Source organism: Pseudoalteromonas sp. QJM3NY_22, assembly GCF_056173065.1.
In genome coordinates this window covers 979,436-1,036,190 of the sequence record NZ_JBWBTZ010000002.1, presented here as the reverse complement: position 1 = coordinate 1,036,190, position 56,755 = coordinate 979,436, and the positions used below count along the sequence as shown (strand labels likewise).

Here is a 56,755-nt window from a genome sequence, read left to right as displayed (position 1 = left end):
TGTTCTTATTTCCATTTTTATTGCGACAGTTAATAACAACACATAAAACAAGAAAAGTTAAATGTTTAAGTTAGTATAAAAGTGATCTGACTTTAAATAAAACATTCAGATCACTTTTATACTAACTGTTGTCAATTTTTGGTGTTTTCAGATCATTATTATACTAACAAGTGAGTTATAAATCTCTTTTTTACTAACTCAGCTATTATTTTGTCCAGTGTAATTGATATTTTATTAAATTAAACACGACAAATTACGCTTTTAAGTAATTCTCCTGTGGATAAAGCAATATCGAGTTAGAATAGATCTGATCTGTACTTACTACAGATCAGATCTATACTAATTCAATGCCCCTTTTATCTAGTAGACCCGTGCATAACTTTATAATTTACTTAGTAAAAATCGGATCTCAAGAGGTGTTTTTGTTCATAACTTAATGAGTAAGCTGTGCATAACTATAGATCTCAATTAGTCCTTAGTAAAAAGCTGATCTGAGTGTTAATAAAGATCTGATCTTAACCAAGTATAAAGGTGATCTGCTTTTTTTAATATTATTCATATTTATCATCAAGTTATATGCTAATTATACACCCTTAACCTTTATTACCTTATATATTTAACCACCTTTAAACTTCTTTATTTATACTAAGCAATATTAATGATGTAAAAATATTATTAGATGTCTTCTTTTTAAAATGCATGTCGCCATAAATAGTTGTTTACAGCAAATTGAATGGACATTATACTTACTGCCTAACTTTGAGGAAGGAAAGTATGTCTATCAACAATAATGCGCTAAATACCTATCGACTTTTAAAAGCGACTGCTGAAGTTGCAGAAAAGTCATTAGAAGGACGTATTCAACATTATCGCGCTCATCTTAAATCCGAAGAAAAAGAGTTAAGAACATACACCCAAAAAGCAGCAGCCGATTTACTAGGTTGTAATAATCGTACCTTAAAAAGACGCCATGATAATGGTGATTTTGATGATTTAAACATAAAACGCGGTGCAAATGGCCATTATGCTTACACACTTGTAAATATTTTTGCAATGGCTGATATTATGGATATCAAGCCTGATCACCGCACTAGCGACGACAAACTTCAAGTTATTGTTATAAACTCCCTCAAAGGCGGTTGTGGTAAAACAACCAGTATGGTTAATATTGCAGCGGCACTTGCTACAACCAATATTAAACGTTATCGCATTGGTATTATTGATTTAGATCCGCAAGGATCATCATCTAGCTTCTTCCCCTCTAGCGAACATGATCCAATTACTGTTGGTGATTTAATGCGCGATTGCATAGATCTAGACGAAGGCGAAACATGGCCTGAATTTGTATCAAACTCATTTTTACCTACGCATATTCCAAATATTCGCGTTTTACCATCGGGTATGGATGACTTTTATTTTGAGCACGAAACTGCCACTTTATTAAAAGATACTTCAAATTATGAGCAAACTCGCCATTATCATAAGTTATTAGAAAAAGTAATCGAGCCGGTTCAAGATGAGTTTGATATTTTACTTATTGATACAGCTCCAACTCTTAACTTTATGTTTTATAATGCATTAATGGCATCTACAGCGATGCTTATTCCTGTTCATCCGGAAGCTGTCGATTTTGATGCAAACAATAAATATCTAAAAAGGTTAGGCGAGATTTATCATACTGTTGCTGCGCTTGGACATGAAGGTTGGGACTTTATGCAGTTTCTTGTAACCAATTATGTAAAAGGTAACCATTCACAACGCGATATTGTTAAAGATGTTCGTAGTGCATTTGGCCGCCAAGTAATGAGTTACCCAATTAACCACAGTTCTGCAATTACAGCGAGCTCTTCATCTTTTAATACTATTTTTGATCAAAAAGCGTCTGATAGTTTAGCCAGTCGTGAATCGCTTATGCGTGCACAAGAAAACATTAAAGATGTTGTTGACGAACTTGAAATGCTAATTCGATCTAATTGGCAATCCACACAATCAAAATTAAATACGCCTAAGTAAGGATGTTAAATAAAAATGGCTAAAAAACGTAAAAATGACACCCGCTTAGATCCATTTGCAACAGCTGTAGGCAGCAGTAGTCTTGATGCATTACTAGAACAAGCGAATGCTGGCGATGTAATTAGAATGCCTGCACCGAGCGACCCTGCTCGTCAAATTACGCTTGTTTGTAAAGTGATCGCACATGCTGATATTGAATCTATCACTGGTGTATATGGCAAAAATCGTCGCGTACAGGCACTTCTTAACGAAAAGTCAGTATCAGATATTCTTCCTGCAATTAGCGATGATGGTCGAAATCAGCACCCTGCTTTGCTTTGGGAGCAAGGTGACAAAAGTTTAGTTCTTGCAGGTTCACGTCGTCGTATGGCCTGTATTCTAGGTAACGCTGATTATTTAGTGCTTAGCTCAAGTGACTTTACTGAACAAGATGCAAAAATTTTAGCTGTTTCATCTGATCAATACATAGCACCAAGTTTATGGGAGTTAGGACAAGCTTATCAACAAACTAAAAATGAATTAATTGAACAAGGTAAAAAAGGATCTTACCGAGAAATAGCTGCTCTTGAAGGTGTTTCGCATACTGCCATTGCAGATGCAATTAAAGCCTATGAACAAATACCAGCTGAGGTTATTGCGCTTTATCCTACGGCTAATCATGTTGGTAGAGAAGTTGCTAAAAAGCTTGTTATTGCAAAGGAGCGTGATCCTGAGAGCTTTAATCGGTTGGTTCAAGAGCTAGCAAGTAACAATGACATTAACGCGATTACAAGCGACGACAAGCGTGCAATGGCTGTTACTAAATGCTTAACAGCTGAACCGCAAACTACAGTAAAACGCGAAGCTGTTCTCGAAAATGATTTTGTTTCACTTCAACGAAATCTTAAAAGTGGCGATGTTTCTATAAAAATAAACAACAAAGTGATGACAGACAAGCGCTTAGAGCAACTTACAAAGCTATTAAGTGCTTTTAATTAGTTAGTAAAATAGCGATCTATCCAGTTTGTTTTGTTAGTTAAATATTGATCTGCAATATTATTTAGTTAGTATAAATCTGATCTGTACACGCCGTTAATGTGCTTATTTAGCCTGTTTTATTGCGTAGATCATTTTTTTACTAACTATTCGCCTCTTTTTTATCTATTTACCATATGTTTTAAAAAGTGTTAGTAAAATTCTGATCTAAAAGCGCTCTAACTATTGTTTAAGTTGTTTTTATTTTTTGAATCAGCAACATTTTGCAATTTATTCAACAAAATCCATTCTAAATTTAGTTATAAACCAATTTTTTACTAACCAATCAACTCCAACCAGTTTATATTGCGTTAATATAGCTTTAGCTCAGAGCACATAAGGCATATACTGGCAGAATTATTTTTAAAAACTAATCACTTAGAGTGACATGTCTGCTAACTTATCAAAAAATGATTTACTGGCTATTTTTGAAGAAATTAAAAATGAGCAGGCTACTCAGTTTCCTCTTTCAGAACGCTTTATAAATAAGCTGTTTCGACCCAATGTGCTAGCCAAAGGTAAAGAGTATTACAAAAACGGAAAAATCAGTTGGTTAGAGCATACTTCTAACTTTTCTGTTGTTGATTCAACTGTGCAAGGTGATAACGGTACACCGTTCAATCAGCGTATAGAGATCAGTAAAATACCAACTGGTTATTCGGTTGATACACATTGTACGTGTAATATAAAAACTAAATGCCGTCACCTAGCAGCAATTTTATTAAAACTAAAAATAGAGCACTCTGGTGAATACGGAGAAGATTACTTTATTAATGATTGGTTTAGTGAGTTAAGCGCACTCAAAAGCGCCGAGCAAACAATACCGTCGCAAGTTTTACTCTTTGTATTAGATATTGAAAATAACAAAGTATTTTTATCACCTAAAATAGCTAATTATGATAAAGATCAAAATTACACATTAGGTCGTAACCTTACCGATCAGCAACTTAATAGCTTTATAACCCCGAATGATTTACTCGAAAGTGATTTTAGACTTTATAGTTGGATCCGTTCACAAAATGCTGTAGGTAATATTGAACTCAAAGGTTTATGGGGTTTTAATGCGTTGCAACAACTTATTGCTACAGAACGATTATTTTTACAACGCTCTCGTGTTGCAATTAAGCCACAAAGTGCCCAAGCGCTGAACTTTAATTGGAAACAAGAAAAAGATTTAACGCAGTTGGGTATTAATTTGGAGCAAAGCAAAAATTGGGCACTGATTAAAACAACGCCACCTACATACATAGATTTAGATTATTTAAAAATAGGGCGTATACGTACGCCATTAAGCGCTGATGAAATCTCACATTTGCAAACAATACCCGCTTTACATAGTGCTAACTTCGATCGAATTTATAAGCAGTTAGCAGATAATTTTGGTGCGGGCGTTATACCACATCCAATAAATTCACAAACAACGCTACCTAAAGCAGCTAGTAATGCTGTTTTAAAAGTAACTACGGGTGAACAAGGCTTAACGCTTTCATTGTTATTTAAGTATAAAAACAAGAATTATTTAGCAGGTGCAGCGCCTGCTAGCTTAATAAACAATGCGTTTGAAAATACCGTTAAAAATGAATTAGTGAATTTAGGTTTTGAGTTTTGTAAAGGGGGTTTACAAAGTGAGTTTGTTTTTACCAAGCAGTCCCCTATTCATCTACATTGGCTTACCTATGAAGTATTTCCAAGTTTTAAAGAGCGCGGTTGGAAAGTAGCGATTAGCAAAATGACAGTTGCTAATCCACAAAGCGAAGTTACACTTTATGCGAATAGAGCCGCAGGGCATCAAATGCATTGTAAAGTATTACTTAGTGGTGCAAAAGCTGCGCTACTTTTTAATAATGAAGATTTAACTTATCAATCATTAAATCGTCAAAGTGAGCTATTTCATTACTATCCAATGGGTCGTCAATTTGGCGTTATCAATAAATCAGCTATTAATTTACTAACTGAATTTAAGCAACGCTTTGAGTTTGTAAAAACAAGAGATGAATTTAATATTCCGCTTTCGTACTTGCCTGAGCTTGTAAAACACACCGCAATAAATGTTGAGCTTCATGACGACTCTTTAGAGCTTTACTTACAAGAACTAAATAATACCGACCACGCTATGCCAAAGGTATCTTTACATGGCTTAAATGAGTCGGTAGAGCTTAGAGAATACCAACAACAGGGCGTTGATTGGTTAAGCTTTTTAAAACGTCATAAGCTTGGTGGTATTTTAGCTGACGATATGGGTTTAGGGAAAACACTGCAAGTGATTGCTTTTTTAACTAGCACGTATAATCGTCCGCAAGCTGGCCCTACTTTAATCGTGTGTCCGACAAGTTTGGTAAGTAATTGGGAAAATGAAATAACTAAGTTTGCTAAAGGCTTAAAAGTGACAACTATTTTTGGTTCTCATCGAAACGAGCCACTACAGCACCTTGCTCAATCGCAATGCATACTGACAACTTATCCGCTGTTAAAACGTGATATAGCATATTACTCGCCATTATATTTCGAAAATATAATTCTCGATGAAGCGCAATACATTAAGAATGACACAGCACAAGTATCGCGCTTAGTTAAACGACTTAATGCTGATTTTAAGTTATGTTTAAGTGGTACGCCCATCGAAAATAATTTACTTGAGCTTAAATCTTTACTCGATTTTGCTATGCCATCATTACTTGGTTCACAAGCCCATTTTAAGCAACATTTTCAAACTCCAATTGAACGTGAAGCTGACATGGAACGTGCTGAGCAGTTAAAAGCGTTGATTATGCCTTTTATATTGCGCCGTACTAAAGCGCAAGTAGCTCAAGAGTTACCTGAAAAAACAGAGATAACAAAAGAGTTTGAGTTTGAACCTAAACAAAAAGAAATGTATCAGGGGATTACACGCTCTCTTGAAGAAAAGTTAATAGACTTATTTGCAGAGCAAGGTGTTCAAAAAAGTAAACTAGCCTTTTTAGAAGCATTATTAAAGCTTAGGCAAATTTGTTGTCACCCTAAATTAATAGAGCCTGATACGCAAGCTGGCTCTGCTAAATTAGAATGGCTCACGACCCATTTACCATTGATGCTGAGCCTTGGTCGTAAAGTAATTATATTCAGCCAGTTTACTTCGGCACTCGACTTAATTGCTAAGCGCCTAGATGAAATAAATATAGATTTTAGTCTACTTACAGGACAAACTCGCCATCGAGATAAAGTAATTGATGAATTTACTAGCGGTAAAACATCGGTATTTTTAATTAGTTTAAAGGCCGGCGGCACAGGTCTTAACCTTACACAAGCCGATACAGTTATTCACTTTGATCCATGGTGGAACCCTGCTGTAGAAAAACAAGCGACTGATAGAGCTTACCGTATTGGCCAAACTAACCCTGTGTTTGTATATAAACTCATAATGAGTAACTCAATTGAGCAAAAAGTATTTAAAATTCAAGAAGATAAGCAAGCTTTAGTTGATGCATTATTTACTGATAAATCAATGAGTTTTACCCAGTTTGATGAACAGCAAATGTTGTCATTAATAAAAAACTAGATTTTTTTTGAACTTAATTAATTAAAGTGCGTCTACTACTTTGCTTGTTGTTAAATTGCAGTTTACACAAGCGATAATGTTGATTTCCCTATTTAGTTACTAATTTTAGTAATGATTGAGCCAGCCCATTTTGAGTTGGCTTTTTTGTAACTATTCACCATGGTAAATTATTTTCAAAGGATCTTTTTTAACTATTGACCGATCCCGCCAGTATGCCAAGCTAGGGCTATGACCTAATAGCCCTAGCTTCAATGAATTTAAACAGCATCAACATCGACGAAATCGTTGAGAAAACCAAAGCTCAATTACAAGAAGGTAAAACTCTCACGCCTGCGCTGAAGATGTCTATTGAACTCATTCTGGTTGTCGTTGTTATGTTAGCAAGTAAATTAGGACTTAACAGTAACAATAGCAGTATCCCGCCATCAAAAGACATCAACCGAAAAAAACAAAACAAAGAGAAATCAGCCAAGTCAGCGGGTGGTCAAAAAGGCCGTGCAGGTAAAACACTAACCCAAACACAGACGCCTGATGAGATCAAAATCATCCTAGTTGAACGTGATTTTTTACCGAAAGGTCACTACCGTGAAATTGGCTTTCAAAAACGACAGGTTGTCGATATAGATATCAGGAAAGTGGTCACTGAATACCAAGCACAAATTCTGGAAAATGAGCAAGGTAAGCGTTTTATTGGTGAATTTCCAGAAGACGTTAACAGTCCTATTCAATATGGGGTTGGTGTAAAAGCCCATGCAGTTTACCTATCCCAATATCAATTACTCCCTTACAACCGCATTGAAGAATATTTTTGTGATCAACTCGGTATTCCAATCAGTGCGGGTAGTTTATTTAACTTTAATGAACAAGCAGCGGCCTTGGTAAAGTCCTCCGGCGCAGAAGCCGCGCTCAAGAAAGCCCTGAAAACGACTTATCAAGCCTTACACGTTGATGAAACGGGGATTAATATAGGTGGTAAACGACGATGGCTTCATGGTGCATCAACGACGTGGTGGACGTATTTTTACCCGCATGAGAAAAGAGGGAAAATAGCGATGGATGACGCCGATATTTTACCTCACTTTACTGGGGTACTATGCCACGACCACTGGAAACCGTATTATCAATATACACAGTGCCAACATGCCTTGTGTAATGCACATCATATCCGAGAGTTAGAAAGGGCATGGGAGCAAGACGGTATGCAATGGGCAAAGGATTTGCAAACCCTACTGACTGAAATCAATAAACATCAAATAGATAACCCCGAGCTAGATGCAGACACAAAAGCTCACTATATAGAGAAATATCAACAAATATTGGCTCAAGGTGACATTAAATGCCCTCCACCGGATAGAAACAGCCGAGTAAAAGGCCAGCGAGGCAGATTGAAACGAACAAAGTCTAGAGCGTTGTTAGAGCGGTTAAGAGATTATCAAGATGATGTCTTACGGTTCATGACGGAAACAGCGGTGCCTTTTAGCAACAACCAAGGTGAGAATGATATTAGGATGACCAAGGTTCATCAAAAGATATCTGGGTGCTTCAGAAGCATGCAAGGTGCAGAGATGTTTTGTTTAATCAGAAGCTACCTCTCGACTTGCAGAAAACAGCATGTATCAGCAAGCCTAGCCCTTGAATTACTCTTCAAAAATCAGTTACCTGATATATTTATTGAAAATGTGGCTGAATAGTTACACTTTTTTTATGTCTAAAATTTAGCGTTAAGCACTTATTTTAAAATTTTTTATTTTTTTATGAACTTAATTTAAAAACAGGCGTCTACTATTATGCTTGTTGATTAATTGCAGTTAATACAAGTTTTCATGTTGATTCCCCCCTATTTAATTACTAATTTTAGTAATAATTAAGCCACTTCATTTTGAACTGGCTTTTTTTATGGTCAAAATTCATCATTTAAATATTATTTAAATTTTTTGAGTTTTTACTGAACTTAATTAATAAAGAGGCGTCTACTATTATGCTTGTTGATTAATTGCAGTTAATACAAGTTTTCATGTTGATTCCCCCCTATTTAATTACTAATTTTAGTAATAATTAAGCCACTTCATTTTGAATTGGCTTTTTTTATGCCTAAAATTTGCCAATTCCAATCAACCACTACTCAGATAAACGAATTTGTACCAATCTGCTTTGGTATGAAGTGATTTAATTCGTTCAGTTGTTCAAATACTTATGCTGATTGGTATCACTTAAAGTTATTAAATTATTTTTGAATTAATTACTTCATTTACCGGTCTACTGTAATACCTGTTGTTATACAACTTAGCCAAATAATGTAATTTATTTTGGCAAATGCGTATTTAAGTTGCAGCTTGCTCGGGTACATGTTGATTTTCCCTTTGATTACTTAATTTAGTAATATTTAGCCAGCTTATTTGAGCTGGTTTTTTTATGTCTGTAATTTCTTTGCTCCTCTACTTCTATTGCTTGTTATTGGTTATGATGGCATGTCTCTAAATCTTATAAGTTTATTTTTATGCTCACTCAAATACTCACTAACATCGATTGGTTAAGTGCAGGCGCTGGTGCTATTTTAGGTATTGTATTTTATGGTGTTATATCTGCGCAGCTTCGCAAAAAGCTACACCTAAAAATAAGCGAACAACAACAACAGCTTTCACTCTTACAAAATCAGTTTGATAATAAAGAGCTACAATACAGCACCTTACTTGAGGATCACGAACTACTCGAACATACTCACCAAGAGCAGCGCGATGTGGCGCAGCATTTTAAAACGCGTTTTAGCGAACAAGAAAAACAAAGCATTCAATACAACCATTTTTGGCGCAAAGCCGAAGACGAGCTTACAATGCTTCGTGAGCAATATAATCAACGCGATGTTGAGTATAATAATATGCGCACCACCCTTGAGCAGAAACAGCAAAGCTTTAGTGAGCAACTCGCGCAAATTGAGCAAAGTAAAAATATGCTCAAAAAAGAGTTTGAAAATCTAGCCAATAAAATTTTAGAAGAAAAATCACAAAGCTTTAAAACCTTAAATCAAGAAAGCATTGAGCAATTATTAAAACCAGTTCAAGGCGAGCTAAAAGGTTTTAGAGAAAAAATGGAATCAATACACGTTGAAGATATAAAGCAACGGACCGCGCTAAAAACTGAGCTACTGCATTTACAAGCTAAAAGCCAAGCTATAACAGATCAAGCCGACAAGCTCAGTAACGCGCTACAAGGGCAAAAGAAGACCCAAGGTAATTGGGGGGAACTCATGCTCGAAAACGTGTTAGATAGCGCAGGCTTACGCGCAGGTGTTGATTACAAGCGCGAAGTGTCGTTTAACACTGAAGATGGCCGCTTACGCCCTGATGTAGTTGTGTACTTACCACAAGGCCGCCACTTAGTTATTGATGCTAAAACATCATTAAATGCTTATACACGCTACGTAAATGCTGAAAATGAGTTAGATGCTAATCAAGCGATTAAAGAGCATGTAAATGCGGTTACAGCACGTATTAATGAGCTTGCGAGTAAATCTTACGACCGTTTGCCTGGTATTAACTCGCCAGAAGTGGTGGTTATGTTTGTACCAATAGAATCAGCTTTTGTTGAGGCGCTTAAATATCAAAGTGATATTTACCAACAAGCAATCGAAAAAAATATATTAGTAGCCACCCCCACTACCCTGCTGACTAGTTTAAATATTGTTAAACAGCTTTGGCGTTTTGAAGAGCAAACCAAATATTCAAAAGAGTTGGCAAATCGAGCTGAGCGTTTTTATAACAAGCTCAATGGTTTTTTATTAAGTATGGAAGGCGTAGGTAAGCAGCTTGATAAAGCGAAAGAAAGTTACGACAAAGCGTTCTCGCAATTATACCGTGGTAAAGGTAATTTAATTAAACAAGCATCAGAGTTTAAAGAGCTTGGTGTATCGGTACAAAAAGAGTTACCTAGTGAGAGCGTTGAACGTGCGCAGCTAGAGCTCGATTAAATTATTTTAAGTGTTTTGACTTAAAATAAAAACTTACCTTAAGTTTTAAAGCACACTTAAGAAAATATTATTAAATAATGTACGTTAGAGATTAGAGGTGTTTATGAGTAATAAGATTATAGGTATTGTTTTAATCGTTATAGGTATCGCTTTAATTATGTGGGGATATGACGTGTATGATGCGGCGGCTTCGCAGTTAAGCCGTGCATTCAGTGGTGATACACCAATAGAAGCATGGGCGGGTATTATTGGCGGTGCCATCTGTGTATTAATTGGCATTAAAAAGCTTAAGTAATATAAAATACAGCTTATTTTAGTAAGCTGTATTAATTTATTCGTAATCTATCACTTTTAGTAATTCATTCAATTTGCCTTCTGGCAGGCATTCGCCTTTATCCCAATAAGAGTTGATTAAACTGCCAATACGTTGTGACTTTTTCTGCATTTGCTCAATCAAAATGTCAGCTTCTTTTTGTTTTTTTTCTAAACGTTCAATTATTACTGTGTGGTTTAGCTCGTCGTTTTCGTTACGTAATAAAGGTATTTCGTTGAGTGAAAACCCCAAGCTTTGTGAAAATTTAATTAACTGCAATTTTTCTAAGTTTTGTTGGGTGTACAGCCTATAACCATTAGCACTGCGAGTGGTTGGTGTTAATAACCCTTTGCTTTCGTAAAAGCGAATAGTACTGGCGGGTATGTTGGTAAGTTTTGCAAGTTCGCCTATTTTCATAACTAATAATAACTCCACTTTACATAAACTTAGTAGGTTGACCTTCAAGCTAACTTTAAGGTTATAGTCGCTTTAATGTCAATTTAATTAGCCCATAACTATGCGTAACCCTGTATTTACCCCTTTTACCTTGCCAAGTGGTTTAGTATTAAAAAACCGTATTGCCAAAGCCGCTATGGAAGAAAACCTTGCGCAAGAGGATCAAACGCCCTCCCAAATACTCAAAAATGTTTATAGCGCATGGGCAGTGGGGGGAGCTGGGCTAATTATTACTGGCAATGTAATGATTGATCATTTAGCGATGACAGGCCCAGGCGGCCTTGTGCTTGAAAAAAGTACCGATATTACTGCCTTTGCAGAGCTTGCTCGTTTATCGCAGCAAAATAATTGCAAAGTGGTGATGCAAATTAATCACCCTGGTAGGCAAGTATTTAAAAAAATGGGTGGAAAGGCTCTATCAGCGTCAAGTGTTGCACTTAATATGGGTAAGCACTCGCACTTGTTTGGCGTACCAAAAGCGATGACGAAAACTGATATTGACGATGTTATTACCCGCTTTACACAAACTGCGCAGCAAGCTGAAAAAGCAGGTTTTAATGGCGTACAAATACATGCAGCGCATGGTTATTTACTGGCTCAGTTTTTATCGCCACTAACCAATAAGCGCGACGATAAATGGGGAGGGAGTTTACAAAATAGAGCTCGCTTACTTCTCGAAATAACCCGCAGTATTAAAGCCTCTTGCTCACTTACCTTTTCGGTTTCGGTAAAGTTAAACTCTGCTGATTTTCAACGAGGTGGGTTTGAACCCAGTGACGCGCAAGTTGTAGTGGACTTATTGAATAAACTCAATGTTGATTTTGTAGAGCTTTCGGGTGGTAGTTACGAAGCACCTGCCATGCAAGGAAAAACAGGTGATCAGCGCACGCTTGCCCGCGAAGCGTATTTTTTAGAGTTTGCAAAAGCGATTAGCCAACGCTCATCAGTCCCAATAATGACTACAGGCGGTATTAGTCGCTTATCTATTGCCAACAACGTGATTGAAAGTGGCGTTGCCCTCGTGGGTATTGCCACTGCGCTTGCATACCAACCAAATGGCAAAATGAGCCACTGCAATTAGCCGTGTTACCCAATGTTACTTGGCAAGATAAAACTCTCGCAGGACTTGCCACTATGGCACTGGTTAAAAGACAAATACGCCGTATAGGCCAAGGCAAACTCGTAAAAATAAATGCCTCACCAGTATTTACTTTAATTAGCGACCAACTACGTTCGGTTAAATTAACTAAGCGTTACCGTAAACGTTTTGCTCATGAGCTTAATGTTGAGGCTAAGTAGGGTTTTTTAAATTAAAATAATACACCAATGATGATTTTATAGGCTAAGGTAAAGTTTCATATTAATTTGAGCTTTTTGAGACCTAAATGAATATAGGCATTTATATTTATGATAACGCAGAAGTACTCGACTTTTCAGGCCCTTTTGAAGTTTTCAGTACCGCTAAGCGTTTAGCTGAAAATAACTGGAATGTATTTTTTATTGCGGAGCAAAGTAAGCCTGTAATAGCGCGCGGAGGTTTTAGTGTAAACCCCCATTACAACTTTTTAGATCACCCTCATATTGATTTATTAATTGTGGTAGGTGGCGATCACACCGACGAATTTAATAAAAAGCAGGTGATTGATTGGATCAGTAAAAGTGCAAAAACAGCTACTCGTGTTGCGTCTGTATGTACGGGCGCGTTTTTGCTCGCAAAAGCCGATTTATTACATGGCTTAAATGTAACAACGCATTGGGAAGATCAAAATGAATTGGCGTTATTATTTCCTGATTTAAATGTAATTAGTGATAAACGTTGGGTGCAGCATAATCAATTTATCACATCAGGGGGGATCTCGGCTGGCATAGATATGAGCCTGCAATTAATAGCATTGTGCAGTACTGATGAATTTGCTTGCTTAACAGCAAAACAAATGGAATATCAGTGGCATAAAAAATAACAGGCCCAAGTAAAACTACTTATACAACTGTTTGTAATCGACATATCACTCTCCTAAGTCCCAGTATGGGGTATCGCCATAAAAGTCGCTCGCAAAATCAACAAAAGCACGCACTTTGCTCGGTAAAAACTGTCTATTAGCATACACCATGTAGAGTCCCATTGGGTCGGGTTCATAGTCTTGTAAAATGCGCACTACTTTACCTTGAGCCAGCGCTTCGCCTGCAATAAATGTGGGCTGCATAGCAATACCACCTCCCGCAATGGCTGTATTTAGTAGTAAGTCACCATTGTTAGCCACAAAGTTACTTTCAAGCTTTAGCTCGCTTTTTAGCTCATTAACTCCAAATAGGCGTTTTGTGGGCTCGCTAAGGGAATAGCGTAAATAATTATGCGACTGTAAATCTAAAAGCGTTTGTGGCGTGCCATGGAGTTTCAAATAATCGGGTGACGCAAATACCGCTAGGTGTATAGGGGCAATTTTTTTAGCTATGAGCGTTGAATTTTTTAATACGCCAATGCGCAGCGCAATATCAATACCTTGCTCTACTATGTCTACATATTGGTCTGTGAGCCGTAAGTCTAACTTTAAATTTGGATACTGCTTTTGAAAATCAACCAGCAAACCTGCTAAATGCTTAGTACCAAATGACATAGGTGCACTAATACTAAGCACACCCGAAACATTCTCGCTTAAGTTATTTAGTGAGTTTTCCATGTCTTCAATATCAACAAGCACCTGCTGACAACGCTGATAATATTGATTCCCAGCCTCTGTTACACTTACTTTTCGCGTTGTACGGTGTAATAAACGCGTGTGTAGATTATCTTCCAGCGCAGAAATATATTTGCTGACTAACTGCGGGGAAATATCGAGCTTATCGGCCGCTTTTGAAAACGATCCTTCTTGCACAACGGCCAAAAAGGTTTTCATGGTGGTGAGTTTATCCATCTTTAACAATACTTTATTGATAATTTATAAATAAATACCATATTTATCGTCAAAATAAAAACTAATATAGTGCTTAATAACACATCTATTTGTTTAAGGTTTTAGCATGACTCAGCCCGCTTTATTTATATCTCACGGTTCGCCAATGATGGCTGTACAGCAATCTACTACGTCAGATTTTCTTGCATCATTAGGTCAAACGCTTAATAAACCACGAGCTATTGTGGTGTTTTCTGCCCACTTTGATGAAGCGCACGATATAGTTATTACATCTGGAGATGCGCCGCAGACTATTCACGACTTTTATAACTTTCCCAAGCCCCTGTATGAAATTCAATACCCAGCACCGGGGGACCCTAAGCTCGCTAATACTATTAGTGAGTACTTTTACAAAGCGGGTATTAAAGCCGTGCAAAGTGCCAAGCAAGGTTGGGATCATGGTGTGTGGATCCCGCTGCGCTTAATGTATCCAGCAGCTAATATTCCCATTGTTCAAGTGTCTATTAATACACGTCTTGGCACTAAAGCGATGTATAAATACGGACAGTTACTTGCACCACTGCGCAGCGATAACGTATTAATTATTGGCTCAGGCGGTATTAGTCACAATCTACGTGAAATATTTAAAAGCTCTCCTACACCTAACCGTGTTCAAATGGTTAATGATTTTACCCATTGGGTTGAGCAAAAGTTAATAACGCAAAACACTCAAGCGTTACTTAACTATTTAGATGAAGCACCCCATGCTTTATTTAACCACCCTACTGCAGAGCACTTTTTACCTCTTCTTGCAGCGCTTGGTAGTGGTGACGGTCAAGTTGAAAAAGTACATGAAGACATCGAAATGGATATTTTAGCGCTTGATGCATACAAGTTTTATTAAATTGAGCGTTCGTTCAAATTAAGTTAAGCTGTAAGCAAGTACTCTAAAACCAACTTAATTTATTTTATTGCGGAGCAAACATGGCAACTACACTTGCATTTGACGTATACGGTACGCTAATAAACACTCACGGCGTACTGTCCTTACTCGACGACATGATTGGCGATAACGCCCAAGCATTTTCAAATACATGGCGCGAAAAGCAATTAGAGTATTCATTTAGACGTGGATTAATGCAAAATTATATTCCTTTCTCGGTATGTACAAAACACGCACTCGATTACGCCTGCTTAGCGCACAAAACCGAGCTAAGTGAAGATCAAAAAGAGCAACTGCTAGAGCTTTATAAAACGCTTCCTGCGTTCGATGATGTAAAAGCAGGTCTTGAGCAACTAAAAGCAAAAGACTACCGTTTGTTTGCATTTTCAAATGGAGCTGCCGACGCAGTTCATACCTTATTAGAAACCGCTGGCATTAGTGAGCTTTTTGAAGGGGTAGTAAGTGCCGACGATGTTAAAACCTTTAAATGTATTAGTGTGATTACCAAGGGATTATGTCGGTCTAATTACCGAGCGACTTTGTCGTAAATAGCATATCAGCCAGTTGCTAAACTGGCTATCTTTTATGCCGATTCAGCTAAAGCATTAGATTTTTCGACTCGCAATGCGGTGGTATTCATATTGTTTCTTAGCCACATGCTACGCACACCGCCCGCGCTAATATCAACACCTAAGGCTTCACTGAGCTTCATCGCGACTTTCTGCTGACCAAGGTGAGGGTGTTCAATAGAGAATTGCACAACGGCGTCTTCTATTGCCTTATCCACACAGTTTTTGTGCCGTAGATTAGGTGTTTCTTGGCGTTTTAATGCTCAGGGCCACCTTGCTTAACTAGTCTTAAGTGCCGGTGAATAGTATCTCGTGATACGCCACTTTGGCGTGATGCAGCGCTGACGCTTCCGAGTTTTTCGATTAACGCTAATACTTCAAGTTTCTTCTGTACTGCCAAGTCTTCTGATGCGAGTTTGCTTGGTTCATTAACTTCAGAGATCTTGAGTTTGCGGCCAGCGAAGTGAGCGGTAAACCCTTTTTTACTCGTGTTCCTTATCTCGATTTTCTGATTGGCAATGGAGTGCTTGAGCGGTGAATCTATTAAATAGAACTTGTTGCCATAACTGAAGGTATGGTCGTTACGTATTTTACGGTGATCTTTAATGACGCAGATATCATCAAGGTTGATGTGTTTCGACAGAGCCGTAAATTCAGGTGCTTGCTTTGATTTAACTTGAATTTTGGTTTGCCAGAACTGCGGAATAAAGACGTGTTTAAGGTAGGCATTAGCGGCAGCAATATCATTGATATTGTTCAACCTAAGCTCGGGAACAAGACGGTCTTGGAAGGTATCGAATGCTCGCTCAATACGGCCTTTGCCTTGCGGTGAGTTGGCAAAAATGATTTCAATGCCTAGCTCCTCGCAAGCCCTCTGCATCTGTGAGAAGTTGCAGCGTTTAGGGCCACCGAATATACCGGCTCTATCCACATAAAGCGTTTTAAAAACGCCTTTGGCTTCAATACAATCTCGCATCACTTTCAAACAACCAACCGTCGTTTCTGAGAGAAAGAACTCTGCGTATACTTCACTGGTAGCATCATCAATCATGGCAATTAAACAGTGCTTTTTATCCCCAAACCAGCGATGCGGACTGCCATCCATTTGCATCATTAAGCCCGCTGCTTCCATACGCTCTCTACGTTTACGAACATTGCTGCGCCTGCGCTTAGCTCGTTTAACATGGTGAATATCATGCGCCCAACCTCGCAGTGTTTCGCGCTTCACAACAATGTTTTCGTTTTCGGCCAACTGCTCAGCCAAGTGCAACAAGTTCAAATCGAAATACTTATCTTTAATCAAAGCCTGTACTGCTTTCTTAATTGATACTGGCGTTTTGTTTGGCGGGGTTTTACCGCTATTACCATGAATAGCGAATTGAATACCGACTTGCTGATATTGCTTTACGTAGCGTTCAATGGTGCGTCGAGACTTACCGAGTAATTTTGCAGCATTGGCAATTGTTATTCTACCTTCGACTACCTTAGCAATGATATCAACAGTGAGTTGAGCTTTAGAGTCCATCACAATCATCCTCAACATGCCTTCTAGTATTCAAAAAAATAAACACTAACAGGCACATAAAAAAATGACCGACAAATTCCCTTGGTAATTAGCAATTACGACAGAATCGCTTGGTAATTAAGATACGACAAAATCGCTTGGTGTTAACAGTCTTATTTGTATTAGTTCAGACAAGATCTGACAATTCAACTTGAAAAAGTGAGAGTTACCCGTTTTGATAAAGGTGTCGAATCTTTAAATCAAAACAAACAAAAAGGTAACTCTCATGTTGCATACTAACAATCCAATCATAAAACACAAAGCTGGTTTACTTAACCTTGCCGAAGAACTAGGCAATGTATCAAGAGCCTGTAAAGTCATGGGCGTATCACGAGATACATTTTATCGTTATCAAGAACTCGTTAATGAAGGTGGTATCGATGCATTAATCGAAAAGAACCGCCGTACACCAAATATAAAGAATCGCGTTGACGAAGAAACAGAGCAAGCCGTCATTAACTATGCAGTTGACTATCCTGCTCACGGTCAACATAGAACCAGCAATGAGCTTCGTAAGTTAGGCGTGTTTGTCTCAGGTAGTGGTGTTCGTTCGTTTTACTACACCGTTCTTTATACCCTATTAATTGGTATTTTTGGTTGGCAACGAATTAAACGACGCAAAACACCTTATGTAACAGTACAAACGTCAGTTTTGTTTGCGATTCAATTGTTTCCATTATTTTTATTGCCAGAAATAATTTTACCATTACTTGGCTATAACGGTGTATTTGATGCAGGAATAGGCAAAAGCTTTGCCGATGCGTTGTTTCCCAGTTATATCTCAGCGCAAGAACTTGCGACGCATACATGGCCTGAATGGGGACACCCACGCGCTTATTGGCATGCATATAGTTTTATCTTCGCTTGGCCGTTAGGTGTGTATACCGTATTCACCGACACTCCCCAAGTTGCTTGGTTAGTTATTGGGGCTATTCAAACATTCGTTATTATTCCAATTATTGTGATGAAGTGGGGCAAAGGCGCTTATTGTAGTTGGATTTGCTCTTGCGGTGCTATGGCTGAAACTATGGGAGATCTGCAACGCCATAAAATGCCACACGGTTCTAAGTGGAATAAGCTAAATATGCTTGGTCAGTTCATTTTATTAATAGCGGCAGTGTTATTAGTCATTCGTGTTTTAGGGTGGATATATCCTGAGTCATGGATGAACCATATGTTTAATCTGTTTTTAAAAGGCGAGAACAAGGACTACCAATTAGTAAACGCATTTAGTTATAAGTGGGTTGTTGATATTTTATTAGCCGGTATTTTAGGGTTTGGCCTTTATTTTAAATACTCAGGGCGTACATGGTGTCGGTTTGCTTGTCCATTAGCGGCATTAATGCATATATACAGTCGCTTTGGTCGCTTTGCTATTGTTAGTGAAAAATCGAAATGTATTAGTTGTAATCAATGTACAGCTGTATGCCATCAAGGCATTGATGTTATGGCTTTTGCAAGTAAAGGCCAACCAATGACCGATCCACAATGCGTTCGTTGCTCCGCCTGTGTACAAACCTGCCCAACAGGCACATTGTCTTTTGCTGAAATAAACCGAAAAACTTCCGCCATTATCAAAAAAGATACACTTGCAGCTAGCCCTGTGCAAATGTCTGAAAAATCACGTGGCGGCGTTAACATTATTGAGATTAAAAATGTATAAAGGTCATAAAGTTGCTGTTGTTATTCCTGCTCTTAACGAAGAGCAAGCTATTTCTATTGTGGTCAGAAATTTGATTACTTTAATGTTTGATGAGCAGGCGGTTATTGATAACGTTATTGTTTGTGACAATGGTTCCACAGACAACACTGCAAAAGTAGCAACCGCTAATGGTGCTCAAGTTGTTCATCAAAGTACACCTGGTTATGGTATTGCCTGCTTAACCGCTATTGCTAAGCTTCCCTCATGCGATATTGTACTTTTTGTAGATGGTGATGATTCTTGCTTTGTAGATCAAGCCCTTTCATTACTAAATGGGATTGTTAATGGTGACGATCTTGCTATTGGATCAAGAACCTTAGGCACCATTGAAAATGGAGCTTTAACTAAACCACAACTCTTTGGTAACTGGCTATCTAGCCACTTAATAACACTATTTTGGCAGCAAAAAATAACTGATTTAGGACCATTCGCTTCTTGTCGCTGCACACTTTAAATATGGCTGATACCTCGTTTGGCTGGACTGTAGAAATGCAGGTTAAAGCGATCATTCTTGGTATGCAAGTGAGCGAATACGCTGTTGACTCTAAAGTGCGAATAGGACAATCAAAAATTAGCGGCACAGTAATGGGCTCAATTAAAGCTGGTATCGGTATTTTATCCATGATTGCAACGTTATTTATTCGCCAATCCAGTGTTAAAAATACAGCGCAGCTTAAAGGTAGTGAGTATGAATAAGCGTGAGCTAAGTAATAACCGAGCAACAAAGAGTAAGTCGTCTTTAGGACGACCTAAGGGCAGTACATGCTTGGCATTGATGTTGCGTTATTGCCTCTTTATGGGAAATAACAACACCACGTAGGCTCAGCCCTACCTAAAAATCAAACATACGGCTGCAAACTCAGCCTAGAAAGATAAACAAGCCCTAGTTATAAATGCGAATTACAAAATTATTAGTGCTACGTGAGCTGTGATTAAAATGAATAAAATAAACCAAAGTAATAAAGCGTCAAAACAAACAATTAGATTAGTTATAAATCAAGCGACGTTAGTTGTTTTTTGTAAACGGCCTAAACTCAACCAAGGTAAGCAGCGGCTTGCTGAAGGCTCGAATGCGCAATGTGCACTTAAAATTGCACATGCATTATTAGCATGCGCAATAGAAGATGCTAATAATTGGCAAGGGCCTGTTGTTATTGCTTGTTCAAGCGAAAGCGATATTCAGTGGGCGCATTCTTTAGTAAGTAATGCCCACGTAATAACGCAATTACCGCTTGGGCAGTTAGGTAACTTAGGCGATAGATTAAACTATGTTGATAATCAGCTGCGAGCACAAGGGCATGAGCAACTAGTGTTCATAGGTACTGATGCTCCAATACTTAACCATCAATATTTTGAGGCAACGATTAGTGCATTACAAAGTAATGACGTAGCTTTGCATCACGCTGATGATGGTGGCGTCATCATTATGGCTAACAAAGTAGCTTGGCCAGTACTAACCCATTTACCTTGGAGCACGAATGAATTATCACAATCATTATCACAACAGTGTAGGCAGAATAAATTATCGGTGAAGTATTGCTTACCAGGTTACGATATTGATTATGTCAGCGATCTTAAAAAATTATTTATTGATCTACAGTCAGATACTCGCCCAGCACGTAAAGCTCTATTACATACAATTAATGATCTATTCTCGCTCGCTAAAGTGAGTTTTCATGAGTAATATTCTGAACTATGAGGTTATAAAAGTATGTTAAGTATTATTATTCCTACTTTAAATGAAGAAAAAACAGGGTATTTACAACGGATCCTCAAGGCGTATCAACATTTAAAAAACTGCGAAATAATTTGTGTGGATGGGGGAAGCACCGATAACACCATCGATATAATTAATGCTGCGGGCGTGTGCTTAATTAAAACCGATATAGCATCACGAGCAGGCCGGCTCAATGCGGGTATTGTGCAAGCAAATGCTGACACAATTGTGCTTCATCACCCTCGTAGCATAATTGATATTGCAGGGTTGAATGCGTTAAACAAACACGCAGATCAGATGTCGTGGGGGGCTTTTACCCATAAATTTAATATACGCCATCCATTACTTCAGTTTACCTCTTGGTATTCTAATTATATTCGCGGTGATAAACGGGGAGTGTATTATTTAGACCATTGTTTATTTGCAAAAAAACAACTTCTACTCGACGTAGGTATGTTGCCGCTAATAGATATTTTTGAAGATACAGAGCTATGTTTACGGCTTAAACTCAAATGTAAAGCAAAGCGTCTACCGTTTATTAGCGAAACCTCTGCGATACGCTTTCAAGTTAACGGAATCTATCGACAGGCTTTAACTAATCAGTACATGAAGTGGTTATATTATTTTAACCGTTCAGATACTGCGATGAATCAGCGCTATGAAAAAGGTATTCAGCTTAATACTCAATACGACGAAAGACAAAAATAAGGTATTTACCTTAACTTGACTTAATTAACTCAATCACTGTATTCATCCGTTTTGCCAGTGGCCTATTTCGATGGTGACATGCATAAATAGTCTCATTAACGGGATTGGCTAAATAGTGCGTTTTAATAAGCTCAGGCTTATTAAAAGCACCTACCGCATTGGCAGGTAATACCGTAAAACCTAAACCTAAACTTACAGGTTCTAGTATTAAGCTAATTTGGTTGGAAAACCCCGTCTGCTTTATTTGCTCAATATGTTCAAATTCATCGTAGTTTTCGCTAAGTAGTAGTTGCGCATGATGGTTTGCATCAGGATGAGCAATAAAACCCAGCTCACACAGTGTTTGCCAATTCGGTGTATTTATACCCGCAGGTGTAATAAGTAATAGCGCTTCTTTATCAATTTTATAACTGATCACTTCGCTAAGTGTAGGGGCTTGGGTTAAAAAGCCAATATCGGCACTGTAATTTGCCACAGCTTGCTCCACACTCACATTTGGCGCAAAGCGGTAATCAATAGTTAGTGCTTTATGCTCACATTGCAGTGCTAATAATTGATTGTAAAACTTTAAACCACAACTGCCCGGCGATTGAATTTTTACTGCTCCGCTAAAAGGTGAATCATCTTTTAATTGCTGCTCTAAAAACTGCCAATCTTTGATAAGTTGGCTACCCTGCTGATATAAGTTTTGACCCTGTGGCGTGAGTGAAAACTGCTTACCGTGGCGCTCAAGTAAAGCACAATCAACTTGTTGCTCTAGCTTTTTAATATGCTGGCTTACACCAGACTGCGTCATATAAAGGCGCTCAGCTGTTTTGGTAAAATGATTTACCTCAACCAAGGTGCAAAATGTGTTTAACCATGTCGGATTTATCATTACAAAACGTACTCAAAGTTATGATTAATGATAATTTTACTTAATGTTTTTCGATTCGTAAACTAACTCCATCAACGAGTCACAAGATAAGTCACACGTTAAAGAGGAAGCATTATGAGTCATACATACCCACGTAGTTTTTCGCACATTGGTATTTCGGTTCCCGACGTTGAAAAAGCCGTTGAGTTTTACACTAAGGTTATGGGTTGGTACACCATTATGGAACCCACTTTAATAACCGAAGACAAAAGCCCCATTGGCGAAATGTGTACCGAAGTATTTGGTGAAAAATGGGAAAAATTCAAAATAGCGCACCTTTCAACGGGCGATCGTATTGGTGTAGAAATTTTTGAATTTAAAAACCAAGAAAACCCAAAAGACAACTTTGAATACTGGAAAACAGGCATCTTTCATTTTTGTGTTCAAGACCCTGATGTAGAAGGCTTAGCAGAGCGTATTGTAGAAGCTGGCGGTAAAAAGCGTATGCAAGCCCCGCGCTATTACTACCCTGGCGAAAAGCCATACCGCATGATCTACATGGAAGACCCGTTTGGCAACATCCTTGAGATTTACAGCCACAGCTACGAGCTAATTTACAGCGCAGGCGCTTATTAAAAGCATTGAGCTAAAAACAAAGGCCGCAGTATTTATTACTGCAGCCTTTTTGTTTCAGCTATAGCGCTTTTATTTTTACTAATCGTGAGGGTATACGGTGCCGTTTTTATTTATGATTGCGCTCCACTGCTCTATTATTTCATTTGCACTGGCAAGTTCACTTTCGCTAAGTTGCGGATACTGTCGTTGCTCAAACCACGCATAGCGGTTATAAATATCATTATTATCGGTGATTTCCATAATTAATCGGTTTAGCGCGTAAGACTTTGCAAAACTTTTTTCACCAAGCTGCTGTGAATAATACACATTAGATAAAGAGATTAATGCCTTTTCACTACCATGTTGAGCAGCGTATTCTAAAAATACTATTTTTTGTTTATTAAAATTATCTCTTTTTTTAATGAACTCAGCGCGTTTTAGTGTCGAAAAACCTTGCGACTTCATAAAAAACTCAGCCGTTAGATTAACAAATGACTCTTGTGCGGCGACAAACCCATTTTTCGCTGCATCTTCTAAATACGCATAAAATTGGTGACGCTCAATACTATTAATGCCCTTACAATAATCAAACTTTTCTATTTTTCTATCAGCGGCTTCGCCGACATCACTGTACTGAGAGATCTCTTCTAACTCAGCCTGTAGAGCGTAGTCATCAATTGGTGCCGACAAACAATACCTTAAGTTTGTAGCGATGATATATTTTGCTTCGTTATCACCATCGTTTGCTGCCGCTTGTAAACGTTTAAAGTGCTCCCTAAACTCCCCTTGCAGTTTCCATTGTGGTCTGGTCATAATAACTCGCTGATACTTACCTTCGCTTGATGAAAGGGCACTGTTAGTCACCTTTTTGTTTGTCAGTAAGTCAGTATTGACTGCTTTTTCAGGAGTTTTTTGAGGTAATACAGTTAAATAATTAGAAGTTTGCTCTGCTGAAGTCGGTGGAGCCGACGCTTTATTGTAAAAATAACCAACAGTACATAACAGTAGAGAGACTATTAAAAATATAGATAGATAAACCCGCCCTAGCTTATGCATGTTATTGTTTTTCAAATCACTTACCTTATAAAAAGAACATAAGAATGGTAATTAAGACGGGTGTCTTGATTATAGATTATTCATTACGGGAGATGAACCGCCCATTGCACTTCCTGCCAATAAAAAGCGCATGATGGTTGGTATGGGCGCTGGAGGTTAGAGACCTCCGGCTACCCGATTAGGTGTTACCACGCTCCGCTGTCAAGGATGAGCTTCTATCCAACTTCTCGAAGTCAAATTTAGCCTTGGATACTACAAATAAGTCACACTGAACAACAGCCGCATCATTTAAATTAAAAAGAACATAATTACGCCCTTTAGTTAAAGAGCTTTTATAAATAATCCCGTCATACCCTTTCGATTTAATAAACTCTGATATTATTTGCGTCGGCACATATTCTGACTTGAAATCAGATCCCGTTACAGGCCAAGAAAAAGCAATATCCATCGCAGCCCACACAGCGTCAATTCTCTGATTAATAGAAGGTTCGCCGAAGAAGAAATATGGGTACTGTTCAGCATCAGCCGTCTCCGAAAAATCAATCAACTTCACATCCTTTGTCAAATGCAATTGGGCAATTGTTAAGGTTAATCCAGGCCAAGGTCTCACTTCGTGTATCGCAGTTTCCGCATCTGCTGCTACATATAAACAAGGAATCCCTTTTGAGTTCGCCCTCCCCTCAGAGGCGTTATTGGTCAATGGCTTCATTCGTTCGAATGGGAAAGGAATACGCTTATCAACATGGAACTCTTGCTCTACATTATCAGAAGCCTTCTCCTCACCACATCCAGTTTGTGCGCGCCACACCACAGAACCAACTTTTAAGGTTTTAACCCTGTCACTACAAGTGTCATTAATTGAATTTAGAAATTCACTCGACTCATTATCTAAAATGTAGCGCAGCTTAGAGCACGCTTTTTCAGAAAAGTCAGAATAGCTTAACCAAGATTTGAAGCTCATTCATACTCCTTAGTTTGTAGTAACACATAACATTTTAGTATTTATGCGACACGGAGTTTGTGTTGCAGTGTCGCTTATCGGACTGAGGCGCCACCTGCTCGGTGTTGTTTATGCTATGAACTTTACATTTAAAGAAAGGCTTTTTGTGACATCAACTACATTAAGCCTATTTAATCGGCGCGCCTGTCGTATCTGAGCTGTCCCTGCATTGTTCAGTGTTTATTATGTTGTTATTACACCTAAATTTTGTTTGATAAGCAACTAGGTTATTTAAACACACAGCCGCTACTAGCCTGAACAATTAAGCAGGTTAGCTCATTGAATGTTTGGTTATCGCTTAAGATCATAGTGCTGGGTAGCTCAACATGATCGTACTTTGTTTATTAAGTAACGATTACTCTAAAACATCTACTACGAGTCACCTTTGCCTGCGCTGCGTGTTTCACCACGATAAACTTAGGTTATTACTAAATTACTCTGTTGCGCACCGCTAATATGAAACACGGTTAATTTGCTTTTAAAAGGTTTGCCTTGAATGATTTTTACACTAGCGGGCATGTTTACATCACGTTAGTATGGAACTTTATTAAGTTACAAAACGATAATTACATGACTTTAAAAACAAACGCATTAATTTATTTTTTAGCCTTTTGCAGTGGTTTTTGCATTATGGGGATTGAGCTTTTAGGAGGGCGAATACTTGCGCCTTTTTTTGGGAGCAGTGTACATATTTGGGGCAGCATAATAACGGTGTTTATGCTCAGCTTATCATTTGGTTATTTACTTGGCGGTAAGCTAAGTACTAAAAATGCATCGCTTACTAAATATGGTTTAATATTTTTAGTCGCCAGCATTATGGTGGTGCCTATTACGTTATTTTCGCAGCCAATAATGGAGTTTATATTCACGCATATTGAAGATAGCCGTTATGGTTCGCTGTTAGCTTCAACTGCATTATTTTTTATTCCAACCGTTATTTTAGGTATGATTTCGCCCTACTCAGTACGTTTATTGGTAACCGATAGCGATAAAAGTGGTCAAGTAGCGGGGCGTTTATACTTTGTAAGTACGCTTGGCAGTGCGCTGGGTACTATTATCACCTCTTTTTACTTTGTGCTCGCGTTTGACGTAAATACAATTATTGGCGCTTTTGCTTTAACGCTTGGGTCACTTGGTTTAGTGGCTATTGTTGTTAATAGCTTGGTGAATAACAAGGAGCTTGCTCATGCTTAAATATTTACTACTGCCGTTAATCGTGTTTTCGGGGGTTGCGTTTAGTAAGGTTATTCATGAAGAGCGCTCGCTTTATCGCAATATTATTGTTGAAGACACTAGCGACTTACGTTGTCTTAAATTTAATACTAAAAGTAGCCAAACAAGCCAAAGCTGCATGTACAAAAATGACCCTGACAAACTTGTTTTTAACTACACTAAACTTACTTTTGCCAGCCTTTTAGTAGCCGATAACCCTAAAAATGTACTTATTATAGGATTAGGTGGCGGTACGCTTTCTAATGTTATTCATGAACTATACCCCACAGCAAAAATTCATAATGTTGAAATAGATCCCGCTGTAACTAAAGTTGCACGCGATTACTTTAACTTTATAGAAAACGACTTAGTGACATCAAGCGTGCAAGATGGCCGTATTTTTATAAAACGCGCCGCTATTAAAAAGCAAATGTACGATTGGATAATTTTAGATGCCTTTAACGGCGACTATATTCCGGAGCATTTACTCACTAAAGAGTTTTTTGAAGAGGTACAAAGCGTATTGGCCGAAGGTGGTGTTATAGCTGCAAATACATTTTCAAGTAGTAAGCTTTATGAGCATGAGTCGGCAACTTACCACGCTGTATTTGGCGACTTTATAAATGTAAGCCGTGAAAATCGTAGTAACCGTATTATTTTAGCGGGACTTAAAGCGCCGCCAACTAACGAGCATATAAAGGCACAGGTTAAAATACTTGAGCCTCGCTTGGCAAAATACGGCATTGATATAAAAGCAATTAGCGAATTTATGCATTTTACAAAAGACGGTCAAGATTGGCCTGCTGATACGAAAGTGCTTACCGACCAATATTCTCCCGCTAATTTACTTAATTTTTAAGGTGCTTTTATAAAGCGCTAAGTAATAGATAAGTTACTTGAGCGCGAAATAAATTCGCACCTACAAGTTCGGCTTTTATTTATGTAGGTGAGGTTTTATACCTCGCTTATATTTTTATTTGCAGGCAAGCGCGAAGTAAATTCGCACCTACAAGTTCGGCGTTTATTTATGTAGGTGGGGTTTTATACCTCGCTTATATTTTTATTTGCAGGCAAACGCGAAGTAAATTCGCACCTACAAGTTCGGCGTTTATTTATGTAGGTGGGGTTTTATACCTCGCTTATATTTTTATTTGCAGGCAAACGCGAAGTAAATTCGCACCTACAAGTTCGGCTTTTATTTAGGTAGGTGAGGTTTTATACCTCGCTTATATTTTTATTTGCAGGCAAGCGCGAAGTAAATTCGCACCTACAAGTTCGGCGTTTATTTAGGTAGGTGAGGTTTTATGCCTCGCTTATATTTTTATTTGCAGGCAAACGCGATGTGAAATCGCACCTACAAGTTCGGCGTTTATTTATGTAGGTGAGGTTTTATACCTCGCTTATATTTTTATTTGCAGGCAAGCGCGAAGTAAATTCGCACCTACAAGTTCGGCGTTTATTTAGGTAGGTGAGGTTTTATACCTCGCTTATATTTTTATTTGCAGGCAAGCGCGAAGTAAATTCGCACCTACAAGTTCGGCGTTTATTTATGTAGGTGGGGTTTTATACCTCGCTTATATTTTTATTTGCAGGCAAACGCGAAGTAAATTCGCACCTACAAATTCGGCGTTTATTTTGAGACACCTCGCTTTATGCCTTACTGCACATCTTTAATCCATTTTTAACTAATATATTTACGTTGTTTATTAAGTAGTGATATTATAGTTAGCCTGCTAACTAATTAAGTGCGCTATGGTTAAAAACATTCCATTTTATGAAACTCTTGATTTAACACTTTGCGGCAATATGGGCCGTGTGCATCGCTTATGCCGTGAAGCGGTAACTATTGCTGTTGAGCCTTTAGGGTTAACACAGTCGCGCTGGACTGCCTTAATGCATATAAATATGCTCAAAGAGGGCGTTACCCAGTTAGCGCTGGCACAGAGCTTAGGCATAGAGATGCCGTCGCTTACGCGCACGCTCAAACAGTTAGAAGAGCAATCGCTGATTGTGCGCCGCGTAGATGAGCACGATAAACGCAGTAAAAAGCTTTATTTTACCGAGCAAGGTCGCAGCATTTTACACACCTTAAATGAGCGAATAACAGATATTAAAGCGCAGTTATATAATGGTTTTAGTCATGCACAATTAGATGCAATGGCATACGGCTTGATAAAAATGGAAGAAAACGCACTCAATTGCATTAAATCTCAAACAAAGGCTAAAAATGACACCTGATCAAAAATTTGCCCGCTATGTAAGACTCTCCCTCATTGGGTTTGTTTTAGTGTTTATTTACTATTTAATGGCTGATATTTTTTTACCTGTAACGCCTCAAGCGCGCGTGTATCATCCTGTTGTGCAAATATCGCCACAAATAAGTGGCCGAGTAACTAGTGTATTAGTAAGTAATAACAAACCTGTGAAAGCAGGCGATATTTTGTTTCATATTGACCAAGGACCTTACAACTTAGCGTACGAACAAGCCAAGCTGGCACTTGACGATGCTAAATTACAAAACAAACGACTCGATACAAATGTAAAAGCGCTTGAGGCGCAAATAAGTGCTGCAAAAGCTAAACAACATGAGCAAAAATTATTAAAAAGCCGAGGCGAAAAGCTCTACAAACAAAGCTCCATATCAGAGCAAGAGCTTGAAAGCATTCGTGCTAATTATCAAGCAAGCAAAGCAAATGTAGCAGCGTATGAGGCGCAATTATCGGAAGCTATTTTAGCCCGTGGCGAGTCAGGTGATAAAAACTTAGCAATGCGCCATGCTGCAAATCAGTTAGCGCAAGCTGAGTTGAATTTATCGTATACGCAAGTGCGTGCATTGAGTGATGGCATAGTTGCTAACTTACAATTGCTTGATGGTGCATATGCCGTTGCAGGTAAACCGTTATTAGCGATTGTGGCTAAAAAATCCGACTTAGTTGCCGATTTTAGAGAAAAATCACTTCTGCACATGAAGCGCGGTAGCCTAGCAAAAGTCGTTTTTGATAGTCGCCCTGGAGAGGTTTATGACGCGACACTTGAGGCGTTTGAGGCCGGTGTAAGCAATGGTCAGTTAAGTGCCAATGGTTTGCTCAGTACTACAGAGATCAGTAACCGCTGGGTGCGCGATGCGCAGCGACAACGTATTCATCTAAAATTAGTTAACAACCAAAATTTAATTGAAAATATGCCAAGTGGTGCACGTGCTACAGTGCAATTATTGCCAGAGTCAACTATTGGGCAGTGGTTTGGCGCAGCGCAAATTAGGTTTATTAGTTGGTTACACTACATTTATTAATGGAGAGGGTATGACTCAAGTTGTTAGCCAAGGACCACAATTAGATTCTAATGGCCTTCGCCAAGCACTGCGTATAGCCGGCGGATGTACTATCGGTTTTGCCATTAGTAAGTTAATGAACTGGCCAAACGGCATATTTTTTACTGTTTATCCTATGTTGTTACTCGGTATGGTGCCTACATTAAGCCGAGGTGTTATCAATCAATTTATAGCGTCGGCGGCTTTTAGTGCATTTGTAGTACTTGTAATACAGGGGCTATTTTCTCATTTGCCTGTCGTTATGACGCTACTTGTATTTGGCATATTTTGTTTTTTATTTCATAAAATGAGTAGCGGTAGCGCCTTTTTATTTGGTGCTTTAGGCGTGGTTAGCCTTTCAATTCAACTGCATTTTTCGAGCTATGTTGATCAAGGCAGTAGTATTTATCCGCTGATTTTAAGTAACGGTTTGGCTATCCTACTAACTGTGATTATTGCCGCGATAATGCATGGGGTGTTTCCTGATGTAACCGCAAGGCCCAGTCGAGTAATGCCAGCTAAACCTAAAGAAAGCATTCGCCATGAGGTGCTACTTTGCGCCAGTGTGGCAACGCTTTCGTTTGTGGCTTTTCAGGTGCTTGATTTACAAGATTCAATTTCAGCACAAGCGGTCTCAGTACTTATTTTATTTTCATTGTGTTGGAAAGCTGCAGGTATGGCAGGCTGGCAACGTGCAATTGGTACATTGATTGGTTGCAATGCAGCGCTGTTATCACAGTTGTTTTTGTACAACCATAGCGATTTTTTACTTTTTCCGGTTGCTATATTGTGGATTTTATCCTTTGTGTTTGCACGGTTTCACATTTTAGGCGGCGGTATTCCTGGTATCGGGTTTGGTGTATTAACCACATTTGGTATTTTATTTGGGCAGTCGTTGGGCCCAGGACAAGACTTAATTTACAGTGCGTTGTATCGATTTAGTTCGGTATCGGTGGCGATTATTTTAAGCTTGTGCGCTGTATATGTTATGCATCATTTACTTAATCGCTTTAGTGCAACGCGCCATCATACCTTTGATTAAATAAATTTTAATTATTAAGCCATTTTAAAAACTGCGTTTTTACACGCCAGCAAGTGCGCGTCTACCAGTTAACAAGGTTGCACGTTTTGTAGACGTAGAGCTTGCTCACGTGAGAAGCAAGGCTTCTGATTATTAAGTTATTTTAAGAACTGCGTTTTTGCACGCCAGCAAGCTGCGCGTCTACCAGTTAACAAGGTTGCACGTTTTGTAGACGTAGAGCTTGCTCACGTGAGAAGCAAGGCTTCTAATTATTAAGTTATTTTAAAAACTGCGTTTTTATACGCCAGCAAGCTGCGCGCCTAGCAGTTAAATTTTCACACTGCCACGCAATGCTTTGTTCTGGCCGTGCTTGGTTTTTTTATCCATGCGTTTGCGCTGAGAATTTCTACTTGGCTTGGTGGCTCTTCGAGCTTTGTTCACCACGGTTGCACTCAAAATAAGATCTTTTAAACGCTTAAGTGCATCATCTCTGTTCAATTCTTGGGTCCGGTGGCTTTGGGCTTTAATTATTAAAACGCCATCTTTAGTGATTCTAGAATCTTTTAAAGCGAGTAAGCGTTCTTTGTAAAAGTCAGGTAATTTAGAGCGATTAATGTCAAAACGTAAGTGTATAGCACTTGCTACTTTGTTAACATTTTGACCACCGGCACCTTGAGAGCGAATAGCTGTAAGCTCTAGTTCCCACTCATCAATTGTGACTGTATTTGAAATTGTTAACATTGTGTTCAGCTCTCGTTGTCAAAAATGCATTATATCATTTGTACATTGACTTAGGGTGAATCAACTAAAATCGTAGTACTTTAGGTCAACTCCCATGAATTGTACTGTAAAATTCGCCAATACATTATTATGTATTGGCATATGCAATTATTTAGTTTCTAATTGCACAGCCCTATCTATTTAGGGCTTCATATAATAATAGCTCCACAATAATAGGAAATGCCTGCATGAAAAAAATACTCGTATCACTTAGTTTGTTAGCAATGAGCTTCTCTGGTGTTGCAAAAGATATCACTGAAGGTGATTTACAAAGCTACATGAAAGCACTACCAGCGGTAACAAGTTGGGCGAGCGCTCAAGATTCTCTAAAAGGGCTGGACCTAGGAAGCATGTTAGGTGCGTCGGCTGACCAAACAACATCAGAGCAAGGCTCGCTAGCTAACAGCGCGCTTAGCATGATTAAAGAGCAAGACTTATACAAAAGTTTTGAAGGCGTAACAAGTCGTTACGGTTTTACTCCAGAGCAGTTAATTACTGTCGGTTCTGAAGTGTCTATGGCTTACATCGAAAACCTTAAATCTGGCTTATCTACTGAAAATAAAGAAACAGCAGATAAACTAATGGGTGGTTTTCAAAGTATGAAAAGTGTTAAAGACAAAGGCGCTAGCTCGCTAATGGGCTCATTAGGTAACGCATCAAGTGCCGCTAAATCAAGTGAGCCAGTCGTTAGCGAAAGTAACCTTGAGCTTGTGAGCGAGTACATGCCACAACTTAAAAAGCTTTTTGCACTTCTATAAGTTTTTGTTTTATAAAAAGGTGGCTTTTGCCACCTTTTTTAATGCCTAAAATAATTTATAAACAGATGCATAAAGTTTATTTACTTCTACAATTTAATTATCTGTATTTTTAGGTGTAATGTATGAAGCAATGGCATGTGGTTATTGGTTTATTCTTTATTTTTACTGCGTATTTTTCGGTATCCACGTACGCAAAATCAACTCAAGCTTTTAGTGCTGGAGTTATTGCTCAGGAGCAAATATTTCCAATAAAAGTATTGCAGCTTGGTAATTATGCGCGTTGTGCTGTTGTTTCTGCACAAAAAGAAGATGCATTTTATTCTGCTTGTTATATAAAAAAACAGTCTCAATCCAATTGGATTGCAGAATCGGCGGGTGCACGCTGCGAAATAAGGTGTATAACGCATCTTGACAAAAAAGGCCTCTCACAAACGACATACTTTACAGCTCAATAATACTAATTTTAATTAATATATGAGTATTTTAAGCGCCAAATAACTCATTAGTTTAAGGTTATTTGTATAAGTCGCTCCAGGATTTTTTTATTGGTGTAGAGCCTTCGTTTATTTGCCGACTAGTTAAAGCGCTACATGCGCTCTGTGGTTGCTCAATATGTGGGCCTGAGAGTAATAAAAAATATTTTTTACCATTAATATTTCTGTTGATAGTGAACAGTGGGAAATCAGCTTTTATCAATTGAGGTTTTATTGTTTTTTTAGAGGTATACGCGGCATATTGACAATAATAGAGCTCTTTCGTATCACTTTTTTGCTCTCCCCATACGTGCATTAGTTGCCAATCTGTAGATGTATAACGTCTAGCGTCAACCATAAAGCTGCCATGTAATGCAGGCGTTGAGTAGACATGGTTAATTGTTGTTTGCGCGTCTTGGGCGTTTGCATAAGGGCCTGTTACTAAATAGTAACTGTTGCGGCTTTGATGTTTATATAATTTTAAAGGATGCGCTTTTGAGTCAATCTCTTTTGCTACTATTACTGCCGATTCAAATTTTTTAAATACACCAAGCTGAACAAAATAAGATTTTTCTGATGGCTTATCAACTAACTCTATTGAGTCTATTGTATTGTTTTTAGGTTGCAGAACGATATCTTTTAGAATAATAGTATCACCTGTTTTTGAGGTAACAACGCGCTCTGGTAAGTTTTTAGTAACGAGGCTTTTTATATTTAATGTATTTGCTTCAACTTCAATTTTGTAGTTTCCTTGATTCACATTAGAAAAATAATAATACCCGTCGTACTCGGTAGTTGTTGTGTATTCTTTGTCGCCATTAATTTGCTTTAAAAAAACGGTTACGCCTGAAACAGGTTTACTTTTATCGTTATTTTCAAAATAAACAGTCCCTTCTACTTCATTAAAAATAACCATTGGTACATCAACTTTAGTCTGACCTCCTCGGTGAGCGTAGGTTTTTATTTTTCCAAGTACAGGTTGCAAATATGGATTAGGTAAAGTGCGTAAATCGACCTCTAAAATTTGCCCGCCGTGACTACTTGGCAGTAGCGCTTTACCTGTATTGTTGGTGAATTTATTTCGCCATAAATAATTACCGGTAAAGCGAACGTCTTCTAATGCTTCATCACCTTGATCAAATACTCGATTTTCGTTCCAGTCAATAAAAGCAGATGCTTCAAGCTGTCCGCCGCTAAGAGCTCGTGGGGTGTCAAATATCATATCTAACTCAAGATGATCAAAGCTAAATGTGCCGTTTAAACCTAATGACACGCGCCAATCACCACGACTATCGTATTGGCCTGAGACTTGAACATTAAAAATATCATAGCGATAAGTATACTGATGGCTTAGTTGCGCGGTCGCTGATGAATCAGGGTTATACGATAACTGGGTTTGGTTAAAGGTCTGTTGTGTTTGCGGCCAACGTAAATTACTACGCAGGCTAACAAGCTTTCCCCCATTTATAGGCAGCCAATCGAGTGTATTTGTCCACTTCCAAGAAGCGATATCAATAGATGAATAAAGTTGATTAGTTAATTCATCTTCTTGTTCATCATAAAAAAGGCGTCCAGCCCATGTACCACCAATGTGATTTTTATTGATACCTAATGAAAATGTATTGTTGTTTGATTTATTTTCACGATTTTCGTTAAGCCATTTCATATTCCAGTTTAAAGAGTCAAACGAATCAGAACGACCATTTAAACTAATTGATAATTTATTTTTAAGCACATTATTTTGTGGTAAAAACAATGCGCTCGAGAAATCATCTAAGGCGGTATATTCTAAATTGACGTTTACGTCGTTATAAAAATCATTAGAGAACAAGCCCCTAAAGCCTGCATAATAAGCGCTGCCAGCATTGAGTTGTTTGCTAGATAAAAATCGATAGCTGCCATGCTCCGTAAGTATATTTAATCCTGATGATATATAGCGAGAGCGCTCATCAGATGCTAGTTGAGTGATTTGTGCATCATAGGTTAAATTTTCACTTATCCCATATGAAACACTGGCTTTAAACGTGTCACTAAATGTATTTTGAGTATTTTGGTTGTTATCAAATACGCTTTTATCTGTTTCAATTAACTCAACTTGATAGCTTATTTTCCCTGGTGATAGAGCATCCTGCCCTATCGTGTATTTTTGAGTGCGTGTAATTTGCTCACCTTGGGGGCCAAAAAGCTTTATTTCAAAAATATTATTGCCATAAAATGTTTCTATATCGATAAACTTAACTAAATTATCGTCATTTGCTTGTGTGGTCGCTAAAAATTGCCCATTGCGATATAGCTCAGCTTGCCAACCGGGTAAAGCGGGTTCTTCAATGGTTATTGACGAAAAATTTTGTGCTGAGCGTGGATCGGCATTCGAGATATAAATACCTCTGCCTTGCCTTGAAGCTGTCGTCAGCTGATCTGATTGAGATTGAATATCACCCAATTGATAATGAATGCGAGCTAATGAATGATCTTGCTCGGTCAAACTAAAATCTTTGCTAATTTTAAAAAATGTATTGTCGCTATTTTCATTTTTGTTAAACCGAACTTCTGCTCTATGGTGAAATAAATCAAAATAGCTGTTGAGTCTAATTAAGCCTTTATAACGTGCTTGTTTAGATGTGGCAGTTGATGAAATTGTATACTCAGAAATTGGGTAGGTAAGTAGACGATATTGATCTTCTATAAAGTGATCATATTGTGGGGCAATAGCTTGCTTATGCGTGATTGACGTGTTTTTTTTATCATTTGTGGTGCTTAATAAATTACTCATAAAGGAGACTTGCATGAGTGAGTAATCAAATGTTGAGTCGGTTTCTAAAAGCGTATTAATAACGGATAAGTCTACGTAATGAGCGTAATCGTCTTTTGCCCAAAAAGATGCCGTTGGTGTTACCGACTGAGCTGCCAATAACGTTGTACTTAGTGCAAGCTTCGTTGAATCAACGGTTGCAGTTAAACTCCCTTCGGTAATACTAAAGTTAATCCCCATCGTTGATTTAAGAACACTGATTGGTAGTAACAGCTTATTTGATTGCGTGTAGTAAGCTTCTAAGTCGGATACCACTGAACGGCCATTTACTTTTACATTTACGATCACGAACGCCTCTTCATCAATAGTCCATTGATGAAGAGGCGTTAGCTCATTAGCGACTAATGTTTGAGGCACAATAACAATGAGCAACAAACTAATTAAAGCGCCATAACGCAATGCGTTTAGCTTAAACACGTGTTATTGAATATTAACGGGTATTGCTAACTCAATATTGCCACCATATTGGGGATTTTCTTTGTATTTAAGTGTAAGCGGACCGACAACGGGCTGTTGCAACGAAATATAGACTTTACGACGCGATAAAGGCGTATAAACGGCTACGTTTGTTACTTCCCCAACAGATAAGTTATTACTGTCTAGCAGTTCAAAATTACCATATAACGAACGATTTCCCGTTAGCGTTTGCCAAAACGTAACGGTTGGTCAACCATTTTGGCTAATTAGTTGCGGGTTGATTAGTTGCGAATCAGCTTCTAACTGCCCATGGCGCACAATTACCGGAACGCTGTAAGATATTTTAGGGCGTATGGTTATTCCTTCTGCATTAGGGGCTGGTGCTTCTGACGCAACTATTTTAAGTACCGCTCTGTATTCTCCTGCGGGTAATTCTGCTTTTTTTCGTATCGTCATTCTTATAGCTTGCATGCCTTTTGGCGCTATAGAACCACGGCGTGGAGAAAAACGTAACATGCCAGCAGCAGAACGACCCTCTACTTGCTTAGGTGTTGCATCTATTAGTGACCCTTCTTCGGTCATGTCTTTGTGCGTGATACTAAGTTTAAAGTCGAGGTTTTTATCAGATGTATTTCTGATCATTAATGAATTATTTTTAGTTCGTCCATCAAAATATAAACGATATTCAGATAGAGAAAGATTAGCACTGCAAATTTGAGGTAATAGAAGAGTCAGGCAAAGCGTTGCCCAGCGAAAAAATTTAAAACTCATGAGACAACTCAACAACATGATAAAGCAAAAATGTGGAGCATTAAGCTCCACACAATTTATATTATTAGTAGCCTAGGGCTATAATAATATAAGAAATAATATTACTGAAAAGATACATCGACAGTGTAGTCTACTTCATAAGCAGCGCCAGCAGTAAGATCGGCAGCTACTGTCATATCACCATAAACACCGATTACGATATCAGTTGCGCTTGCATCAGTTGTAAATGCAGAAGCAACAGTATCAGCCGTTGTTACAGTTGAAGTACCATCAGTGGCAGTCGTTACTGGAGCGAAAGTAAGGTTGGCACTTGTACTGCCTGATACAGTGATGTTCATTGCTGAATTTGGAGCCAAACCTGAAACAGTTACGCCACCTAATTGAATGTTTGAGTCTGAAGCATCACAATCGCCCGTTACTGCGCCAGCATTATCCATTGTACAAGTAGAACCTGTAGCTAAACGAATTTTACCAAAATGTACTTTGTTATTTTCTAAAAAAGTTGGTTCGCTCCAACCATTTACACTTGCTTGTAATGTTTCGCTAGATGCAAGTAAAGAAGTCGAAGTCATAGCGAGTAAAGCGGTTGCTGCAAAAATTTTTTTATTCATAATTTTTCCGTGTTTAAATAATTATTATTGTATTACGTCCTTGTTTAATCTCATTTTCTAAGAGCTCGTAATCCATTGGCGCCAATTTAAACACAGGAAGTGCATTTTTTAAATGCTTTATTAACAAATGCAACTTTAAGGATAATAAACAAGAAAAAATCATTAGCAATAAAAGTTGGTTAATTTATTTATGGTTGTTTTTAAAGCAAAAAAAGTATGTTTTTTTACAGATATAAGGCAAGAGGATTTCTTTTTGTTAATATATTGCTAGGTTATTTGCAATGATAAACTTAAGCCCACAACAATTTTGGGGCGTGAGTTTATTTAAGACATTTTACGAAGTGTAGTCAGCGGGGCTATACGTAAAATCCAATGTAAAAATGCCCATGGCCACGTTGGTATAAAGCTGTTGGCTTTTTCTTTATTTATAGCTGTTACAAGTGCTCTACAGCCTGTTTCAGTATCGACAATAAAGGGCACTGTTTTTACTTTTTCGTTTATTTCACTTCTAATAAAACCGGGGTGCACACAACTTACCTTTATTGGTGTATTTATTACGTCTATGCGAATGCCTTCGCTCAGTGATGTTATTGCAGCTTTGGTCGCTGCATATACCGTCATAGCGCGTCTAAAACCACGCACTGCACTAATTGACGAAATAGTCACTAAGTGCCCGTGGTTTTGCGCTCTAAAAATCTCCATTGCAGCTTCGGCCTGCGCCAGTGCTGCTACAAAGTTGGTCTCAGCGGTTTGTTTATTGGCAGTAAAATAGCCTGTACCAATAGATGCGCCCTTGCCCATTCCTGCATTTATAATGATGCGGTCAAGCCCGTTAAACTCTTCATTAAAGGCTTTAAACACGCAAAACACTTGCTCGTGGTTGTTTACATCAAGCACTTTGATGCTGACGGTAATGTTAGGATTTACTTGCTCAAGTTCGGCTTTTAACAGCTCTAATAATTCATATCGGCGAGCGCATAGAGCAAGGTTACAGCCTTTTTTAGCAAACTCTTGTGCCATGCCTTTTCCTAAGCCGGAACTTGCACCTGTTATTAGTATATTTTTGCGCATTATATTTGCTCCTTAGGTATAGGTAATTAATTTTTGTTGTGGGTATTGCTCTAAAAAGTGATGCTCGTTTAAGCTGCTTATACCTAATTTACGGCTTGATCCTCTGCCTCGCGCCACAACTTTAGTAACACCTGCGTTAACTAAACCCCAATTAATATCAATAAAGCGCTCAAGCTTTAATCCCATTAAATGACTGGTAATAATACTAATAGGCCCGCCTGACGTATAAATAATGACTTTTTTACCATCATGTTCTTTTGCTATTTTTTCAAGCGCACCCAATACTCGAGCACAAAAAGCATTAAAGCACTCTTTATAGAGCGTGCTGTCAGGATTAAGCATCCACTGCTCTATGGCGTTAATAAATACTGTTTTAAAATACTCCATTGGATCGACTTGCTTACTAAGCACGGCATGTACTTGGCTTGGAGTGGTAAGCTCAGGATTAGAAACCGCTAAAATATGCTCGTGGTCGTACTCATTTAAGCGCGCATCATTAATTACAGCGGACGTATTATTAAGTGAAGCTAAACTGAGTTCTGCGGTTTGATTGTGGCGCTGCATAGTGCCTGTAATTACTACATCGGGTATGAGTTGTTTTTGCGCTAAATACTCGCCCACTAATGTAGCTTGTTGTTGCCCTTTTACCGAAAGGTTATCGTAATCATCTGCGCCAAAGCTTGCCTGCCCATGGCGTACTAAATATAAAATACACATTAGGCGTTTCCTTGATTGTTAATGGCTTTTTTACAGCGCCATAAAAGGTAATGCACAAATACCCAAAAGTTTTTAAATGCGGGATTTGTTGTTTGCCCATGATGATAACGATAATAAATTTGCTGAACTATGCCTGCTAATCTAAACAAGCCATACACTTCGTAAAAAGTGAAATCGTCAACTGTAATATTCATTTTTTTACAGTAATAAGCCACAACTTCTTTTCGTGTCAGCATGCCTTTTAAATGTGTTGGTTGTCGGCGTGTAGCTTGCGCTAAAAAGTCATCCCCAGGCTCTACCCAATACGCGAGTGTGTTACCCAAATCCATTAATGGATCGCCAAGCGTGGCGAGTTCCCAATCTAAAATACCCCGCACTTTAGTGTAGTCGTTGACATCAAGCACAACGTTATCAAATCTAAAATCGTTATGAGTAATACAAATATGCTCAGTGGCAGGCATATTATTATGAAGCCACTTAATGATTTTTTTACCACTGGGGACATTCCATGTTTTTGCTTTGATAAAGCGCTCACTCCAACCGCTAATTTGGCGTTGTGTATACCCTTCGCCTTTACCTAAGTGACTTAAATTAGCGTGTTTGTAATCAACTTTGTGTAGTTCTACTAAGCAGTCGAGTACATTTTCGCAAAGTTGTTTTGTGCGCTCAGGTGTTGTAGTTAGTTCGCGCGGGAAATTTCTACGCGCAATAATGCCGGTTAGCTTTTCCATTACATAAAAGTCGGTGCCGAGTATGCGCTTATCTTCGCAAAATACTTTCATTGTTGGCACGTAGCTGTAAACCGGTTTTAGTGCTTGTTGTAGTTTAAACTCGCGGCTCATATTGTGAGCGCCTTTGGCTTTAGTGCCTTTTGGGGCACGGCGTAAAATAAGCGACTGCTCTGGGTAGTCAAGGCTGTAGGTCCAATTTGACGCGCCACCGGCATATTGCGTAACACTTGGCTCACCGCTTAAATTACTCATGTGCAGCTTAAGCCAGACATTTACTTTTTGTATATCGAGCTCTTCGCCTTGGCGCACGCTTTTGGCTTGATCTAATAATTGTGTGTTCATCGTTGGCCTTTTATTATTTTGATTTTAAGCGCTGCATAGAACGTGTTTTTTTCAGCATGTTTTTAATGTAGCACTCAACAGGTAAGAGCTTTTTCATGAAAAACGCCTGTTTACCTAATTTATGGGTCAAAATTAAAAATGGCCGTTTGAGTGATTGCGTGTAAATAATATCAGCCACTTGCTGGGCATTAATTGGGGAGCGTTCAAACGCACGGTTAAGCATAGTTCGCATAGCAGGCTCGCTTGTGCGCATTGATTCGTTTAAGTTGGTTTTAAAAAAGCTGGGGCACACAACGCTCACATCAATGTTGTCGTGAACTAATTCAAGCTTTAAGGTTTCGCTAAAGCTAACCACGGCAGCTTTTACTGCATTGTAACTACTCATAAACGGAATAGGCGTAAGACCAGCCTGTGAGGCAATGTTAATAAAGTAACCTTTACCTTGTTGTTTAAATACGGGATAAAAGGTTTTACAAACACGCACCACCGAAAGCAGATTAATATCCATTATCCACTGCCATTGCTCAATTGTCTCGCCCTCAAGTGAACCGCCGGTAGCAACGCCGGCGTTATTAATAACGATATCTACGCCTTTCCATTTGGTTTGTATTATATCGCGCAAGCTCTCTATATCAGCTTGCTTAGTTATATCGCAGGCGTAATAAAACGCATCGGCTTTTAATGCTTGCAGCTCGGCAATTGTCGCTGCTGCGCGCTCGGCGTTTATATCGGCAATACAAATTTGTAAGTTGGCGCCTAAGTTATTTACATAACTTAGTGCTAATGCTTTACCAAGCCCTGTTGCTCCACCTGTTATTATGAGTCTTGTTTTCATGTGGTAGCCTTAGCGGTATTTGTTTATTTCGAGGCGAGAAACCATACCCATATGTACTTCATCGGGGCCATCAGCAAGGCGTAAAATACGCCCCATTGCATTAAACGATGCGATAGGGAAATCGCTCGACACCCCTGCCCCCCCAAATATTTGCATAGCCATATCAGACACCATTTGCAACATGTTTGGTACCACTACTTTTATGCTCGATATTTCGGTCATGGCGTGTTTAACACCAACGGTGTCTATTTTCCATGCTGCATGTAAAGTAAGTAGCCGAGCTTGATCGATTGCCATACGCGCTTGTGCTACTCGCTCTAAGTTACCACCGAGCTTTATAAGCTGCTTACCAAAAGCACTGCGCGACATACCTCGCTTAATCATCATTTCTAAACAGCGCTCTGCTGCGCCAATAGCGCGCATACAATGATGAATACGCCCAGGCCCTAAACGTCCTTGTGCAATAGCAAAGCCTTTACCTAAGCCTAAAATAAGATTTTTTTTTGGTACGCGTACGTTATTAAATTCCATTTCGCCGTGGCCGTATGGAGGGTCAAAATCACCACAAGCACTTAGCATACGTTTAATATTTACACCCGACGTACTTAGCGGCACCAATACCATTGAGTGCTGACTGTGTTTATCGTTTTCTGGATTGGAAAGTCCCATAAAAATAGCCACTTGCGCATTAGGGTGGCCAAGTCCTGTAGTCCACCACTTTTTACCATTTAAAATTAGGTCGTCGCCATCAACATCTATTGTTGCTTGCATATTTGTTGCATCTGAGGAAGCTACCTCGGGTTCGGTCATGGCAAATACAGAGCGTATTTCACCGTTTAATAATGGTGTTAGCCATTGATGTTTTTGCTCATCGTTTGCAAAGTGATATAGCACTTCCATATTGCCGGTGTCGGGGGCGTTGCAATTAAAAACGTCTGATGCAAATAAACAATGCCCCATTTGCTCTGCAATGGGAGCATATTCAAGGCAACTCAAACCTTGTGCTAACGTGCTATCGGGTAAAAATAAATTCCAAAGCCCAGCTTGTTTTGCTCTTGCTTTTAATAGATCAATCTGAGGTGCTAATTGCCAGCTTGTCCAATCGTTTGTGCTATTTTTTGCGTGGTTGTGCGCAACGACTGTTTGCTCAACAGGGAGTACGTGATCTTGCATAAATGCTTTAACACGATTTAAGTAATCTTGGCTCTTTTGGCTTGGCTCAAAGTTCATACGGTTGCTCTGTTTATTTAAAACCTAAATCCAGCATAAAACATTCGATCCAATGAATTAAATGAAATATATTACCAATCAAATGTGAATTATATTCATAAGTTAAAGGGCGTAAACTCGAATGATAGAAGCTAAAAATATTCAGCAGCTCGATTTAAATCTTCTTAAAATATTTGAGAGTTTGTACTTTGAGAAAAACATGAGCGAAACAGCCAAGGTTTTATATATAACCCCTTCAGCGGTAAGCCATGCGATTAAACGTCTGCGCAGCGTATTGAACGATCCTTTATTTGAACGCCAAGGGCAATTAATGCTGCCAACACCTGCGTGTCAACGCATGGCGCCTGCGCTAATAGATTTACTCGAAAAGTTACGCCAAGTATTACAAGCGTGTGGTGAGTTTGATTTAGCCACTACCACTCAAACTTTTAAAATAGCGCTGCACGATGCTATTGAGCCAATAGTATTGCCTAAACTACAACTAATACTTGCTGAACACGCGCCAAAGGCAACGCTTGCCAGCGTAAAATTGAACCGTGATGATATGCACAAACAATTGGCTAATCATCAAATTGATATAGCAATAGATGTAGCCAGAGCAATTAAATCACCTATTAGCCATGCCGTACTTTCGAGCGATCACTTTTGTGTATTAATGAAAAAAGATCACTCACTTAAAAATCAATTAAATATAGATAATTACTTAACGGCCAAACATGTAGCTGTATCTAACAGAGCAACGGGTACGGTTATTGAGGATATAGCATTATTACAGTTAAGCTTAAATCGTGAGGTTGCTATACGTTGTCAAACGTATTTTTCAGCAAAAGAGGTAATAAAAAATTCACCATTTTTACTCACTTTGCCCTCCATGGTGGCAAGTCAGCTACTTGATGAAACTTTAATTGCGCGTCCAGTACCAACTACCATGCCTACTATTTATCAGCACTTATATTGGCACCAAAATACAGATAAAGACGATGCATTAATATGGCTACGCAGCCAAGTAGAAAGTATATTTAAGCGTTAAGTACAGCTTATAACGACACTTAAAAATCATTCTCAAGTGGATTTGTTTTAAGTCTACAGCAAAGTCTAATAATGAATTTATATTTGTAGATGTCTAGGGCATGTTTACACTAATCTGCTTATATAGGCAATAATGCAACATAAATGTCAAATATGCGGCTGCTCTTTGGGAGCGTCCTTGGGGGCGACCTGTTGCCTATATGGATGTTGTAAAGGATATGATCATGACGCAGGAGCAGTTACCGAGTCTCGTGATTAAATAATCCCTAGATAGAGTAAACTTTAATCCGCAAAGGTTAACAGGTCCAAGCTTGGAGAGTGAAATGTGTCCGTGTAAAGTAAATTCTAAGAATAAACAGAGCTTACACAAGCAATAATAAGCCCTGCTTTTTAGCTATAACTACATTGTGCGTTTGTTTTTAAGCTTTAATCCGCCAATTAACAGCAGCGGCCCTATAAACATTGCCAGGCCATAAATACCGCCAGTAACTGCGTATTCTGGTTTATTTAAAAAACTAATCGCAATTAAAATAGCCAGTGATGCATTTTGAATCCCAACCTCAATAGAAAGCGTTAGTGAATCGGTTAAATTTAATTTTGAACACTTAGCAATTAACCAACCTACAATCATCGAGCCTATATTCAGTGCTATACATGCCCAAAATACATTGTTAAATGAGCTAACTAACCTGAGTTCTGCTTAAGCGATAACTAATGCGTTAAGCTCTACGTCAGTTAAATTAAGGTGTGGCTTCTTTTCTTTCAAGCAATAAGCCACCAATCCAGCGACTAAATTCAACATAAAGCCGTTCATACTCCGATGTCTTGAATGTTCAATGAAGGATATGTTCTTGAGCTGGTCATTAATTGTTTCGATTATAAAGCGTTTTGAAAGCATTGCTCTATCCCATAATGACATCGCTTTTGCCTTCATATTTTTGCGAACCGTCGTAATGAGCTTTACCCCTTTATCGAGTAAATCGGCTTCTAAAGCTTTACTTAAATACCCTTTGTCACCATATAATTTATCCGTCAGGCAGCTCGCTAACTCACGCACTGGTTGAGTATCATGTACATTTCCTGTTGTCACTTTCGCAGCAACAATTTCACCATGGTGATTAACGATTAAATGTAGCTTGAAGCCATAAAACCATCCCATTGTTCCTTTGCCACGCTGGGCTATTCCATCAAAGGTTTTGTGTCTTGGAATACGAATATTATGGCACACTTTAATACATGTGGAGTCAATGAATTCAACGCCTTTGGGTTTACCTTTAAGTGAAGTAAAATAGGCACACATCGGCACAATTACCCTTGGCATAACGGCTAAAAATAGTGTGTAACTGAGCAAGTTGGGAAATTCACTTTTGTACATAAGTGATACATAGCCAAGGTAGTAATTTTTGAAATCTCGGTGATGTGACATATGAAAACTAATAACAATAGTCATAATTTCACTGGTCGTCATACGTCCTGAACGCTGACGTTTTTGGGTGCCATCTTCGAGTAATTGTTTTTCCCATTGGGGTATAAATACTTTGCAAAAATCATCGACATCGCAAAATAATTCAACTAATTTAATCATGCCTGTTCCTTGCTTATCCAATCGTTTTTGGTCGAAAGATCGGATCTCGGAACAGGCATTTAGTTCAATTTCTTAAACGAGATTCAGGTTAACTAATAAAGCGCGCTCTTTTATTACCAATGCGGCAATCATAATGAGCATAAAAAACAATGAAAAGCGTCTAAAAAACGGTTCTGTTTTAATAGCAAAATCATTTTTAAAATGGCGTAACCAAATACCTACAGCAACAGGCACTAAGGTAATAAAAAACAACCCAAGTGATGTCGTCAAAATAGAAAAACTAGCGTTATCTGCTGGCGCAAACTGGCTCATAGCAAAGCCGATAATAAACGGTGTTGTTATTATACTAATAGCGGTGGAAGCGGCTGTTAAGCTTACCGAAAGTGCTAAGTTAGCTTTAGCGAGCTGGCTTACTACATTTGACATGGTGCCGCCGGGACAAGCGGCTAATATCATTAAACCAATGGCTATAGGTGTTGATAAGTTAAGTAAATAGCATAGGTCTAATGCCAATAGAGGCATTGCTACAAGTTGGCCAATTAAACCCATAACGATGGCGAGTGGGCTTTTAAATAACCGGGTAAAGTCGTTTGTAGTGAGCCCAAGTCCCATGCCAAACATAATAAGTGCAAGGGCGAGCGGAAGTATTACTTCAGTTAATATAGATGCATTCAAATTAGGTAACCTCGTTTGTTATTGTTTTTAATTAGAGTGTTAATTTTTAAGTTAACTGTATACCAATTCGCTTAATTAAGTGATCTATTTTGAGGATGGAAAAACGTGTTGATAGCTAGGCAAAAAATTCGCTATTTAGTTGTTCTCGGCAATTGCTCCTGCATTGCTCTACCTTCTGCATCCATGCAGTCGTAAATGAGAATTTTTTAACACAGGTAGCGACACGTTTAGCCCCGCAAAATGATTAAGTATTATTGCGGATTGGTATAACGCCCCTTTACAATAACTAGAAGTATTACTTATTTAAAATAGCAGCAACGTGCTTATCTAGTTCTGGAAGTACATCTTGCTCAAACCATGGATTCTTTTTAAGCCATATATTATTGCGCGGACTGGGATGAGGAAGCACTAAATAGTTTGGCCAATACTCACGCCACGATTTTACTAACTCCGTAAGTGGCGTTTTTTTAGTGTCCGGTAAGTGATACGCCTGTGCGTATTTACCAAGCACTATTGTCAGCTCAATATTTGGTAGTGCAGCCAATAATTGCTCGCGCCATGTAGGTGCGCATTCTTTTCGAGGTGGTAAATCACCCGACTTCCCCCTACCAGGATAACAAAAGCCCATAGGTAAAATGGCTATATTATTGGCATCGTAAAATTCATCTCTTGTTAGCCCAAGCCATTCTCGTAGGCGATTACCGCTTGCATCGTTAAATGGCACGCCTGTTTCGTGAACTTTTATTCCAGGTGCTTGGCCTGCAATTAAAATACGTGCGTTTGGGTTAAATTGTATAACAGGGCGAGCCCCTAAAGGTAAATCAGGTTCACAGATCACGCATTTACTAACTTGCTCTATTAATTGGTGACTATTCATGTCTACTTGGCCTTAAATGCTTAATTTTTATCCTAAATGGCCATTTAGAACAAATGAGTTGGTAAAATATCGGTTTATTTTAATTAAAACGGGCGTTAGTTGGTAAAATCGTGATCTTTAACTACTTCCGGGCTACAGGCCTTATAAAATCTATTGTTTGTCTGCCCATACAGCAAACTCATTGCCGCTGGGCTCTGCAAAGTGAAACCGACAACCACCCGGAAATTCAAAAATGGGCTTTAATATTGTGCCGCCATGCAGCTCTATTTTTTTATAGGTATCGTGGATATCATTACTATAAAAAACTAAGAGTGCAGCCCCGTTTTGAGTTAACGATTTAAGCGGTGCGTTAAAAAATCCACCATCGAGCCCTTGGCCGCTAAACGCCGTATATTCGGGGCCGTAGTCTGTAAATTGCCAATTAAATACATTGCTAAAAAAGGTTTTAGTAGCAGGTAAATCATAAGCAGGGAACTCGACATAATTTAGTTTTTCGTGATCGCTCATCGTTATTAAAGCTCTTATTAAAGTTTAATAAACAACCTTAAACCTTAGTTAGTTGCTAATCAAATATACTGATGTTATTTGAGATCGCTATTTTACTAAGTAGCCTGAATTATTGGATAATAAATCTATCTCAAGCAGTTACTTTCAACGTTAACTGCGGTGAGTTTAAATATCATTATGGTTCAATATGTTAAAAAATTACTTTATCAGAGAGCAGGTGAGTAATAAATTTTTTGGTTGGATAAACTCAAATATCACGAATGATAATAACTATCTTTTGTATTTGTAGGCTATATAATAACGCTTTATTTTTTCACCCGCTGTATTTATAAGAGATTAATTCATTATGCAGGCACACCCGCTGAGTGCGCAGCCCACTAAACTACGCGTTATTGAGTTGTTATCGCAATTTTTTAAACTATCACCTATTTTTAGCTATCGTTTTTCAGTGTTTTTACGCTTTTTAATTGCCATTGTTGGTGGCTATTCTTTTACGGCTGCGAGCACTGCTTTGCTGAGTTTTTTATTACCGCTGACCAAATCAGATGCGGTACTGCTGTGTGTATCATTAAGCATTCTAATTTATGCATTAGTTTTTATTTATGCGTTTTATATTAAATCATTAAAAACAGTTTGGATCAGTATTTTACTAACGACTAGTGCGCAAATTTGTTTATTAGCTGTATTGAAGGGTTGGCTATGAAAGACAGTTTTTTCCGCTCAATGACCTGGCTACATACGTGGGTAGGGTTACTCGTTTGTTGGTTATTATATTTAATATTTTTTGCTGGCACTCTTAGCTTTTTCAGAGACGAAATAACCTTATGGAATCAACCAGCCATACATAATGTGCAAGCCCAAACACAGCGTATAGAAGCGCAAAAGCAACAAATAATTACCGGATTTGATTACTTAGCTAACCATGGAGCTAACTCATCAAGCTGGCGTATTACATTACCTGAGCCGCGTATTCCTTATTTAATTTATGGTTATGCAAAGCCAAAAGAACCAGGCCAGCGCCGCAGTAAGTTTGAAAACACGCAGCTTAACCCTAATACCATGCAAGAGCTTGAGCCCTTTGTAGATACTAAAGGTGGTAACTTTTTTTATCGGTTGCACTATGATTTACATTACATGGATGCAATAACAGCACGCTGGATTGTATGCTTTGCTAGCTTTTTTATGCTGATTGCCATTATATCGGGTGTGGTTATTCATAAGCGTATTTTTAAAGATATGTTTAGCTTTAGGCGTAACAAAGGTAGCCGTACGTGGTTAGATGCCCATAACTTAAGCTCTGTGCTTGCCCTGCCTTTTCATTTAATGATTACCTACACTGGCATGATTACGCTCATATTTATGTTGTTCCCCTACCCTGCAAAAGTAGCTTACGATAACGGCATGCGTGGTTTTTTTAACGATGTAACCCCTCGCAACACCATGACCGATAAAGCCAAAGGCGAATTGCTAATGGTGCCAATACAACGTATTTTGGATCAGGTTTATACTAAGTGGCCTCATGCAGATATTACTCGCGTACAAGTTAACCAACCAAATATGGCAGCTTCAACAATTACTGTATTGGTAAGCGCAGGTAAAACACTACGTAACCAAGCACCACGCTTAATATTTAGTGGTGCTACAGGGCAAATGGTCGCTAAAACTGATGACGAGCTAACTAGCAGCAAAGCGCTTTACGAATCGCTTAATTCTATGCATACAGGGCGTTTAGCTACGTGGTTGTTGCGCTGGTTATACGTATTAGGCGGTATTGCAGGCTGTGTAATGATTGGCTCTGGCTGTATTATGTGGGCTAAGCGAATTCGCGAGCGAACTAAAAATAACGTTAAACCTTCGTTTGGTTTAAAACTAGTTGAAGGGTTAAACCTAGCCACTATTATGGGACTTCCACTGGCAACGTGTGCATTTTTTATTGCTAACAGACTACTTAGCCCAACTACCGCAGAGCGCGCCGATAAAGAAATACTCGCGTTCTTTTTAACATGGCTAGCGGTTGCTCTTTTAGCACTTATAAAGCGCGACACACTGCAATGGCGAGTTATGGCAGCTATAAATGCTGTTGCATGTTTAAGCGTACCGGTTATTAATGCACTTACAACTAACGGTAATCTAATTAGCTATTTGATGCACAAACAGTGGGCTTTATTTACTTTTGATGCACTGTTTTTGTTATTTAGTATATTATTTTTTATACAAACCGAAAAATTACGTACTGCTAAAAGCAACTCAAAAACAATCAGCCCTAGTCAATCTAATAACCTTAAAAGGCAAAAGCCATGATTGATTTACTCGGTTTTAGCCTATGCCTGCTCAGTTTTAACTGTTTTGCGCTGGCTAAGTATAATCATTTTAAAGACGTATTTAAAAAACGCCCTACAGAATCCCAACGTAAAAAGCTGTTATTAGCTGCTTGGATCAGTATTTTACTAAGCTTGGTGCTTTGTATAGTTACTCAAGGTGGATATGGAACATTACTATTTTGCGGGTTTATGAGCCTAAGTGTCTTAATTATAATGGTTTTTTATAATTTTTTAGTAGGCTATGTAAAGTGGTTTAGTGTTTTAAATAGCGTGTTAGTTGTACTAAGTGGGTTGTTTTTAGCGTTAAACTAGCCTTAGTTAGTAAAAACGTGATCCGTTACTTTCCCATAGATTAGGCAAAAAAAATGGCAAGCTATATAGCCTGCCAACAATAGGGGATATTCAGTGTTTCCAATACTTGCTGTCTCACGGCAAGTACACACAATATAACCATAATATATTGTAACTATTCACCATGGTAAATTATTTTCAAAGGATCTTTTTTAACTATTGACCGATCCCGCCAGTATGCCAAGCTAGGGCTATGACCTAATAGCCCTAGCTTCAATGAATTTAAACAGCATCAACATCGACGAAATCGTTGAGAAAACCAAAGCTCAATTACAAGAAGGTAAAACTCTCACGCCTGCGCTGAAGATGTCTATTGAACTCATTCTGGTTGTCGTTGTTATGTTAGCAAGTAAATTAGGACTTAACAGTAACAATAGCAGTATCCCGCCATCAAAAGACATCAACCGAAAAAAACAAAACAAAGAGAAATCAGCCAAGTCAGCGGGTGGTCAAAAAGGCCGTGCAGGTAAAACACTAACCCAAACACAGACGCCTGATGAGATCAAAATCATCCTAGTTGAACGTGATTTTTTACCGAAAGGTCACTACCGTGAAATTGGCTTTCAAAAACGACAGGTTGTCGATATAGATATCAGGAAAGTGGTCACTGAATACCAAGCACAAATTCTGGAAAATGAGCAAGGTAAGCGTTTTATTGGTGAATTTCCAGAAGACGTTAACAGTCCTATTCAATATGGGGTTGGTGTAAAAGCCCATGCAGTTTACCTATCCCAATATCAATTACTCCCTTACAACCGCATTGAAGAATATTTTTGTGATCAACTCGGTATTCCAATCAGTGCGGGTAGTTTATTTAACTTTAATGAACAAGCAGCGGCCTTGGTAAAGTCCTCCGGCGCAGAAGCCGCGCTCAAGAAAGCCCTGAAAACGACTTATCAAGCCTTACACGTTGATGAAACGGGGATTAATATAGGTGGTAAACGACGATGGCTTCATGGTGCATCAACGACGTGGTGGACGTATTTTTACCCGCATGAGAAAAGAGGGAAAATAGCGATGGATGACGCCGATATTTTACCTCACTTTACTGGGGTACTATGCCACGACCACTGGAAACCGTATTATCAATATACACAGTGCCAACATGCCTTGTGTAATGCACATCATATCCGAGAGTTAGAAAGGGCATGGGAGCAAGACGGTATGCAATGGGCAAAGGATTTGCAAACCCTACTGACTGAAATCAATAAACATCAAATAGATAACCCCGAGCTAGATGCAGACACAAAAGCTCACTATATAGAGAAATATCAACAAATATTGGCTCAAGGTGACATTAAATGCCCTCCACCGGATAGAAACAGCCGAGTAAAAGGCCAGCGAGGCAGATTGAAACGAACAAAGTCTAGAGCGTTGTTAGAGCGGTTAAGAGATTATCAAGATGATGTCTTACGGTTCATGACGGAAACAGCGGTGCCTTTTAGCAACAACCAGGGTGAGAATGATATTAGGATGACCAAGGTTCATCAAAAGATATCTGGGTGCTTCAGAAGCATGCAAGGTGCAGAGATGTTTTGTTTAATCAGAAGCTACCTCTCGACTTGCAGAAAACAGCATGTATCAGCAAGCCTAGCCCTTGAGTTACTCTTCAAAAATCAGTTACCTGATATATTTATTGAAAATGTGGCTGAATAGTTACAATATATTTAAGTTACTTTACAGTTAGGTGACTCTTTTATTACTACTGTAAAGGGGCTTTACATTGTTTATTGCTTAACCCAAATTATTTCATCGGTAGCAAAGCCCAACTCTTTAGCTTTAGTTAAAAAGTGTTCTTTAAGCTCTTTGCTAACCGTTGGTGTACGCGACAAAAACCACAAGTAATCTTTGTTATAACTGGTTATAAATGCATATTGATAATCGGGTTGGTCAAGTTCAAAAATCACGTAAGCGCCATAAAATGGACCAAAAAACGAGACTTTAAAATGCCCTGTGTCGGTGCCCTCAACAAACTTGGCCAAGCCTTCGGCGTCATCCCATTTTTTATCATCCGTTAAATACCCTTTGTTAAGGACCTTTACTGTGCCGTCGTCGTTAATTGAATAAGTCGCGTTAACTTGCTCCATACCTTCTTCAAATGAGTGATTGAGCCGCGCTATTTCAAACCATTTGCCTTTATACTTTTGTATATCAAAGTTTTTAACGGGTGTTATTCCCTCAGGGGGGCTAGTGCAGGCACTAAGAAAAAACAACCCTGTAATAAGTAAACCGTATTTAATAGCCTTCATGTAAGCTCCTTTTTAAATTCTTGAATTCAAGTATTAAGTGCAATCATTATGCAGCCACCAGAACTTCTGATTGCCCCGTAAATAACTCATGAGGGGTTTTATACCCTCTTGTTTTTCTTGGCCGATGGTTGAGCTTATCAACTGCCGCCTGTATTTCTGCTTCACTTAGCGACATAAAGTCAGTTCCCTTGGGGAAGAAGCGTCTAAGTAAGCCGTTGGTATTCTCATTTATGCCCCGCTCCCATGATGAATATGGGTGAGCGAAATACACATCCGCTTCTAATTTTTGTGCAATATGCTCATGGTGAGCAAACTCTTTTCCATTATCTAAAGTCACGGTAATAACCTTACCTTTATAGGGTGTCATACACTTGATCAGCGCATCGGCTGTTATTTTCGCATGCTTGCTTTCAATTCTGTGAACGACTGTATATAACGTTTTACGTTCAACCATTGTAACAAGGGCATTTTTACGCCCTTTGCCTATCACTGTATCGCCCTCCCAATCACCAATCCTAGACTTTGAATCCACAATACTTGGGCGTTCATCAATACTGACTCGATTAACTATCTGTCCACGTTTATCGTAGCTTCCATAGCGTTTTTTATACTTTTTACATGCACGAGTGAGTGTCTTATGTAGTTCACCACCACGAGCCTTGTCTCTGTAAATATATTGATAAATCGTTTCATGATGCAAAACGACCTTTTTCTCTAAAGCTAAGCGGCCTGCCACCTGCTCTGGCGAAAGTCCGTCAACCAACAATTTATTAATCCAGTCAGTAACATCATCTGTTAACTTACTTGCTTTGAAAGATGACTTGCGTCTTTGCTCTGCAAAATTATTGGCTTGGTTAGGTCGATAGCCTTTAAGCCCTTTATTGCGTTTTAACTCTCTAGAGATAGATGACGGTGAACGAGTGAGTTCATCAGCTATCTGTTTTTGGTTATTTCCTGCTTTTATTAACGCGTAAATCTGGTATCTTTCTGCTTGTGTCAGCTGTTTATATTTCATTAAAGCAATTTCCTTTGGCGAGAGAATGGCCGAATTATAACAGCTGGCCATCTAATCTGAGAAATTGCACTTATTATCCGAATTTAGGATTACATAAATAGTACGTATTATCTAAATATAGATGGATATAAAGTTTGCTAGCCGATTAAAAAATTTTGCTATAGGATCATATTAATTTTAAAGCAATAAAAATGACCATAGCATGAAAATTTGGGTAGATGCAGACGCGTGTCCTGTTGTTATAAAAGAAATACTTTTTAGAGCTGCAGAGCGTATGAAAATCGAGACTATTTTAGTGGCCAATCACGCAATGCGTATTCCGCCGTCAAAATACATAAGCCGCGTTCAAGTATCGTCGGGATTTGATGTAGCCGACGACGAAATAGTAAAACGTGTTGAAAAAGGCGATTTAGTTATTACGGGCGATATTCCGCTAGCAAGTGAAGTAATTGATAACGGCGGGCAAGCGCTCAATCCACGTGGCGAGCTTTATACCACCGAGAATATCCGCTCAATACTTAACGTGCGCGACTTTATGGATACCATGCGCTCAAGTGGCGTAGAAATGAGTGGTGGGCCGCCGCCACTTAGCCAAACCGATCGCCAAAACTTTGCAAATAACCTCGACCGTATTTTAGCGCAAAACAAGGCTAACTAGTTTGAACACACAATTAGTTGGCTTAGGTGATACGCAATTTAGCGTGGCGGTATACGTAGAAAAAGCGCCGCCAATGCCGTTTTTTGAAACACTTGAATGCCTAGAACCGGTTATAAATGAGCAAATAAATACCATAAACCAGCACTGTGGTAATGGTTGGCGCAAAGTGTTTAACGTGTATGCAAAAGTGCTATTTTCCCTGCCAAGCGAGCATTACTCATTTGCCAAACAAGCCCCTACTTGGCAACAATATCGCGATGAGTATTTACTGCAAAAAAACGGTAAAACCGCCCTGCTATTTAGCGCGCCCAACATTACTATTACGTGTGCAAATAAAGCTACTAGCAATAAAAACCAGCTACACATAATTGCTGGGCGTACGCACGCTAAAAACTTATTACAACAGGGTAAGTTGCATGCACAATTTGATTGGCTCGACGACGAGTTTGCAATAGACACCAGTAACAACATTATTGTGTGCCCATATTTTGATTACAGGCAGCTAAGTAATATAAAAATTGCGAGATTAAGCGAGCTAGTCGCGCAGCTAAAAAAATAACACATTGTAAGGAACGATCATGGCCGGAATTTTAGAGTTAAACGAATTATTAAAATCAATGCAGCCAGCGCTTAAGCAAGGTGAGTATATTTTTTGTTGCTTAGCAGGGAAATTGGCCGATTATGTTCACTTAGAGCCACTTGCCACTTATGTTGAAGAAGAAGGGCTAACCCTTATTTTAAAAGCTGAAATCGCCGATAAAGCAGGTATTACTTACGAGGGTAAATATAATTTAATTACCCTTAACGTACATTCAAGTTTAGAGGCCGTAGGGCTAACTGCTGCGGTATCTGCAAAGCTGACTGAGCATGGCATTAGCGCTAATGTGGTCGCTGCGTTTTATCACGACCATATTTTTGTACAAACAGATAAAGCACAAGCCGCAATGAAAGCACTTGAAGAGATTGGTTAGGGTTGCTGACACAGTAATGATCTGAGTAATGTGGATATTAGTGCGTCGGGTGGCGCTTCGCTTAACCGACCTACAACAATACAAAAGCTGATATTGCTATAGAGCAACATCAGCTTTTTTGTACACATTTGGACTATTTTCGCAGTATTGTTTATCTACTGGCTCAAGCTTAATTTTTTTACCGGCATTTACTACTACGCATTGAGTGTTTTGATCGAGTTTTTGTTTTTGAATTACGGTAAATTCACCTTCGCTGGCAGCGTATAGATTATACTGATATGCATCGTTGCCACCTTCAAACAATGCGGTAAATAACCCTCCAACTAACCCGCCGATTATTGCCCCACCTATCATTTCTTCTGTATTGCCATCTAAGCTATCTACAAACCCAAAACCAGCTCCTGCGGCTATGCCTGTACCCACTTCTGATGAGAGTGTGACACGTTGCATAGATTCTACCGAGGCGTAATAGCGTTTAATTATTTGATTTTGACCGTTACGGTCAACACCTTGTGATGCGCAACCCGAGAGGAGTAAAACAGCAATTAACGATTTTTTCATGTTGATTCTCTATTTGCTTATGTTGATATAGAAATAGTAAATCTTAAAACATAAAAAATATGTATGTGCTTTGTATGCAGCTGTGAGAAGTTGTAAATGTATGTATAAAATAAAACACCGAGTAAGCATACTCGGTGTTTATGTGGCTATATTACTTAAATTTAAAACTATTTTATTACATATCCGCTAAAACCTAGGGCTTTAAAATACAGCTTCGGAATGCCAAATTTGCACTCGTTTAGCAGTTCGCTAAAGCGCATTCTATCAAGCGGGTAAAACTCATTTTCTAAGTCATGCCCTGTTTGTGTTTTACCTGTTTCGGTTAAACCCAATTGCGCGCACGTTGTAAGCTGGGCTTCGCGCTCAAATGAAGTTTCAGGGGGCATTAAATCTGCAATATAAAGGTTTGCGTCTTTTTTAAGGCTTCCTTTAATTGCTTTTAATAACTCTTTTTTATCGCCGTTATCTTCTAAAAAATGCATTACTAGTAAACATAAAACGGCATCGGCTTTAACCGATAACTTATCAACGGGGCCATTATGTACATCTACGCGGCTTGTTATGCCTTGCTCATCAAATTGCTGCTGTGCGATAGCAAGCATATCGGCTGATGTATCTTGCGCAGTAAATTGCCACGTAGGGTTTAGTCCAGCCAGTGCAAGTACTTCTTTGCCTGTGCCTGCCCCTACTACCAAAATATGTGCATTGTCGCCCAGCGTTGCTTGTAGTTGCGCATTAGTGAGCTGATGTAATAATTCATAACCAGGAACTAAACGGGTTATGCGGCTATCGTATTGTGTTGCTTGCTCGCCTGTAAACGTTGGCATTGTATCTCCTTGTTTTCAGTAATGTTGCTTATAAAACTTCAACTGTGGAATATCCACCTGGCTTTTTGGCTACATGCACTTGAGTGGCTACACGCTCGCTCATTTGTGTTACGTGCGATATAACGCCTACTTTTCTGCCTTGTGCTTGCAAAGAATCCAAAGCGTCCATTGCAATGCTTAGGGTTTCGCTGTCTAACGTACCAAACCCTTCGTCAATAAACAAAGAATTGATTTGTACTTTGTTAGACGAAAGCGATGCTAAACCAAGTGCAAGCGCTAGCGATACTAAAAATGACTCGCCGCCCGAGAGCGTATTAACAGAGCGTTGCTCGTCGGCCATGTCGCGGTCGATAATTGCAATGTCGAGCGTTTGCGCTATGGCGGTTAATTCGTAGCGTTTGTTGAGTGTTTTTAAGTGGCTGTTGGCATAGTGCAGTAATATTCTTAGCGTCTGTGTTTGCGCTAAGTTACGCATTTTTTTACCTTCTTTATCTCCAATTACCTTATTAAGCAAGTGCCACTGATCAACCTGTGTTTTAAGTGTAGTTAACTCAGCCTGCTTACCTTCAAGCGACTTTGCGTTTTGGTTGTGTTGCTCAATAGCGGTATTAGTCGCTAGTAATGCGCTTTGCAGCTGCGTTTGTTGCTCGTTTAAGCTACTTAGTTGAGTATTTGAAGCCTCTACATTTTGTGTTGGTTTATCGCTACTGTTGTGTTTTTCAAGCGTAAGTTGCTGCTGTTTTAATGCGGCATTTGCATCTGTTAACGCTTGAGTTAACTGCTCGTGCTGATTTAAATGCGCTTTAATAGTATCGCTACTGAGCGTTAGTAAAATTTTGACCTGTTCGTGCGTTGCATTGCTATATTGCGCTTTAAAGTCAGTAAACCACTGGTTATAACGTGCCTCAAGTGTTGCTAGTTCTTGGTTGTTTTCAAGTAAGCGTTGCTCCACATTTTTAAGCGTTATAGCGTGCTCATCTCTTTGTTTTATAGCGTCGTCATAAGCTTTTTGACTCGCTTGAACCTGCGATTGTTTTTGCTCTTGCTCACTTGTGAGTTTTGCTTGGTAGTCGTCTGCGCTTATTTGCTCGTTATTAAATAAAGCTAAGCGCTCACTTTGTA

The 56,755-nt window shown here is 38.8% G+C and carries 51 protein-coding genes and 6 pseudogenes (1 of these 57 only partly in view); 32 read left to right on the top strand and 25 right to left on the bottom strand.

Annotated features, from left to right (window positions below; all coding sequences use genetic code 11):
- Window positions 1-774 precede the first annotated feature (774 nt).
- The 6 genes from AC0VZ4_RS24965 (at window position 775) to AC0VZ4_RS24940 (ending at window position 10,821) form a co-directional block, all read left to right on the top strand.
- Window positions 775-2,013, top strand: coding sequence for an AAA family ATPase (locus AC0VZ4_RS24965; protein ID WP_007378808.1), 1,239 nt, complete (start codon window positions 775-777; stop codon window positions 2,011-2,013).
- 15 nt (window positions 2,014-2,028) lie between these two features.
- Window positions 2,029-2,991 carry a transcriptional regulator gene (locus AC0VZ4_RS24960; protein WP_475441957.1) on the top strand — a complete coding sequence of 321 codons (963 nt, stop codon included), beginning with the start codon at window positions 2,029-2,031 and terminating at the stop codon, window positions 2,989-2,991.
- 424 nt (window positions 2,992-3,415) lie between these two features.
- Window positions 3,416-6,562: a DEAD/DEAH box helicase gene (locus AC0VZ4_RS24955; RefSeq protein ID WP_475441956.1), complete on the top strand. Its 3,147-nt coding sequence runs from the start codon at window positions 3,416-3,418 to the stop codon at window positions 6,560-6,562.
- Window positions 6,563-6,813: 251 nt separating this feature from the next.
- Window positions 6,814-8,253 carry an IS66 family transposase gene (tnpC, locus tag AC0VZ4_RS24950; protein WP_475439674.1) on the top strand — a complete coding sequence of 480 codons (1,440 nt, stop codon included), beginning with the start codon at window positions 6,814-6,816 and terminating at the stop codon, window positions 8,251-8,253.
- Between the two features lie 806 nt (window positions 8,254-9,059).
- Entirely contained in the window at window positions 9,060-10,526 is a 1,467-nt protein-coding gene (locus AC0VZ4_RS24945; RefSeq protein WP_475441955.1) for a DNA recombination protein RmuC, read from the top strand.
- A 103-nt stretch (window positions 10,527-10,629) separates the two neighbouring features.
- On the top strand, window positions 10,630-10,821 hold the full coding sequence (locus AC0VZ4_RS24940; protein WP_475441954.1) for a DUF3185 family protein: 192 nt from the start codon (window positions 10,630-10,632) through the stop codon (window positions 10,819-10,821).
- A 36-nt stretch (window positions 10,822-10,857) separates the two neighbouring features.
- Here AC0VZ4_RS24940 and AC0VZ4_RS24935 read toward each other — a convergent pair whose 3' ends face one another.
- On the bottom strand, window positions 10,858-11,256 hold the full coding sequence (locus AC0VZ4_RS24935) for a MerR family transcriptional regulator (RefSeq protein WP_475441953.1): 399 nt from the start codon (window positions 11,254-11,256) through the stop codon (window positions 10,858-10,860).
- Window positions 11,257-11,356: 100 nt separating this feature from the next.
- Here AC0VZ4_RS24935 and AC0VZ4_RS24930 point away from each other — a divergent pair.
- Both AC0VZ4_RS24930 and AC0VZ4_RS24925 read left to right on the top strand, forming a co-directional pair.
- Window positions 11,357-12,594, top strand: a pseudogene (locus AC0VZ4_RS24930) (NADH:flavin oxidoreductase/NADH oxidase family protein).
- An 86-nt stretch (window positions 12,595-12,680) separates the two neighbouring features.
- A complete protein-coding gene (locus tag AC0VZ4_RS24925) occupies window positions 12,681-13,256 on the top strand; it encodes a DJ-1/PfpI family protein (RefSeq protein ID WP_475441952.1) in 576 nt (191 codons plus the stop codon).
- A 45-nt stretch (window positions 13,257-13,301) separates the two neighbouring features.
- Here AC0VZ4_RS24925 and AC0VZ4_RS24920 read toward each other — a convergent pair whose 3' ends face one another.
- Window positions 13,302-14,207, bottom strand: coding sequence for a LysR family transcriptional regulator (locus AC0VZ4_RS24920; protein ID WP_096794161.1), 906 nt, complete (start codon window positions 14,205-14,207; stop codon window positions 13,302-13,304).
- Window positions 14,208-14,313: 106 nt separating this feature from the next.
- Between AC0VZ4_RS24920 and AC0VZ4_RS24915 the strand changes: the two genes are divergently transcribed.
- Window positions 14,314-15,090, top strand: a complete 777-nt coding sequence (locus tag AC0VZ4_RS24915; RefSeq protein WP_475441951.1) for a DODA-type extradiol aromatic ring-opening family dioxygenase — start codon at window positions 14,314-14,316, stop codon at window positions 15,088-15,090.
- Window positions 15,091-15,170: 80 nt separating this feature from the next.
- Window positions 15,171-15,617 (top strand): annotated as a pseudogene (locus AC0VZ4_RS24910) (haloacid dehalogenase type II); the annotation flags it as partial.
- A 95-nt stretch (window positions 15,618-15,712) separates the two neighbouring features.
- Here the strand turns inward: AC0VZ4_RS24910 and AC0VZ4_RS24905 are convergent.
- Window positions 15,713-17,232: pseudogene (locus AC0VZ4_RS24905) on the bottom strand (ISNCY family transposase).
- A 256-nt stretch (window positions 17,233-17,488) separates the two neighbouring features.
- Here AC0VZ4_RS24905 and AC0VZ4_RS24900 point away from each other — a divergent pair.
- From AC0VZ4_RS24900 to AC0VZ4_RS24875, 6 genes and pseudogenes are all read left to right on the top strand, one after another.
- Window positions 17,489-17,821: pseudogene (locus AC0VZ4_RS24900) on the top strand (helix-turn-helix domain-containing protein); the annotation flags it as partial.
- 405 nt (window positions 17,822-18,226) lie between these two features.
- The gene (locus AC0VZ4_RS24895) at window positions 18,227-18,925 is read left to right on the top strand and encodes a 4Fe-4S binding protein (protein ID WP_475442213.1); all 699 of its coding nucleotides are present in this window, start codon (window positions 18,227-18,229) and stop codon (window positions 18,923-18,925) included.
- A complete protein-coding gene (locus AC0VZ4_RS24890; protein ID WP_475441950.1) occupies window positions 18,918-19,418 on the top strand; it encodes a glycosyltransferase family 2 protein in 501 nt (166 codons plus the stop codon). Before AC0VZ4_RS24895 ends, AC0VZ4_RS24890 begins: the two co-directional genes overlap by 8 nt.
- A 2-nt stretch (window positions 19,419-19,420) precedes the next feature.
- A complete protein-coding gene (locus AC0VZ4_RS24885; protein ID WP_475441949.1) occupies window positions 19,421-19,660 on the top strand; it encodes a hypothetical protein in 240 nt (79 codons plus the stop codon).
- A 241-nt stretch (window positions 19,661-19,901) separates the two neighbouring features.
- Entirely contained in the window at window positions 19,902-20,648 is a 747-nt protein-coding gene (locus AC0VZ4_RS24880; RefSeq protein WP_007378781.1) for a TIGR04282 family arsenosugar biosynthesis glycosyltransferase, read from the top strand.
- 27 nt (window positions 20,649-20,675) lie between these two features.
- On the top strand, window positions 20,676-21,389 hold the full coding sequence (locus tag AC0VZ4_RS24875) for a glycosyltransferase (protein ID WP_475441948.1): 714 nt from the start codon (window positions 20,676-20,678) through the stop codon (window positions 21,387-21,389).
- Between the two features lie 10 nt (window positions 21,390-21,399).
- On the opposite strand, the gene AC0VZ4_RS24870 is transcribed toward AC0VZ4_RS24875, so the two are convergent.
- Entirely contained in the window at window positions 21,400-22,266 is an 867-nt protein-coding gene (locus AC0VZ4_RS24870) for a LysR family transcriptional regulator (protein ID WP_007378783.1), read from the bottom strand.
- Between the two features lie 114 nt (window positions 22,267-22,380).
- Between AC0VZ4_RS24870 and AC0VZ4_RS24865 the strand changes: the two genes are divergently transcribed.
- Window positions 22,381-22,881, top strand: coding sequence for a lactoylglutathione lyase family protein (locus AC0VZ4_RS24865; RefSeq protein ID WP_007583656.1), 501 nt, complete (start codon window positions 22,381-22,383; stop codon window positions 22,879-22,881).
- 78 nt (window positions 22,882-22,959) lie between these two features.
- Here AC0VZ4_RS24865 and AC0VZ4_RS24860 read toward each other — a convergent pair whose 3' ends face one another.
- Window positions 22,960-23,931: a hypothetical protein gene (locus tag AC0VZ4_RS24860; protein ID WP_096794169.1), complete on the bottom strand. Its 972-nt coding sequence runs from the start codon at window positions 23,929-23,931 to the stop codon at window positions 22,960-22,962.
- A 163-nt stretch (window positions 23,932-24,094) separates the two neighbouring features.
- Window positions 24,095-24,877: an RES family NAD+ phosphorylase gene (locus AC0VZ4_RS24855; RefSeq protein WP_475441947.1), complete on the bottom strand. Its 783-nt coding sequence runs from the start codon at window positions 24,875-24,877 to the stop codon at window positions 24,095-24,097.
- Between the two features lie 609 nt (window positions 24,878-25,486).
- Here AC0VZ4_RS24855 and AC0VZ4_RS24850 point away from each other — a divergent pair.
- The 5 genes from AC0VZ4_RS24850 (at window position 25,487) to AC0VZ4_RS24830 (ending at window position 30,480) form a co-directional block, all read left to right on the top strand.
- Window positions 25,487-26,110 carry a fused MFS/spermidine synthase gene (locus AC0VZ4_RS24850; protein WP_033015969.1) on the top strand — a complete coding sequence of 208 codons (624 nt, stop codon included), beginning with the start codon at window positions 25,487-25,489 and terminating at the stop codon, window positions 26,108-26,110.
- Window positions 26,103-26,987, top strand: coding sequence for a spermidine synthase (locus AC0VZ4_RS24845; RefSeq protein ID WP_475441946.1), 885 nt, complete (start codon window positions 26,103-26,105; stop codon window positions 26,985-26,987). The genes AC0VZ4_RS24850 and AC0VZ4_RS24845 overlap by 8 nt, the downstream gene beginning before the upstream one ends.
- Before the next feature lie 893 nt (window positions 26,988-27,880).
- Entirely contained in the window at window positions 27,881-28,366 is a 486-nt protein-coding gene (locus AC0VZ4_RS24840; RefSeq protein WP_475441945.1) for a MarR family transcriptional regulator, read from the top strand.
- Entirely contained in the window at window positions 28,356-29,420 is a 1,065-nt protein-coding gene (locus AC0VZ4_RS24835) for an HlyD family secretion protein (protein ID WP_475441944.1), read from the top strand. Before AC0VZ4_RS24840 ends, AC0VZ4_RS24835 begins: the two co-directional genes overlap by 11 nt.
- A gap of 10 nt (window positions 29,421-29,430) precedes the next feature.
- The gene (locus AC0VZ4_RS24830) at window positions 29,431-30,480 is read left to right on the top strand and encodes a DUF2955 domain-containing protein (protein ID WP_475441943.1); all 1,050 of its coding nucleotides are present in this window, start codon (window positions 29,431-29,433) and stop codon (window positions 30,478-30,480) included.
- A 306-nt stretch (window positions 30,481-30,786) separates the two neighbouring features.
- On the opposite strand, the gene arfB is transcribed toward AC0VZ4_RS24830, so the two are convergent.
- Entirely contained in the window at window positions 30,787-31,200 is a 414-nt protein-coding gene (arfB, locus tag AC0VZ4_RS24825) for an alternative ribosome rescue aminoacyl-tRNA hydrolase ArfB (protein ID WP_007376712.1), read from the bottom strand.
- 227 nt (window positions 31,201-31,427) lie between these two features.
- On the opposite strand from arfB, the gene AC0VZ4_RS24820 reads away from it, so the two are divergent.
- Both AC0VZ4_RS24820 and AC0VZ4_RS24815 read left to right on the top strand, forming a co-directional pair.
- The gene (locus AC0VZ4_RS24820; protein ID WP_033040837.1) at window positions 31,428-31,997 is read left to right on the top strand and encodes a hypothetical protein; all 570 of its coding nucleotides are present in this window, start codon (window positions 31,428-31,430) and stop codon (window positions 31,995-31,997) included.
- A gap of 122 nt (window positions 31,998-32,119) precedes the next feature.
- Window positions 32,120-32,452 carry a hypothetical protein gene (locus AC0VZ4_RS24815; protein ID WP_033028627.1) on the top strand — a complete coding sequence of 111 codons (333 nt, stop codon included), beginning with the start codon at window positions 32,120-32,122 and terminating at the stop codon, window positions 32,450-32,452.
- A gap of 58 nt (window positions 32,453-32,510) precedes the next feature.
- On the opposite strand, the gene AC0VZ4_RS24810 is transcribed toward AC0VZ4_RS24815, so the two are convergent.
- From AC0VZ4_RS24810 to AC0VZ4_RS24775, 8 genes are all read right to left on the bottom strand, one after another.
- Window positions 32,511-35,699, bottom strand: coding sequence for an SdrD B-like domain-containing protein (locus AC0VZ4_RS24810; RefSeq protein ID WP_475441942.1), 3,189 nt, complete (start codon window positions 35,697-35,699; stop codon window positions 32,511-32,513).
- Between the two features lie 249 nt (window positions 35,700-35,948).
- Window positions 35,949-36,470 (bottom strand): fimbrial biogenesis chaperone, encoded by a 522-nt coding sequence (locus AC0VZ4_RS24805; protein WP_475441941.1) that lies wholly within the window; start codon window positions 36,468-36,470, stop codon window positions 35,949-35,951.
- A gap of 101 nt (window positions 36,471-36,571) precedes the next feature.
- Window positions 36,572-37,081 carry a hypothetical protein gene (locus AC0VZ4_RS24800; RefSeq protein WP_033028630.1) on the bottom strand — a complete coding sequence of 170 codons (510 nt, stop codon included), beginning with the start codon at window positions 37,079-37,081 and terminating at the stop codon, window positions 36,572-36,574.
- A gap of 324 nt (window positions 37,082-37,405) precedes the next feature.
- Entirely contained in the window at window positions 37,406-38,152 is a 747-nt protein-coding gene (locus tag AC0VZ4_RS24795; protein ID WP_007376705.1) for an SDR family oxidoreductase, read from the bottom strand.
- 12 nt (window positions 38,153-38,164) lie between these two features.
- The gene (locus tag AC0VZ4_RS24790; RefSeq protein WP_475441940.1) at window positions 38,165-38,869 is read right to left on the bottom strand and encodes a histidine phosphatase family protein; all 705 of its coding nucleotides are present in this window, start codon (window positions 38,867-38,869) and stop codon (window positions 38,165-38,167) included.
- Window positions 38,869-39,942, bottom strand: coding sequence for a phosphotransferase family protein (locus tag AC0VZ4_RS24785; protein WP_475441939.1), 1,074 nt, complete (start codon window positions 39,940-39,942; stop codon window positions 38,869-38,871). The genes AC0VZ4_RS24790 and AC0VZ4_RS24785 overlap by 1 nt, the downstream gene beginning before the upstream one ends.
- A gap of 13 nt (window positions 39,943-39,955) precedes the next feature.
- Entirely contained in the window at window positions 39,956-40,777 is an 822-nt protein-coding gene (locus AC0VZ4_RS24780) for an SDR family oxidoreductase (RefSeq protein WP_475441938.1), read from the bottom strand.
- Between the two features lie 9 nt (window positions 40,778-40,786).
- Window positions 40,787-42,007, bottom strand: coding sequence for an acyl-CoA dehydrogenase family protein (locus tag AC0VZ4_RS24775; RefSeq protein ID WP_007376701.1), 1,221 nt, complete (start codon window positions 42,005-42,007; stop codon window positions 40,787-40,789).
- Between the two features lie 121 nt (window positions 42,008-42,128).
- Between AC0VZ4_RS24775 and AC0VZ4_RS24770 the strand changes: the two genes are divergently transcribed.
- Window positions 42,129-43,037, top strand: coding sequence for a LysR family transcriptional regulator (locus tag AC0VZ4_RS24770; RefSeq protein ID WP_475441937.1), 909 nt, complete (start codon window positions 42,129-42,131; stop codon window positions 43,035-43,037).
- 399 nt (window positions 43,038-43,436) lie between these two features.
- On the opposite strand, the pseudogene AC0VZ4_RS24765 reads toward AC0VZ4_RS24770, so the two are convergent.
- From AC0VZ4_RS24765 to AC0VZ4_RS24745, 5 genes and pseudogenes are all read right to left on the bottom strand, one after another.
- Window positions 43,437-43,724 (bottom strand): annotated as a pseudogene (locus AC0VZ4_RS24765) (bile acid:sodium symporter family protein); the annotation flags it as partial.
- 12 nt (window positions 43,725-43,736) lie between these two features.
- Window positions 43,737-44,621, bottom strand: coding sequence for an IS982 family transposase (locus AC0VZ4_RS24760; protein ID WP_475442212.1), 885 nt, complete (start codon window positions 44,619-44,621; stop codon window positions 43,737-43,739).
- An 87-nt stretch (window positions 44,622-44,708) separates the two neighbouring features.
- Window positions 44,709-45,296, bottom strand: a pseudogene (locus tag AC0VZ4_RS24755) (bile acid:sodium symporter family protein); the annotation flags it as partial.
- A gap of 295 nt (window positions 45,297-45,591) precedes the next feature.
- Window positions 45,592-46,173, bottom strand: a complete 582-nt coding sequence (locus tag AC0VZ4_RS24750) for a uracil-DNA glycosylase family protein (protein WP_475441936.1) — start codon at window positions 46,171-46,173, stop codon at window positions 45,592-45,594.
- A gap of 150 nt (window positions 46,174-46,323) precedes the next feature.
- The gene (locus AC0VZ4_RS24745; protein WP_007376697.1) at window positions 46,324-46,680 is read right to left on the bottom strand and encodes a VOC family protein; all 357 of its coding nucleotides are present in this window, start codon (window positions 46,678-46,680) and stop codon (window positions 46,324-46,326) included.
- 346 nt (window positions 46,681-47,026) lie between these two features.
- Between AC0VZ4_RS24745 and AC0VZ4_RS24740 the strand changes: the two genes are divergently transcribed.
- The 4 genes from AC0VZ4_RS24740 to tnpC (AC0VZ4_RS24725) all read left to right on the top strand — a co-directional run bounded on the left by AC0VZ4_RS24740 (window position 47,027) and on the right by tnpC (AC0VZ4_RS24725) (window position 51,008).
- Window positions 47,027-47,383: a hypothetical protein gene (locus AC0VZ4_RS24740; protein ID WP_007376696.1), complete on the top strand. Its 357-nt coding sequence runs from the start codon at window positions 47,027-47,029 to the stop codon at window positions 47,381-47,383.
- Entirely contained in the window at window positions 47,380-48,981 is a 1,602-nt protein-coding gene (locus tag AC0VZ4_RS24735) for a PepSY-associated TM helix domain-containing protein (protein WP_475441935.1), read from the top strand. Before AC0VZ4_RS24740 ends, AC0VZ4_RS24735 begins: the two co-directional genes overlap by 4 nt.
- Window positions 48,978-49,313 carry a DUF3325 domain-containing protein gene (locus AC0VZ4_RS24730; protein ID WP_007583595.1) on the top strand — a complete coding sequence of 112 codons (336 nt, stop codon included), beginning with the start codon at window positions 48,978-48,980 and terminating at the stop codon, window positions 49,311-49,313. The genes AC0VZ4_RS24735 and AC0VZ4_RS24730 overlap by 4 nt, the downstream gene beginning before the upstream one ends.
- A 255-nt stretch (window positions 49,314-49,568) precedes the next feature.
- On the top strand, window positions 49,569-51,008 hold the full coding sequence (gene tnpC, locus AC0VZ4_RS24725; protein WP_475439674.1) for an IS66 family transposase: 1,440 nt from the start codon (window positions 49,569-49,571) through the stop codon (window positions 51,006-51,008).
- Window positions 51,009-51,079: 71 nt separating this feature from the next.
- On the opposite strand, the gene AC0VZ4_RS24720 is transcribed toward tnpC (AC0VZ4_RS24725), so the two are convergent.
- Both AC0VZ4_RS24720 and AC0VZ4_RS24715 read right to left on the bottom strand, forming a co-directional pair.
- On the bottom strand, window positions 51,080-51,601 hold the full coding sequence (locus AC0VZ4_RS24720) for a lipocalin family protein (RefSeq protein ID WP_475441934.1): 522 nt from the start codon (window positions 51,599-51,601) through the stop codon (window positions 51,080-51,082).
- Between the two features lie 46 nt (window positions 51,602-51,647).
- Window positions 51,648-52,616 (bottom strand): IS30 family transposase, encoded by a 969-nt coding sequence (locus tag AC0VZ4_RS24715; RefSeq protein WP_475441477.1) that lies wholly within the window; start codon window positions 52,614-52,616, stop codon window positions 51,648-51,650.
- A gap of 202 nt (window positions 52,617-52,818) precedes the next feature.
- Here AC0VZ4_RS24715 and AC0VZ4_RS24710 point away from each other — a divergent pair, with 202 nt between their 5' ends.
- Genes AC0VZ4_RS24710 through AC0VZ4_RS24700 form a run of 3 tightly spaced genes read left to right on the top strand, consistent with a single transcriptional unit; the run spans window position 52,819 to window position 54,245 of the window.
- A complete protein-coding gene (locus tag AC0VZ4_RS24710) occupies window positions 52,819-53,274 on the top strand; it encodes a YaiI/YqxD family protein (protein WP_002959175.1) in 456 nt (151 codons plus the stop codon).
- Between the two features lies 1 nt (window position 53,275).
- Entirely contained in the window at window positions 53,276-53,833 is a 558-nt protein-coding gene (locus tag AC0VZ4_RS24705) for a DUF6942 family protein (RefSeq protein WP_475441933.1), read from the top strand.
- Between the two features lie 19 nt (window positions 53,834-53,852).
- The gene (locus AC0VZ4_RS24700; protein ID WP_475441932.1) at window positions 53,853-54,245 is read left to right on the top strand and encodes an ACT domain-containing protein; all 393 of its coding nucleotides are present in this window, start codon (window positions 53,853-53,855) and stop codon (window positions 54,243-54,245) included.
- A 96-nt stretch (window positions 54,246-54,341) separates the two neighbouring features.
- Here the strand turns inward: AC0VZ4_RS24700 and AC0VZ4_RS24695 are convergent, their stop codons facing one another.
- From AC0VZ4_RS24695 to AC0VZ4_RS24685, 3 genes are all read right to left on the bottom strand, one after another.
- Window positions 54,342-54,806 (bottom strand): hypothetical protein, encoded by a 465-nt coding sequence (locus tag AC0VZ4_RS24695; RefSeq protein ID WP_475441931.1) that lies wholly within the window; start codon window positions 54,804-54,806, stop codon window positions 54,342-54,344.
- 167 nt (window positions 54,807-54,973) lie between these two features.
- Entirely contained in the window at window positions 54,974-55,633 is a 660-nt protein-coding gene (locus AC0VZ4_RS24690; protein WP_475441930.1) for a class I SAM-dependent methyltransferase, read from the bottom strand.
- 28 nt (window positions 55,634-55,661) lie between these two features.
- Window positions 55,662-56,755 carry the end of an AAA family ATPase gene (locus AC0VZ4_RS24685; RefSeq protein WP_475441929.1) on the bottom strand. Its footprint extends 2,557 nt past the window's final position, so 1,094 of the gene's 3,651 nt are visible here — the last part of the coding sequence; the start codon falls outside the window, past its right edge; its stop codon occupies window positions 55,662-55,664.

What these genes read in the sequence shown, in the direction of transcription:
- AC0VZ4_RS24965 (WP_007378808.1), top strand. Translation starts at nt 775, where the DNA reads ATGTCTATCAACAATAATGCGCTAAATACCTATCGACTTTTAAAAGCG.
- AC0VZ4_RS24960 (WP_475441957.1), top strand. Translation starts at nt 2,029, where the DNA reads ATGGCTAAAAAACGTAAAAATGACACCCGCTTAGATCCATTTGCAACA.
- AC0VZ4_RS24955 (WP_475441956.1), top strand. Translation starts at nt 3,416, where the DNA reads ATGTCTGCTAACTTATCAAAAAATGATTTACTGGCTATTTTTGAAGAA.
- tnpC (WP_475439674.1), top strand. Translation starts at nt 6,814, where the DNA reads ATGAATTTAAACAGCATCAACATCGACGAAATCGTTGAGAAAACCAAA.
- AC0VZ4_RS24945 (WP_475441955.1), top strand. Translation starts at nt 9,060, where the DNA reads ATGCTCACTCAAATACTCACTAACATCGATTGGTTAAGTGCAGGCGCT.
- AC0VZ4_RS24940 (WP_475441954.1), top strand. Translation starts at nt 10,630, where the DNA reads ATGAGTAATAAGATTATAGGTATTGTTTTAATCGTTATAGGTATCGCT.
- AC0VZ4_RS24935 (WP_475441953.1), bottom strand. Translation starts at nt 11,256, where the DNA reads ATGAAAATAGGCGAACTTGCAAAACTTACCAACATACCCGCCAGTACT.
- AC0VZ4_RS24925 (WP_475441952.1), top strand. Translation starts at nt 12,681, where the DNA reads ATGAATATAGGCATTTATATTTATGATAACGCAGAAGTACTCGACTTT.
- AC0VZ4_RS24920 (WP_096794161.1), bottom strand. Translation starts at nt 14,207, where the DNA reads ATGGATAAACTCACCACCATGAAAACCTTTTTGGCCGTTGTGCAAGAA.
- AC0VZ4_RS24915 (WP_475441951.1), top strand. Translation starts at nt 14,314, where the DNA reads ATGACTCAGCCCGCTTTATTTATATCTCACGGTTCGCCAATGATGGCT.
- AC0VZ4_RS24895 (WP_475442213.1), top strand. Translation starts at nt 18,227, where the DNA reads ATGAAGTGGGGCAAAGGCGCTTATTGTAGTTGGATTTGCTCTTGCGGT.
- AC0VZ4_RS24890 (WP_475441950.1), top strand. Translation starts at nt 18,918, where the DNA reads ATGTATAAAGGTCATAAAGTTGCTGTTGTTATTCCTGCTCTTAACGAA.
- AC0VZ4_RS24885 (WP_475441949.1), top strand. Translation starts at nt 19,421, where the DNA reads ATGGCTGATACCTCGTTTGGCTGGACTGTAGAAATGCAGGTTAAAGCG.
- AC0VZ4_RS24880 (WP_007378781.1), top strand. Translation starts at nt 19,902, where the DNA reads ATGAATAAAATAAACCAAAGTAATAAAGCGTCAAAACAAACAATTAGA.
- AC0VZ4_RS24875 (WP_475441948.1), top strand. Translation starts at nt 20,676, where the DNA reads ATGTTAAGTATTATTATTCCTACTTTAAATGAAGAAAAAACAGGGTAT.
- AC0VZ4_RS24870 (WP_007378783.1), bottom strand. Translation starts at nt 22,266, where the DNA reads ATGATAAATCCGACATGGTTAAACACATTTTGCACCTTGGTTGAGGTA.
- AC0VZ4_RS24865 (WP_007583656.1), top strand. Translation starts at nt 22,381, where the DNA reads ATGAGTCATACATACCCACGTAGTTTTTCGCACATTGGTATTTCGGTT.
- AC0VZ4_RS24855 (WP_475441947.1), bottom strand. Translation starts at nt 24,877, where the DNA reads ATGAGCTTCAAATCTTGGTTAAGCTATTCTGACTTTTCTGAAAAAGCG.
- AC0VZ4_RS24850 (WP_033015969.1), top strand. Translation starts at nt 25,487, where the DNA reads ATGACTTTAAAAACAAACGCATTAATTTATTTTTTAGCCTTTTGCAGT.
- AC0VZ4_RS24845 (WP_475441946.1), top strand. Translation starts at nt 26,103, where the DNA reads ATGCTTAAATATTTACTACTGCCGTTAATCGTGTTTTCGGGGGTTGCG.
- AC0VZ4_RS24840 (WP_475441945.1), top strand. Translation starts at nt 27,881, where the DNA reads ATGGTTAAAAACATTCCATTTTATGAAACTCTTGATTTAACACTTTGC.
- AC0VZ4_RS24835 (WP_475441944.1), top strand. Translation starts at nt 28,356, where the DNA reads ATGACACCTGATCAAAAATTTGCCCGCTATGTAAGACTCTCCCTCATT.
- AC0VZ4_RS24830 (WP_475441943.1), top strand. Translation starts at nt 29,431, where the DNA reads ATGACTCAAGTTGTTAGCCAAGGACCACAATTAGATTCTAATGGCCTT.
- arfB (WP_007376712.1), bottom strand. Translation starts at nt 31,200, where the DNA reads ATGTTAACAATTTCAAATACAGTCACAATTGATGAGTGGGAACTAGAG.
- AC0VZ4_RS24820 (WP_033040837.1), top strand. Translation starts at nt 31,428, where the DNA reads ATGAAAAAAATACTCGTATCACTTAGTTTGTTAGCAATGAGCTTCTCT.
- AC0VZ4_RS24815 (WP_033028627.1), top strand. Translation starts at nt 32,120, where the DNA reads ATGAAGCAATGGCATGTGGTTATTGGTTTATTCTTTATTTTTACTGCG.
- AC0VZ4_RS24805 (WP_475441941.1), bottom strand. Translation starts at nt 36,470, where the DNA reads ATGAGTTTTAAATTTTTTCGCTGGGCAACGCTTTGCCTGACTCTTCTA.
- AC0VZ4_RS24800 (WP_033028630.1), bottom strand. Translation starts at nt 37,081, where the DNA reads ATGAATAAAAAAATTTTTGCAGCAACCGCTTTACTCGCTATGACTTCG.
- AC0VZ4_RS24795 (WP_007376705.1), bottom strand. Translation starts at nt 38,152, where the DNA reads ATGCGCAAAAATATACTAATAACAGGTGCAAGTTCCGGCTTAGGAAAA.
- AC0VZ4_RS24790 (WP_475441940.1), bottom strand. Translation starts at nt 38,869, where the DNA reads ATGTGTATTTTATATTTAGTACGCCATGGGCAGGCAAGCTTTGGCGCA.
- AC0VZ4_RS24785 (WP_475441939.1), bottom strand. Translation starts at nt 39,942, where the DNA reads ATGAACACACAATTATTAGATCAAGCCAAAAGCGTGCGCCAAGGCGAA.
- AC0VZ4_RS24780 (WP_475441938.1), bottom strand. Translation starts at nt 40,777, where the DNA reads ATGAAAACAAGACTCATAATAACAGGTGGAGCAACAGGGCTTGGTAAA.
- AC0VZ4_RS24775 (WP_007376701.1), bottom strand. Translation starts at nt 42,007, where the DNA reads ATGAACTTTGAGCCAAGCCAAAAGAGCCAAGATTACTTAAATCGTGTT.
- AC0VZ4_RS24770 (WP_475441937.1), top strand. Translation starts at nt 42,129, where the DNA reads ATGATAGAAGCTAAAAATATTCAGCAGCTCGATTTAAATCTTCTTAAA.
- AC0VZ4_RS24760 (WP_475442212.1), bottom strand. Translation starts at nt 44,621, where the DNA reads ATGATTAAATTAGTTGAATTATTTTGCGATGTCGATGATTTTTGCAAA.
- AC0VZ4_RS24750 (WP_475441936.1), bottom strand. Translation starts at nt 46,173, where the DNA reads ATGAATAGTCACCAATTAATAGAGCAAGTTAGTAAATGCGTGATCTGT.
- AC0VZ4_RS24745 (WP_007376697.1), bottom strand. Translation starts at nt 46,680, where the DNA reads ATGAGCGATCACGAAAAACTAAATTATGTCGAGTTCCCTGCTTATGAT.
- AC0VZ4_RS24740 (WP_007376696.1), top strand. Translation starts at nt 47,027, where the DNA reads ATGCAGGCACACCCGCTGAGTGCGCAGCCCACTAAACTACGCGTTATT.
- AC0VZ4_RS24735 (WP_475441935.1), top strand. Translation starts at nt 47,380, where the DNA reads ATGAAAGACAGTTTTTTCCGCTCAATGACCTGGCTACATACGTGGGTA.
- AC0VZ4_RS24730 (WP_007583595.1), top strand. Translation starts at nt 48,978, where the DNA reads ATGATTGATTTACTCGGTTTTAGCCTATGCCTGCTCAGTTTTAACTGT.
- tnpC (WP_475439674.1), top strand. Translation starts at nt 49,569, where the DNA reads ATGAATTTAAACAGCATCAACATCGACGAAATCGTTGAGAAAACCAAA.
- AC0VZ4_RS24720 (WP_475441934.1), bottom strand. Translation starts at nt 51,601, where the DNA reads ATGAAGGCTATTAAATACGGTTTACTTATTACAGGGTTGTTTTTTCTT.
- AC0VZ4_RS24715 (WP_475441477.1), bottom strand. Translation starts at nt 52,616, where the DNA reads ATGAAATATAAACAGCTGACACAAGCAGAAAGATACCAGATTTACGCG.
- AC0VZ4_RS24710 (WP_002959175.1), top strand. Translation starts at nt 52,819, where the DNA reads ATGAAAATTTGGGTAGATGCAGACGCGTGTCCTGTTGTTATAAAAGAA.
- AC0VZ4_RS24700 (WP_475441932.1), top strand. Translation starts at nt 53,853, where the DNA reads ATGGCCGGAATTTTAGAGTTAAACGAATTATTAAAATCAATGCAGCCA.
- AC0VZ4_RS24695 (WP_475441931.1), bottom strand. Translation starts at nt 54,806, where the DNA reads ATGAAAAAATCGTTAATTGCTGTTTTACTCCTCTCGGGTTGCGCATCA.
- AC0VZ4_RS24690 (WP_475441930.1), bottom strand. Translation starts at nt 55,633, where the DNA reads ATGCCAACGTTTACAGGCGAGCAAGCAACACAATACGATAGCCGCATA.